The following is a 57671-nucleotide window of genomic DNA, read 5'->3' on the forward strand; positions in this document are numbered from 1 at the left end:
GTGAGACTTAAACGCCGCAAAAAGAGATAAAAACCGGCGATACGGACCCGGAGGATGATGCCACGTCAGAAATATCGGCCTGTGAACAGATTCAGGGGCGTCTCCCTCCTGAAGGTGAGTATCAGCTTGCCAGCACCGGACAGTCGCCCGGCGTTGGCAATATCTCCCTCCTGAAGGTCAGTATCAGCTTGCCAGCACCGGACAGTCGCCCGGCGTTGGCAATATGGCGCTCAGTGCTTTTGCCGGTGGCGAAAAACGGATGTGAGGAGAAACAGGAGTTTGAACAACGTGAAACAGGAAAGTGCCGCGGCTGCGGCAACCGGAACAGGTGGTCTGGCACCCTGTGACCGGCGCTGCTCCCCACTTTAACCACGTCAAAAAAGCGTCAGGACGTCACTTTTAATAATCCCCTGCATTATCTTAAACAGGGTGACATTATCACTTAGTGATTATTCCTGAGTGGATATAATACCTGCCCTTAAGGACAGCTGGAGGCAACGGTGGGATTTTTTGCAAGAATGGGACAGGTGGACATGGCCATCACCCGGTTTTATATCTGGCGAAAAATGTGGATCTGGAGCGTGATATCGCTGCCGATGCTGTTCGTGCTGGGCTGGATAGTGTGGGTGATGTTCTGGGTGCCACCGATGAGGGGGTGACGCTGATTATTCACAGTAAGATTGACCGGCCAATAAGAGGGTTCAGCGTGAACGGTATGGCGGGGGGAATTCCAGTGCATATAACCCCGACAATAAGTATGCAAATGAAAGCGGAGGAGCCACAACCTGTTGTGGCAGTATCAGGGGAAAAACAACCGAGGTTATCTGGACCGTTGACTATACAAGAGCGCAGTACAATGCCGGGTTACGCACAGAGATTCATAAGGTCATCATGCCGCTGCCAGAGCGCAGGCGGGGCGAGAATGACCTGCACGTTCATTTTTTACCGGGAGATAAGGTGCTGCTGGGCTGGAGCGACAACGCGTTCTCGCCCTACGATCCGCGCAGTCCGAAGTATACTCCGCCACAAAAGCACACAGAGGATAAGTGACCATGGAAATGGATTTGGATGCCATAATCCCGTTGCCCGGTGAGTTCGCAGCATGCCGCACGCTGACCACACAGGGATGGCCTGGATTTTTACCCTTACCGGCATCAAATCCTGTGGGTCGCGTTAAATACCCTCACGAGATACCAGAACGGGCAGCCGCTCTGGGAATTTTATTCTGACCTGTTTCTGTTATGGTCAGCCATAAAATCTTTTTTAACCATCGGTATATTTGAGCCAGGCGAAGCGGTGTTGTATCGCTCAATAAAGCGGACGGTTGCCGTTCACCAGAATATGCCTCACGGTGAAAATCAGTAATAAACACGGCACCTTGCATCACCATGGCAATTATTCTGTATCATTACCCGGCATCGCCAACAGATAAAACAGCGAAATATCCGTGTCATATCGACAGCCACTGAATTCTATATTATGTCATCAGCATTGCTGATCTTATTAATAATAAAAATGCAATCGCTGTTGATACTCACTGTCGCGTAATAAAGGAGGCGGATTTTTCCCCCTTACAGGGTTATTTACTTTTAGCAAACCACTCTATACCCCGCAGCATACCGGACCAGTAAAAACGCGGTAAAAACCAGACTTTCAGCCACCAGGCAAACCGGCTGGGTTGTTGCAAATTAAAAGGGAAAGTAGGTAACAGGGTGTTGTCATAGCCAAACTCCGCCAGCACCACTTTCCCTCTTTCCACTGTCAGCGGGCAGGATCCGTAACCATCATAATGAGTGTGCGCCGTTTTTCCCCGCAGCATCGCATGCAGGTTTTCCGCAACAACCACGATCTGCTTGCGGGCGGCTGCGGCCGTTTTTGCATTGGGTGCGGAACAACAATCACCCAGAGAAAATATCGTCGGCCAGCGCGGATGTTGCAGGGTAAAACGGTTTACATCACACCAGCCACCGACATCCCCCAGCCCGCTGTCGGCAATAAAGGTGGGCGGTGTCTGAGGAGGCACCACATGCAGCATATCGAAGGGTTTTGTCACTTCTGACGTTTTGTTATCCGGCGTGGTGACGGCGAATGTTGCCAGCCTATTCTCACCGTCAACCCGAATCAGGTTATGCGCATAACGGATGTGCGCCCGGTATTTTTCCAGATAATGTTTGAGTACCGGAACGAATTCCGCAACGCCAAACACCGCCTGGCCCGCCAGGCAGAATTCCGTGTCGATATCGTCGAGACATTGCTGCTTTAACCAGTAATCAGCGGAAAGATACAGTGCTTTTTGCGGTGCTCCGGCACATTTAACCGGCATGGCAGGTTGCGTGAAGATGGCCTTTCCCTGTCGCAGTCCCTGCACCAGTTTCCAGGTATAGCTGGCCAGTTCAAAACGGTAATTTGAGGTGACACCATTGCGTCCCAGGGTTTCTTCCAGACCCGCTATTTTATCCCAACGGAGAGTTAGCCCACAGGCGATAATAAGATAATCATAGGGGATTTTTTCACCGCCCGCGGTCATGACATATTTTTCCTCAGGATTAATGAGGACTACGCTGTCTTTAATCCATACTGTATTTTTTGGTATGACATCCTGCATCGCGCGATATGTCTTTCTGATATCAAAAAGCCCTCCGCCAACCAGCGTCCAGGCGGGCTGATAATAATGTTTATCCTGCGGTTCGATCAGCGTAACAGCGAGTTTTTTCACTCTTTTTTTTATGCTGGCGATAAGACCTGTCCCTGCGCTGCCTCCACCAATGACGACCAGCCGTTGCGATGATAAATGACTTTCCATATTTTTACTCCCCTGCATTTTTATAAAGAATAGAACACCAGAGAATATGAAGAAAGGAAAAATCTATACCTTAAAGTTATAAAAAATAATCTTTATAATATTTTGCTATATGTAATAGCAAAAAGGAATATACGATTGACATCTATTCTCCCCGGCTTTTAAATACAACGAAAAATATCCAAGAGGCGTGACATGTTCATACAGGAAATTGGCCATTCATGGCCAGATGCAGCGTTTTTTCTCCTGTTGACCGGCCTGATTGTAGGACTTCTTCTGGCCTTAACCGGTGGAGGGGGATCGGTGGTCTGCGTGCCGCTACTGCTCTATCTGGTCAGGATGAAAGACACTCATATGGTGATTGGCACCAGCGCCATGGCCGTCGCCGTAAGCGCCCTGGTCAGTCTCCTCAGCCATGCTGCGAAGGGGCATGTCAGATGGGCACCGGGATTAACCGTTTCTCTGGTCGCCATGTGCGGCGCCCTGTCAGGCGCTGAAGCAGGTAAGCTGGTGAGTGAAAAATATCTTCTGCTGCCTTTTTCCTGTCTGATGCTGGTTGTGGCACTGCTGATGCTGAGAAAAAAAAGCGGATGCGTCGTCGCCCGGCCAGCGGCAGGTTTTGTTGTTCGTCCTTTCCTCGTTGGCCCGGTGGTGTTTACCGTGGGAGGACTGGCGGGATTGCTGGGCATTGGCGGCGGATTTCTGGTGGTGCCAGTCCTGGTCTGGCTGTTTAATTTTTCCATGACGGAGGCTGTTGCCACATCGCTGATGGTGGTGTTCACCACGGGGATGTCAACCAGCATCAGCTATGCGCTGGCGGGAAAGGTCTCTGCGGTAAACACGCTGCTTATTATCGCCGGGGGATGTCTGGGGGGGCTGCTGGGGGCCACAGTTGCCAGCCGACTTAAGAAAAATGAAATGATTATTAACATTATGTTTTCATTGATTTTAATAGTCACGGCATTGTATATGTTTACGAAAAATATCTGACTATCTCAGGAGCGGCTGATGAAGATACGCCACTTTAACCCGCAGCTCTCTTTTTCGGGTGCACTCAGTGCAGACGACTTTGCGAGCCTTAATCAGCAGGGTTATACGCTAATTGTTAATAACCGGCCCGATGAAGAACAGGGCGACTTTCTGCTGCATTCTGAAGAACAGTCTCTGGCCAGGGATCGGGGAATGGATTATTTTTATCTGCCATTCACGTTTGACACTTTAACCTGGGATCGGGTTTATGCCTTCAACCGTCTGTTAAGGTCCGCGAAGAAAACACTGGCTCACTGCCGGAGCGGTTCCCGTTCCGTATGCCTGTTTCTGCTGTATGAACTGCATAACGGGTTGATAAACGAAACGACATTTCGCGAAACCTGTTTTCAGTATGAGGCCGATGCCGAAAAAGCCTTAGCCTGGTATGCATGCCAGCAGGAAACAGAGGCACAGGCCGAAGTTCATCACTTTTATGAACCGGTGAGCGGCAGCATGCAGTACATCGTGGCAGATCCAGCCAGCCGGCGATGTGCGATCATCGATCCGGTACTGGATTTCGACAGCAATTCCGCTACCGTCTCCTGCCAGCAGGCGCAAAAAATGCTGGACTTCATTCACCTGAAAAACTGGCAGGTGGCATGGATCCTGGACACCCACCCACATGCGGATCACTTTTCCGCCGCGTCCTGGCTGGCAGAGCAAACCGGCGCACTCACGGCCATTGGCGAAAAGGTGGCAGAGGTGCAGGCGTTATGGAAAAAACGCTATAACCTTTGCTCGCTCCCCGCCCCTGAATCCATCTGGGATACCCTGTTCAGCGATGGTGATATTTTTTACGTGGGGAATCTGCGTGGAGAAGCGATCTTCTCGCCAGGCCATACGCTCGCCTCGGTGACCTATCATATTGGCAACTGCGCTTTTATACACGATACCCTGTTTATGCCAGACAGTGGCACTGCGCGTACAGATTTCCCCGGCGGCAGCGCCGAAGCATTGTGGCATACCTTGCAACGCATATTGCAACTGCCGGAGGATACCCGGTTATTTACCGGCCACGATTACCGCCCTGGCGGACGTCCTGCCCAGTGTGAAAGTACGGTTATGCAGCAACGAAACGAAAACCCCTGGCTGATTAATCAGGACAAGGACAGTTTTGTGATAAAACGCAATCAACGGGATGCGACACTGCCCCTTCCGGGCCTGATGCTGATGGCATTGCAGGTCAATATTAACGGCGGACGGCTACCGCCAGCGGAAGATGACGGCCATCGCTATCTGAAAATTCCCCTCAACCGTTTTTAATCATCACAGGCAAACGCTCTGATACCGATGGATTGAGCGTCACTCAGGGGTTGACGACCAGCATGATGACCGGCGGTGCCGCTGACATCCTTATTCCGAGCCGTGGGTGCACCGTCCCTGTTTGCCACAGAAAGCGACGCCCACGGTAACCCGATCGATGAAAAGCGCGGTTGGCGATGCCCAAAGGTCTGGCAACGCATGGAGGCTGGCGAAGGTTTGTCGTGGCACCCCTTGCCGGAGCGTCGCTGTTACAGCGTTAACAACGCACCATCCGCGTCAGTTTTGGCTCCCTGAAGAAAACGCCGGAACTTTTTGTTAGCAGGACACTAAATATCCGTTAGTTTACACACTCGCCGACAGAGATAAAATGCGCAAATAAATTTATTACCGTCGGAGAAATTATTATGTCTTATCATGTAGTGGTTAAATTCATCGTTCCTGTTGAGCGGCGCAATGATTTTATTATGGCAGGTCTTGATGACGCCCAACAATCATTAGAAAACGAACCCGGCACCTTAGATTTCAATATAATTGAAGACGAAGAAGATCGTTCTGTTATTTATTTTCAGGAGGTCTACAAGAGCAAGGATGCCTTTGAAGAACACTGCCGTGGGAAAGCATTTAAGACGTTCTTTGATGCAATTTCTGCTTACTGCGCTGACCCGGAATTTCTGTTTAAAGGGGAACGGGTGGCATGGAGCAGACCGACTGTTAACGGTGACACTAAATGAGAATTATGCATACGATGCTGAGGTCCACAGACCTTGTGGCATCCCTTGATTTTTACTGTAACGCACTAAAAATGAAAGTGCTCAGAAGGGAAGAGTTTCCTGAAGGAAAGTTCTCGCTTGTCTATGTTGGTTACGGTGATGAAATCACCGGCACCGTGCTGGAGCTTACCTATAACTGGGGCGTCAGCAACTATGAGATCGGCAACGGCTACGGACACCTGGCGATAGGCGCACGGGATATTCAGGGACTCTGCGATAATGTGGCGCAGCTGGGATATAAGGTCGTCAGGTCACCAGGTCCGATGAAACTGGCCCCCTCCCTGAAAATTGCTTTTATCGCAGATCCAGACGGTTTTGTGATAGAGCTTATTGAGGAGTAGCCCTCCTTCAGAAGAACCATACCCGGTTTAACGCCGGGTATAATTTTTAACATGGTTGATGAAATTCGCGGTCAGCTTTGAGCGGGAATGTTTTCGCCAGATAAAATACAGATCGCTGGTCTCTTCAATCAGCCCGGTATGAAAAGTAAAGTCGCCGGCGTTTTTTATATGATCCCGAAAGCTTTCAGGAATAAAGGCACAACCCAGGTCTTTTTTAATACAGCTGAACATTACCGGATAAGATTCAAATTCCATCATTATTCTTGGCTTCAGGTTATTAGCGGTTAGCCAGTTATCTACCTGATTTCGGTAAAAACAGTTGTCGCCAAAAACATAAAGTTCTCGTTCGTTGAAAGACGCCTGCGAAATGCCGGATACATTTGATGCCGTGACCAACATCAGGCTTTCTTTGAATGCCAGAATGCTGGTCATTAAAGGATGCTGGACAGGGCCGTCAGAAATTATTATATCCAGCGATCCGTCAAGCAGTGCGCTTTCCAAATCAAAAGAGTGGCCTGTTCTGACATTAAAAGCGACACCCGGCATCTTTTCGCGGCACATTGCAATTACACCCGGAAGCTGGTTACTCAATGCCGCATCCAGCGCGCCGATGTTCAGAGTACCTTTCTCCGCGTCAGCGGAAAAAATCGCTACCGTCCGATCATGAAGATCGATCATTTTTTTCGCGTTCTCATACAGAAGCCTTCCTTCGGGGGTTACGAAGATACGGTTCTTCTCCCGGTAAAAAAGCTCTGCATCAAGGAGCCGTTCTAATTCTTTGATCCTTATAGTGATGTTGGCTGCGACACAGTGGCATCGTAAGGCTGCCAGGGCGATGGATTTTTCTTCCACAACGGCACAAAAATAGACTAACTGAGAGATTTTCAGCATATATCCTGTCTGTTCAGTTCATTCAGTTCATTCAGTTCATTCAGTTCATTCAGTTCATTCAGTTCATTCAGTTCATTCAGTTCATTCAGTTCATTCAGTTCATTCAGTTCATTATTTTAAACAAAATAAAAACCACCCCCTGAGATTGACGCCAGCGGTGCTCTTCGCTCACTTTTCCCGCTTGTTATTCTGGAAAATTTATTGGTACAACACAGCAAGCCTAGCCCAAACTGGCTGATAAATAGCGTCTCGCCAGGGTGGGCACCGGCAGATAACCTGGCAGAATATCGCGTAATGCATCCCCTTATGGCGAACTGAAATGAATCATCAGCCCCACGCCGGGTTTAACGGTTTACATTACGATAAAAGGAATGGAAGTTATACCGGCGTTGCGTCAGGCAAGGTCATTTTGCGTTGGCTGTGCTGCGGGGGAAATGCGTATGGTGAGCAGCGTCTTTGCAAGATAAAGCTTCATTTTCATCATCAAAAAAACCACCATCCTCATGCCTGTCACCGTGTCGCAGGTACTGTCACAATCCGTGTTATTTATCCTCTCCCTTACTGACAGGCAGTCACAGCCCGGCAAATCATCCTGATCTGCCGGGGAGGAAAGCACATGCCTGTGGCACCAGGCCTTCCAGCGGCTTATGATTGTCCGCTGGATTGTGTCGAACTGCTGAACTGCTGCGTCAGAAAGGAGCTGGTACTGTTTAGCTGACTGATAACACTGTCCAATTGAGTGAACTGCTTTTTATAGCGCTCCATCGTGTTACTGATCCGCTGGCTCTGCTCGCTATACCTTTCCTGCAGTGAGCTGAGACGGCTGTTGGCCGAACTTTCCGCATTACCCAATGAACCATTCTCAGAAAGGGCACTGGTCAGCTGTGATGCCATGCCGGTTGCCGTGCCGGTGGTCTTGCCGTCGCCAGCAAATAAATCGCTGACGTCCTGCGCACTGTCTGCTATTGCGGTGTGCAGAGCATCCTTATCCAGCTTGAGCTTACCCGTCTGCGGATCGGTTGTAATACCAACCTGCGCCAGCGACTGGAGTTTATCCGAGCCAGAATTACCATTCAGCGCACTCTGTAACTGACGCTGAACGCTGCGTACGGTAGCATCACCAATCAGCGGGCCGGTGCTGCCGTCATCAGATGAAGACTGGGTTGAATCCGTGGTGTCAGCATCATCAGAGGTGAATTTTGTCAGCGCTGTCGAGGTATCCACCAGGGCGTTGTAGGAATCCACCCAGTCACTGACCGCCTGCTCGGCGCCGTCAGTGTCTGTGGCAACGGTTACCGTCTGATTACCCGATGTCACGGCATTCAGATCCAGTGTCACGCCGGCCAGCGCATCGCTAACCGTGTTACTGCCGCTCTCGACCTCAATATCATTCACCGTCAGTTTGGCATTTTGCGCGGCAACGCTTTCAGTAAGGCCCCCCCCGTCAGAACTGTAGCCGATAACGTTTTCAAGCTTATCATCGCCGGCAACGCTGACAGACGATATCGCATTCGCCGTACCGGTTTCACTGGCAGTGAGTGACAGGCGATAGCTGCCATCAGCCACCTTGACTACGCTTGCAGTGACGCCTGCATCCGCACCATTAATGGCATCCTGCAAACCGGAAAGCGACGTCTGTGCAGCGGTTAACTTAATATCTTTATGTGAACCGTTAGCCAGCTTTACGGTGAGCGTGCGACTGTCAACCGTACTGTCACCCTGTTGGGATTTGGTATCAGACGCGATGCCTGAGGTCAGCGTTTGTGCCTGAGCAAGCTGCGAGACGCTGACACTGTACTGCCCTGCCTGGGCATCTTCCGTTGTGGTCGCACTTATCGCTGAGCTGGAGCTGGTAGCCGTCGTTGCCTGAAAAAGTGCAGAATCCGTCAGCTTCGCATTCGCCGTCTGAAACTGCTCAAGCGAGCTTTTTAGCTGGCCATACCCACTGATCTTTGCTGTCCATGACTGTTGCTGCTGAGTAATCGGCGTCAGCGCGGCCTTTTCTGTCGACTCAAGCTTATCAAGCATGCCGCTCAGGTCGAGTCCTGACCCTACCCCAAGCATACTTATGCTGCTATCGGTGGTACCGGAGTCAGTGGTGGTAGCCGTGTCGGAAGAGGTTGGAACCGTTGAAGCTGCGGCAGTGGTCGAATCAGCGGAAGCAGATGGAACCGTTGTAACGGCTTCAGTTGACGAATCACTTGAAGATGGAGCCGTTGCAGCGGTTTCAGTAGATGAATCGCTGGTTTCAGAAGTAGCAGAGGGTACTGCTGTCGCGGCAGATAATGCCGCACTGCTCATCAAAGACGAGCCAGGTAAAGAGATTGTGCTCATAATATTTCCTCGTTTTTCAGTACACAGGAAGTCAGTAGCAGAGAACATATCGGCATCAGGCAAAAGCAACTTTAGTGAAAATTTGCATTAATTCCTAAATTTTCCAGTTTTTCCCTTAAGTGTTGCCGGGCAAAACACCGGGTGAAATAATTTTTTCGCAAAGAAATCAGCATGGTACATGCTTTCCACATAAAAAATAAAAGCACACTAACCAATGGATAATATTAGGATTTTTCCGAAAACAAAAGCCGAAATCGGCGTGTTTTTCAGCAAGAAATCAGTAACATTACTGGAAAGGGATGCCAAATATAACTTCATTTTTATTAATAGATCAAAGTAATATCTTTTCCAGTGAGCATTAGCCGATCACGCGGCGAATTCGTTGCAGGCCTGGCTTTTTCGGCTTTAAGCGCCTTGTGATGGGCGGCGGCCTTGCGGACTTTTTCAGCGACAAGTATGTTCCACTCATCACCAGAAGAGGGCTGACACCACCTGAATGGTACAGCGCCTGAAAATGCTGAAAAATGGCGACGGCAACCTGTTTGCTGATCGATGACTGCTGCCTGAATGTTATTTTTTGGCGCGGCGAATCAACGGTATTCACGGACACAATCAGGAAGCTACTCGTGCTTAACAGGCTGATTTTCAGATTATTAATAGCACTGGTGCTGGGAGCATTTCTGGGGTGAGCAGGCGAAAATGTCAGATAGCGGGTGCCTTTCCATTAGCATCGTTCCGATAATCGTGGCGGCCTCCCTGATTGTCGTCTTTATCGACAGACAGATCGCGAAAACCATCAACAGAAAATATGCCCGCCAGACGTGACAAGGGCAGCGCGAACGCCGGGCAGCTACGATAGCTGAATGCCGTAAAGAAGATGATGTGAAAGCCGGTGATCCGGGGGCAAATCAGGATGAGCAAACTCCCCTGCCCGCGTCATCCCAAGCCGCTTCATCAGTCGCTCAGACGGGCTAACCGACGCAGTAAAGGCGACCACCTCATGTAATGCCAGGGCGTTAAACGCATACTCCAGGCAGGCTTGTGCGGTCTCCTCTGCCAGTCCCCGATGCCAGAATGCTTTACCCAGACGCCAGCCAGTTTCTGTACAGGGCGAAAAAGCATACTTATCTGGCTGTGGATGTAAGGCCACGCAACCTACAAATTGCCGGGTTTCTTTTAACTCAACCGCCCAGAATCCCCAGCCGCGCCGATTGATGCCGTCCGCCAGTCCCCTCGCCAGGCGGTCACTTTCTTCCCGCTTGAGCGGCGCGGGAAAAAATTGCATCACCTCAGTATCGGCATTTTGAGCCGCAAAAGGCGCCAGGTCTTTTGCCTGCCACTGCCGTAAAATCAGCCTTGCCGTTTCGGGCACCCCTTTTTCCTCTCCGTTAACTGTTACCCACAGTGCCCCATCTGTACGCCAGCCTGCGCCGCAGAAACGGCATGCCGCAGTGAAGCCAGCAGTTGTCGTCTGCACACTGTTGTTTTTACGTAATTCAGCCGATTTAACTGTTGCTGCTAAATCACCCTGGGCAAGCCGTAACGGCAGGCAGCAATAATCGTTAATTACCGGACGTTTATGGTAATTATTCCTATTGATTTCGTTACCCTCTGTAAATAAATTAAAAATCCTGATTTATCCAATAATATTTACTGAAAAAGGTGATAGCGATGAAATCCTTACTGACAGGGCTGCTGGCCGGTTTAATGCTGTTCAGTCTTAATGCTGCCTCTTCTGGCCTGCCGCTGGAAAAGCCCCGCCTCACCATTGCCGTCGGAGGAAAAAGCGTTTTATACAACCTTCCCCTGACGATTGCAGAGCGGAAAGGCTATTTTAAAGAAGCAGGCTTACAGGTTGAGATTGCGGATTTTGCGGGCGGTGGAAAAGCGTTGCAGGCCCTGGTGGGCGGCAGTGCGGATGTGGTCAGCGGAGCCTATGAACACACCATCACCTTACAGAGTAAAAACCAATACATTACCGCATTTATCATGACCGGGCAGGCCCCGGAAATTGTGGTTGCCGTGTCGCGCAAGGCAATACCTGATTACCATCAGATCAGCGATCTGAAAGGCAAGAAAATTGGCATCAGCGCGCCTGGCTCTTCCACCAACATGGTAGCGAATGTCCTGCTTGCCAAAGGAGGGCTAAAACCCGGCGACGTTTCCTTTATTGGTGTCGGTACCGCCGCGGGTGCCGTGGACGCCCTGCGCGCCGGACGCATCGATGCCATCGCCAACACGGAACCGGTTATCTCTCTGCTGGAGAAAAACCACGACATTACCGTCATTGCGGATACCAGAACGGTAGCAGGTACCGAAGCCCTGTTTGGCGGACCGATGCCCGCTGGCTCGCTCTACGCTAAAGCGTCATTTCTTGACAACAACCCGGCCACCGTTCAGGCCCTCACCACCGCGATGCTGAAAGCCCTTCGCTGGCTACAGACGGCTTCCCCGGAAGAGGTCGCGGCTGTGGTACCTGAAAGCTATCTGCTGGGGGATGCGGCCCTGTATAAAACAGCCTTCAGTCATATACGTCCGGCCCTTTCCCGCGATGGTCTGTTTACGCAAAAAGCCACTGAAACCGCGCTGAAAGCACTTTCTACGTTCGATCCCACCATCAGGCCAGAACATATCGATCTCTCACGGACCTGGACCAATCGCTATGTGACTGAGGCACTGCGTAATGAGCAGAAATGAGGCGGCTGAGACGGCACTTCAGCTGCACGCTGTTTCATACAGTTATGGTCAGTCCCGTTTACAGGCGGAAAAAACGGTGCTGGCCGAAACCAGTCTGAACATCTCTGCCGGAGAATTTGTCTCGGTGGTGGGGCCAACAGGGTGTGGTAAATCCACCCTGTTGAAACTGTGCGCTGGCCTGCTTGCTCCGTCATCCGGCGAGGTCAGGGTCTTTGGCAAACCGCTGAAGGGGATTAATGCACACGCGGGATATATGTTTCAGGATGAAGTATTACTGCCCTGGCTAACCGTGCTGGAAAATGTGGTGCTTGGCCTGGGCTACCGTAATAAGCCAGTGGCGGAATCAGATGCGTTGGGCAGATTGTGGTTGACCCGGGTGGGATTAAGCGCGGTTGCCGATCGCTACCCTTCACAACTGTCCGGCGGGATGCGTAAACGGGTGGCGCTGGCACAAACCCTGATTCTGGAGCCTGACATTATTCTGATGGATGAGCCATTCTCGGCTCTGGATATTCAGACCCGTCAGCTAATGGAAAATGAATTGCTGACGCTGTGGGATAAAAAACGCAGCGCGGTGCTGTTTATCACGCACGATCTGGACGAAGCCATCGCGCTGGCGGACAGGGTTATTGTCCTGTCCGCCGGACCGGGGACACATCCGATCGGTGAGTTTTCCGTTCCCCTTTCCCGGCCGCGTGATGTAACAGAAATCCGTACCTGCCCGGAGTTTGTGGCGTTGCATAAGAGCATCTGGCATGTTCTTCGTGACGAAGTCCTGAAAAGTTACCAACATAATTTATGTCATCATGATGAATAATAATTCCGGGGTAAAACCGGCTTTACTGGTAGTGGGAAAGCTCTCCGTATTCCTTGCCACCGTTGCCGTTTGGGAGCTGTTATCCAGAAACCCACAAATGGCCTTTTTCTTTGGTGACCCAAAGCAGGTGATGACCGTTCTCTGGCAATGGTTCACTGAAGGTGACGGGGTTCTGGACATCAGCTGGGGCGATCACGTTCTCTGTTCGTTGCATTTTCCGGCACAAATTTATCCCCACCTCATTATTACCCTCACCGAAACCATGTTGGCATTTGTCACCGGCACGATTATGGGCATGGTCGCAGGACTTTTGCTGGGGATTAGCCCACTGCTGTCTGCCATTTTCTCACCCTATATCAAGGCATTGAACGCGTTACCGCGTGTCATTCTTGCCCCAATATTTGCGATGCTGTTTGGACTGGGTATCTGGTCAAAAGTCGCTTTTGCCATCACGCTGGTGTTCTTTGTGGTCTTTTTTAACGTCTGGCAGGGGGTTCGTGATGTTAATCCTGTTTTGCTGGATAATGTTCGTATGCTGGGGGCGAATAAGCGTCAGCAGTTAAAAACGATCTACCTTCCGTCGGCCACATCATGGGTATTCTCAAGTTTGCATATGGCTATCGGTCTGGCTTTCGTCGGCTCGGTGGTTGGAGAATATCTTGGTTCATCCAGAGGCATCGGCTACCTGATCCTTCAGGCTGAAGGCAGTTTCGATATCAATACCATACTGGCCGGCACATTATTGCTGACCCTGTTTGCGTTGCTGTTAGACTCGCTGATCAATATCATTGAGAATTATGCCTTTAAATACAGGCAGGTTAAATAATCAGGCAGAGAAAACACCACGCAATACGATGCTCTTCGGAGCGTCAGTAAAACATGAATTTTGCCAGGGAGGTAGCTGATACCATCTGGTTTGTGGATCAGGGACAGATTCTGGAGAAAGCCCAACCGGATAATTTTTTCACAATGCCACAGCATCCACGCGCAGGCCGCTTTCTCAGCGGCCTGCGCGTGCATTAAGGTGTTTTGTGGGTGGCATCACAGGGTATTTTCCGCTGCGACACCCTCACGTTATATACCGCTGAATGCGGATGTTCAAAAAGCTGGAATAAATACATTGCACTAACAGGGCCGTCGGTTTACTTAACGGACGTAATAAAAATCGCGTTTTTTATTATTGACCTTTGCAGGTGTAAGCTGAAATAAAGGTTTATTGTCCGGCAACACCCGCCCGACATGACTGTTTTCACCGGTAAACATCCCGTAAGCTGGCTACCGATGAATGTAGCGTTCGCGGTAAGATTTTTGTGCTGACTTACGCCCAAATACGCTACGGAGTGTTCCAGCGTGTCGGAGAGCAGACTCAGCGCTGTTCACCATGGTTATCACTTTTTAGCCATCGTTCGTCTCATAATATTCCCACCACCGCGTCAACGTTTTTCGACGCAATTCGGCTAATGGAAGCTGCTAGTGCCATCGAATGGCTATAATTTATGTTTCTACTGGCAGTGCCGATAACGTTGATACCTTTTAAAAATTGTTACAGGTACGCCAACATCACGCCCAGCGTCCAATCAGGTGGAATATCATGACGATTACTCAACGGCTGTTACTGGCCTTCTCACTCCTCTCCGCATCGCTTATTGCAGCATCGGTGGTCGCTGTTCTGGTCACAACCGGTTTTCAGTCACGTTTTCAGTATGTTCAGAATAATACCGTGCCTTCACTTATCGACCTTGGCAAGATGGTAGATGGCGGTAACGAACTGATCATCTGGATGTACCGGCACCAAAGCGCCACCGATCTGGCCCGACAGGCTGAAGTCGAAAAACACATCAATGAACAGATTAGCGGCATGAGAGCCCTCAACCAGTATTATCTGGAACATGACATCTCCAATGACGAAGATCGGCGATTAACGCAGTCGGCCTTTGTCCTCCTTAAGCAGATTGAGGATGAAATGCCGCCGTTTCTGCAGGCCTCACGGGCTCAGAACGATAAGGTCTCCCTGACGGAACTTCAGGCGGACACCGGCGTGGGTGAAGCAACACGTCAGCTGATTGCCGGCTATAAAAAACAGCTTCAGCTGAACGTCGACATTGGTGGATCGCTCAATAACGAAAATACACGTATCTACCAGCGCACCTTCTGGAGCATGATCGTCGGTTCCACTCTGGCTATTCTGCTTTTGGGGACCTTTGCGATAAAAATCATTCTCAGCATTCGCAAAAACCTCAACGATATGCGCTCGACGATGGAAAATGCCAGCGCCCGCCTGGATCTGACCCTGCGTGCGGACGACTCCCGCAAGGATGAGATTGGTCTGACGGCAAAAGCATTCAATCATCTGGCGCAGAATGTCGCCACGTCGCTGCTTTCCGTCAGCGCATCATCCCAGTCGGTCAGCACTGCATCCGCCCAGATATCCGCAGGAAATGAGGACCTGTCTTCCCGCACGGAACAGCAGGCGGCCTCTCTGGAACAGACGGCGGCGAGTATGTCAGAACTGAGTGAAACGGTGCGTCAGACCGCTGAGAATACCCGTATGGCAAGCCAGCTTTCGCAGAACGCCCGTAAAATTTCCGATGACAGTTCGACCAGGGTCAGCACCATGCTGGGCACCATGTCTGACATCAGAAACAGCTCGGCAAAAATCACCGATATCATTTCCCTGATTGAAGGCATTGCTTTTCAGACCAACATTCTGGCGCTTAACGCGGCGGTGGAAGCCGCACGGGCAGGAGAACAGGGCCGGGGATTTGCCGTGGTGGCTGGCGAAGTGCGCAATCTTGCACAGCGCTCTTCTGCCTCCTCCCGTGAAATCAAAGAGCTGATTGAATCTTCCATGCGCTTTGTGGAAGCAGGCGCTAACCAGGCCGCGGACGTTGAAAAGAACATGACCGAGATGAATGACGCCATTCGTCAGGTTGCCGATCTGGTCAATGAGATTTCAGCGGCGGCAGAAGAACAGACCCAGGGTATCGGCCAGGTTCATTTGGCCATTAACCAGATGGACGATGTGACGCAGCAGAACGCGGCGCTGGTCGAGGAAGCATCAGCCGCCTCACGCTCCCTGATGGAACAGGCTACGGTACTCAACGAACTGGTCACCACCTTTATCATCAGCGCCCCGACGCAGACTCCCCCTCCTCTGCTGGCGAAACCTGCGGAGAAAATCCAGCCCATTGCCAGGCTGCCTGAGAAAAAAGTCACGGCGGACGATGAAAATAACTGGCAAAGTTTCTGAATTCGCACGGCGGTATCCGTCGCTCACCCGACCGATACCGCCAGATCCGGTTATAATGACACCTTTGTTATGGCATCCTGACCATTCCTGCCCACTGGCCGAAGATGAAGACCACCCGGCCTGGGTTTTATGTGCCGTTAATAAGGAGTATGCGACGATGAAAAAGCGACTCAGGTTGCTGTGTTACAGCCTGTTGCTGACGCCAATACTGGTATCAGCGGCGGGCTGGCCCCCGGAGAGCGGGGCAAAAGTAGCGGGGAATGCTCAGGAATACCCGACAAAGCTTGAGGCGGTTAATCAGTCGCTGGAGCAACTGCTTAATGGTGGCGCCAGGATTGTTTCCAGCGCGCTGTCCACCGATGGGCCGGTCGTCACCCTGAGCCACAGGAAAAAGTCCGTTATCTGCCTGGTTAAAGCGGCGGGCACCGGCAGCGATCAGAATGTGGCCACCTCACGCTGCTATGCCCTGAACTGAATGACAAAGCCCAGCAGGCCATTACGGTAGCAGTGCCGTAATGGCCTGAGTCTTAACGATAAGCTCAACAGCCGCAGGCAACCGGAGTGCCCTCGCGGCCCTCATCCCCTTCAGTGGCATAGCCATCGCGCTTCCACCAGTCCAGTCCCCCGGTCAGTTCTTTCACCGTAAAGCCCAGCGTCAGAAGCTTTATTGCGGTTTTGACCGAGGCGTTACAGCCGATACCATCGCAATAACAAATCAGTGTCGCGGAGCTGTCCAGTTCCGTGGTGGTATTGCTGCAAATCTCTCTGTGGGGCAAATTAATCGCGCCGGGAATATGTTCGCGCTGGTAAGCCTCTTTGCTGCGTCCATCCACTATCACCACCTTCTCACCCGCGCCCAGTGCCCTGAACAAATCCCATGAGTCTGTTTCATAAGCAAGTTTTTTCTGATAATAAGCCAACTGTTCAATTGCAGACATAACCCACCTCATCATAAAAAGGGATATTCATTATCAGTATCCACAGGACTGACGTCCGCCGTCGGCTCGTCACTTAATATAAGAATCCAGTACGCGCAACACAACGACAAGATCCTCTTCTCGCTTCGCCACTTCATCTTCATAAACAATGTGTTCGGTAAGGTGTCCTTTAATCACTTCACGCATTAATCCATTTACTGCGCCACGTATGGCCGCAATCTGTTGCAGTACGGCAGTACATTCATGAGGTTCATCAAGCATTTTATTCAGGCCGACTACCTGTCCCTGAATCATACTGACACGGGCTTTCAGCTTTTTTTTATCACGAAGGGTATGTGACATCTTGCTCTCTCATCGCCATAAATTTCGGCAAAGTGTAGCACTTGAAAATACTGGGGGGGAGTAGGATTATCTCTCCTTTGGCTATTAAGAACTTATTCTCATGACCGAATTCACCATCCTCCTTCAACAGGGCAACGCGTGGTTTTTCATTCCTGGCGCTATCCTGCTCGGCGCGCTTCATGGGCTGGAGCCGGGACATTCCAAAACGATGATGGCCGCCTTTATTATCGCCATCAAAGGCAGCGCACAGCAGGCGGCAATGCTGGGTCTGGCCGCGACAGTCTCACACACGGCGATCGTCTGGATAATCGCCTTTGCGGGTATGTATATCAGCAACCGGTTTACCGCTGACTCGGCCGAACCCTGGCTACAGCTGATTTCCGCGGCGATTATCCTTGCTACCGCACTCTGGATGTTCTGCACCACGCTGAAAGGAGAGCGGGACTGGCGGAAAGCGCAACGGGAAACGGCACATCATCACCATGATGAAAAACCGATCGATACCGGTCACGGTCGCGTGGCCCTTTCTCTTGGCGAGCGGGGGCGCGCTTATCACTGGCGTTTACGCACGTTGAGTGGCAGTCCGTGGCAAGCCAGTGACGTGTCGCTGGTGACAGATCGCGGTAACGGGCCTTTTTCTCAGGTTTTTCATTTTGTCGATCGTGGGGATTATCTGGAATCCGAATTACCCGTACCCGAACCACACCCTGTTAAGGTGCGTCTGTCACTGGGCCATCGCGGACATGTTCATCATTATGAACTGGTGTTTGGTGAGCACGACGGCGCGGAGCAGAACGGTCTGAACAGCAATGCAGAAGAGTATCAGGATGCCCACCAGCTGGCTCATGCCCGCGATATCCAACGCCGCTTTAATGGCAGGGAAGTGACTGACGCACAGATCCTGTTATTCGGCCTGACCGGCGGACTGATCCCCTGCCCCGCCGCCATTACCGTGTTGTTAATCTGCATTCAGCTTAAAGCGCTGGTATTAGGCGCAACCATGGTGATTTGCTTTAGTATTGGGCTGGCACTGACTCTCGTTACGGTGGGGGTGGCCGCGGCACTGAGTGTCCGCCAGGCTGCCCGCTGGCCCGGTTTTGCTATTATCAGCAAAAAAGCGCCGCTGCTCTCCAGCCTGCTGATGGCCGCCGTGGGGGTTTATATGGCCATTCACGGCTGGAATGGGTTGATGCGATAATTTTTTGGCTGGATTGCAGGCGTGGTGTTAACCACGCTCTGCGCCTTCCCTGTCGCCCATCGGCAAGTTACCTCCTGCGCTGTTTACAGCGATTGGTATAAACACCGTGGCAACCTGCCAGCCGCATCAGAACCGGGTGCGCCAGTACCAGTGATAAGCTGCGGTTCGGGGCATTAAGCATGATGAATTTCAGCGCGGTGATTTATATTCCGTATAGCTGTGATTATTCTGGCAATAACAGGAAAATACAGGAAAGCCGACAGGCATGAATAGATGTTAAGTAACAAAAAGTTAAGACTGGCCTTACCGGTATTTATTTTTGATACCAGGGTATTTATATTTACATCATATTCATTTAGTTACAATTGCAGGATTGTTAGTTTTAAACATAAAAAAAGGTGTGATACAATAGAAAGTTAAGCGTTTGTTTTATTATCACAGGCAGTCAGATGAAAGCGAAATTACAAAATATTATCAATTCTTCAATGGTCCTCTTTAACCGGGAAGGTTATCAGGCTCCTACCATTGATAAGATTACTGAAGCATCTGGCGTGTCAAAAATGACTTTTTACCGTTATTTCCCGGATAAAGAGTCGTTAATTATAACTGTTCTTGAAAAAAAACGTGCTCAGTTTATTAATGAGCTGAAAGAAATTACTGAAGCAGAGTCTGAAATAAAAAATAAGCTCTTTGCTATTTTTAGATATTACAACAGCTGGTTTTACACTCCCGAATTCAACGGCTGCATGTTCAACCGGGCAGTGGTCGAATTTGGCGACGGCTCTCCCGTTTTAAAAGAGATTAACCTTAAGTTTCGGGCAGATTTGCAGGCCCTGATCTATGAGATCCTTTGCCGCTGCCTGAACCCTGAACCCGCCAACCGGGTCTCCTTTACCATCATGATGCTGATTGACGGTGCCATCGCGGCCAGTCAGTCAGAAGGCATCGCTAATATTGAAAACTCCCCCGCCCTGACCGCCTGGTCTACCACCAAAGCCCTCATTTTTTCTGAGGGCGGTACTGTTTAAATAGCGGTTTTGAATAGTAGATCACTGGGTAACCAGTGGTGATTGTTTCATGAATTCTGACGACAACTTTGCAGCGTTGATAGCACCGGCTTTCATTGTGCAAAGCGGGCTATCCCTTGTGCAACAGGACTTACGTAAAGTGTAGTGGTATCAGGAACAGTCAGTTAATCCATCCCAGCAGAAAAGAGATCGTTGAATAAAGGCCCTGCAGTTAACCAGCCGGGTCTGCCGGTGTTATATTCTGCACCCGGAATGGCTGATTATTGGTATAAAAAGCAGCCAGCAGCTATTTCCAACCTGAACCGGTTGAAAACCCTACCCCCCAGCCGACGTAATATCATGTAAGGCGATGTAGCTGCCACAGGTCGGCCTGGAATACTTTCACATTGACATAGCTTTAATCTGAAAAATAGTAAACGGTAAGTTAATCTTAATTTTCACGTAATGATGGTAAATGTCCGAAACGCATCCGGGTATCACCTGTAAAAATAACCGTCAGAATATCGAATAATACTCCCCTTTGCCTGGTTATAGACATCACCGATTTTCAGTCATACCTTGTATTCTTAGCATCAGCAATCTCCCTGTAAAGAAGGTAGCCTATGAATATTCTCGCTGAAGATATAATAAATAAATTCTGCCTCAATGAGCCTGATCACTTACCTCTGGCGGAAATTATTCACTCTCTGGCCAACCAGGGCAGTTTGCCCACGATTTATCGACATTACCCGCAATTGCCCGAAAACTTGCAGCCCAGACCGCCAGAATACTGAGCCTGTCACTCAACGATATTAATCAGGCAGCCAGACGTGACATGCTGCTGGCGCTGTTTATTCTTTATCAGTCACATCCTGCCGAGCCGCTCTCCGCCCAGAGTCGTAATCAGTTCGACCCGGTGCTGATCCATACCCGACAGACGCTGGAATCTGTCTGACTGAGTAACGAAATAAACCTTGCCTGCACGCCCGTTCCCGATCTTTCACCCGAAAATATCGTCACCGCGTTAACCTCACTATGGTCCGGGCACGCGGCCGCCAGCCATCCGCTGTTTGATTTCCTGGCGACGGACGCCAGTGCAACGCAAATCAATTACTTCTTTAAAAGTGACAGTGCGCTGAACTTACTGTTTTTCGAGTTGGTTGCCATAACGCTGGTGGGTTCTTTCCCGGAAACCAGAGCGGAAATCAGCCACAACCTGTGGGATGAAATTGGCCAGGGCAGCAATGAATTTACCCATGTCAATCTGTATAAAGACCTGCTGGTACGCCGGGGCATTGATCTTCCCGATGACCATTTCACGCCTCTCTATGAATGGCAGGGGCTGGCAGGTTACAACCTGTTTATGGCGGGGGCGTAACGCGTCAGCATTATTACAAGCTGACCGGCATGATGGCAATGACCGAGCTTTATCCTTCACACTATCAAAAGCTGGCAGCCGGCTGTAAACGTATCGGCCTGAGCGAACGTGACATTCACTATTACAGTGAACATATTAGCGTTGACGTAGCCCATGCGGATGGCTGGCTGAACAATGTCATTTTGCCGATATCGGTAAAGCATCCGGCCGCAATGACGGAAATTTATCACGGTGCGCTGCTCAGACTGCAAAGATGACTACGATTATCTGCTGGCAACGTTGCCGTTACTCCAGCAGTGACCCGCGCTGGCCCGCGCGGATGCACCTCAGGCCGGTGTGTTGCTCACTGAGCCTTTAATACTGATGTCAAACGCCAGCGAGTTAGCAATATAGCATTTGCTGTGAGCCAGTTCGTGCAGCGACTGGGCCAGCGCCGGGTCGCCTTCCGGGGTGAGCGTCACTGCCGGTCGCAGTTCTGCCGAGATAAATTTGCCGCTTTTTTCATCCATCGTTGCCACCGGATTATCGCTGTATTTCACCACGCACAGACCGGCATCCGCACACAGGTGCAGATACCACAGCTGATGGCAGGCAGAAATGGATGCCAGCAGCAGCTCCTCCGGGTTCCAGCATGTTTCTTTACCCAGGAAGGCCGGATCGGCAGAGCCGTTAAGGGTTTTCCCCGCCGCGCCGTTAACCGTAAATTCACGGGCGTAGGAACGATAGTCACGGGTGCCAACGCCCAGGTTGCCCTGCCATTCCAATGCAACCTGATAGTGATGCAACTTTTCAGCCATTGTGTTCTCCAGACGGCAAGATTAAAGAGAGAATGAGTGTGTGGCAGAATGAGCAGGATTACCAGCACGCAGCTGCATTATGCCCTGCTGTGGCAGCAATACCACCGCGGCAACGGTTCGCTCACGCCGGATATCCCCGCTGTCTGCCACGCACACCGGCGGCGTGCTGAACAGTTCGAAGCACATGTCAGGCCGGATAGTTGACTGCTGCAAAAACGCGTTGGTCTGCTCCAGCCTTCGCCGGGAACCGTTCCCGGAAAAAATATTGATAGCATCCTGCCGGACAAAATCACCATGCAGAAAATGATTGGTGTGCGCGGTCAACGTACCCCGCTCCGTGATACGCAGCTGATTATCAAGACTTTCGACGCAAACCGCCTGCTGCCCGTCGCAAAAGGTAAACGATCGGGAACTGGACAGCGGCAGCGCCGCAAGAGTTTCCAGCGCTTCGTCAACGCTGGCGCAGTGGTCAAGCAGATGGCGGATTGCCAGATAAGGCGGAATGCCCTCCTGCCAGCGCCCGCCCAGCACCATATTCAGCCCGACGGCCAGCCCGGAACTGTTAACGCCAAGATAGCCGAGCAACCCGGCAAAACTCAGTACCAGCGCACGACGCTGCGGTGTACTGATATGTAAAACGCGGATAAAATCATCCAGATTGCCATTGAGATCCACCGTCTGGGCCAGCAGCGGCTCGCCTTTGTGCGACGCCAGCGTCGAACAATCACCGCCGGTGGTGACGCGGTTGTAACCCAGCACTTCCCGCCGCAGTTGCAGCAGCCAGGCAAGGTCGTAAGGGATCCCCGCTCCGATGGCCAGCCCTTCAATTTCTTCCGCCATGTCGGGCAAAAAACGGTTCACCAGCGTACGATAAGCGGCGATTTTTTCGCGCAGGCCATCCAGTGACAACGGCAGGTCGCTGAGCGGCTGCAACCGGCACAGTCCGTCATCGGCAAACTGCCGCAACGCATCGCGACACTGTTCGCCATGCTGAATGCCCCGCGACAGGGCATCTCCTTCAAGATGGACAATCCAGCCATCAGCACTCATGCTGTCGCCGCCTGCGTGGCGGACTGCCCGGCCTGCAGCATCGCTTTCACGCCAGGCCATTCGCTGGCCAGCACGCTGTAAAAAATCGCGTCGCGGCGGCGATCGTCCGGCATAAAGTTAAAGCTGCGTAGCGTACCCTCTTCCGTCGCGCCGATATTACGTAGCCCGGCACGGGCCCGGCTGTTGAGCACGTCGGTTTTGAACTCTACCCGGATAGCCTTCAGCGTTTCGAAGGCATGGCGCATCAGCAAATATTTCGCCTGGCGATTAATACCCGTACCGCGAAAGGCTTCGCCCAGCCACGACCAGCCAATCTCCAGTCGTGCCTCCTGCTCGACCATATTGCCAATGCTCATGCTCCCGGCGATCTGCCCGGACGCTTTATCAACCACCGTAAACACCGCGCGGCTACCCGCCGCCTGATCGTGCAGCATGGCGTTGAAAAACGTCTCAAACTGCGCGTCGCTATCAACGCGAAACACAAAGTACTGCCAAATCTGGCTGTCCCGCGCCAGTTCACGCATCGCCTGGCGATCGTCTTCCTGCACCGCTCTTAATACTACCCGGTCATTGGTAAGTGTTGCCGTGGCGTTCTGGTTCCAGCTCATTTGTCCTGCCCTTTGACGGTGGTGTTATTTCGTACTGTGTTTGTTGAGGATCTGGCAGACATCGGCCAGGCTGTGCATGTTTGCAAGGTCTTCTTCAGTCAGCAAACCCAGACTGATATCCATCTCATTACAAAGTGAGGTAATGAACAGGATCTTATTCAGCGACGTCAGTCCCCAGGCATCGCGCATGTTCAGGGACGCATCCAGCTGTTCTGCGGCGACTGGCGTAGTCAGCGTGGCAGCGAGGTTTTTACGGGCGGCGGACTCCAACGGCGAGAGGGCAGTTTCAGTGTGCATAAACAGTTTCCTTAACAGAGGTGACGAGTTGTTGCTGATAGCGCTCAAAAATCATTTGACGCAGTGGTTTGAACTGTGATGACAGCAGGCCGTTTTCGATGGTGAACGGCTCGCTGGCAATAATGTAGCGGGCGACATATTCATCTTTTTCTGCCGCCGCATTGGCGTTTTTTACCCAGGCGGCGATGCTGGCGACATCAGCGGAGGCGCTGACCGGCGAGATTACCGCCACCAGATCGGTCTGCTGCGGACTGAAAATCACGCATTCCGCAATCAGCCCGCTGTTTTTCAGCCGCGCCTCTATCGGCTGCACATCGATCTTTTTACCATTATCCAGCACGATAACGTTGTCAGCCCGGCCTTTGATGTAGAGAAAGCCCTCTTCATCAAGCCAGCCCAGATCGCCGGTACGCACGCCGCCGTCGGGGGTGAACATTTTTTCCGATGCCCCCGGCTGAGCATAGAGATAGCGCGTGTTGACCGGGTAGCGGCTGTGAACAATAATCGCGCCCTGTGCGTCGATCTCCACCCGCTTCTCCGGCAGCACTTGCCCGACGCTGCCGGGACGGCTGGCTGCCGGATGATTCTTGGTCACGATGCAGGTTTCATTCATGCCATAGCCTTCAAACAGAGGCAGCGCAATCTGATGGAACAGGCGCACCGTGCCGGGATCGGCCGGTGCCGATCCGGTCCACAAATAGCGGATTTTATTACCGAACAGGCGCTGCCCCTTCGCGGTCATCGCCGCCATGTCGCCGTCCTGTTGCTCAATATGCCGTCGTGCGGCATCAAAGAACGCCGGTACGCCCATCACCACAGTCGGATTAAGCTGTGGCATTACGATAAAGGCCGACTGATAGTTGGTCAGAATGGTGTCATGACCAAATTTCAACGCCGAATAGATCCAGTAACGCTGCTGCAACAGTGACAGCGGCAGGAACACCAGCAGGCTGTCGTGCGGACCGTGGGTAAACAGGGTTTGCACATCGCGCAGGGAAGAATCAATGCTGCCAACCGTGGCGGCCAGCCCTTTCGGCACGCCGGTAGAGCCAGAGGTAAATTTCACCGTCGTCGTTTCATCAGCGGCATAACTGACCGGCGGCAGCGCGGCCGGTTGCCCGGTAAGGAAGGCGGCGATCTCGTTAATATGACGCAGGCTGGCCGCCTCGCGGTTGTGCGGCTTATCGGTAAACAGCCACTTCAGCTGATAACGCCCGGCCAGTGCTTGCGTTGCCTCAAACTTTCCCGGATCGAAACCCGCCGTGCGCACTTTGATACGCAGTGCCGCCAGATCGAGCAGCACCCACTCAAGGCAATTATCGGCCAGGATACCCAGCGTATCCCCGGCACGGACGCCCTGTGCCAGCAGACCATTCGCCACGCGCCCTGCCATCTCATACAGTTCGCTCAGCGGGATCGTCCTGCGCCCGCCAAGGGTGGCGACAATCAGGTTTCCGCCCTGCTCAGGCGGATGATTAACGATGTCATTAATCAGGGATACGCTCATTCACTGTTTCCTCGTGTCGCAATATGGGCAGCCATGCTTTGCACGGTATTAAACTGATAAATGGACTCCAGCGGCAGCGAAACCCCGAAGGTTTTACGCACCACGGTAAGAATGCGCAAGGCACTCAGTGAGTTACCGCCGACGCTAAAAAAGTCATGGGTTCGGCTGAGCTGGCTGGCTGGCAAAACAGACTGCCAGATGCCCTGCAACTGATTTTCAATGGCGCTGTTTTCTGCAACAGAGGCGGCCGGCGCGGCTGCTTCGTTCAGTGAGAACTGAGCGAGCGCTTTGCGGTCCACTTTCAGATTGCGGTTCAACGGCAGTGCCTGATGCCAGCAAAAACGTGACGGGATCATGTAATCCGGTAGATGCTGGCGGAGCGCCTGACGCATCCGCTCCGGGTTCAGCCCGGCGTCGTCCCCCACCAGATGCGCCACCAGAATGTCACCGCTGGCACTTTTCGCCGCAACCACCGCCGCCTCGCTGATCCCCGTCAGTTTCACCAGCGCGGCCTCAACGTCGCCCGCCTCAATGCGGTAGCCGTTCAGCTTGATCTGTAAATCCACCCGACCAAGGATCTCAATATTGCCGTCGGGCAGGTAGCGCCCCAGATCGCCGGTACGGAAGTAACGGGGTTGATCGCCCGTGGCTTGTGCGTAACGTTCGCGGGTGCGTGTCTCATCACGCCAGTAGCCCGGCGTAATGCCCGCTCCGCTGGCAAGGATCTCCCCGGCCACCCAGTCAGGGCAATGTGTCCCCTGAGGATGACAAATCAGGCACTGGTTATTGGCGTTTGGACGACCATAAGGAATGATCCCGGCGGCACAATCCTCAGCGCTGATGGGATGGCAGATATTCCAGATGGTGGTTTCGGTTGGTCCCCCCAGCGACCACTGACGGATGGCGGGCTGTTGCACCGCGATCGCCGCCGGCAGATCCGGTGGGATGCGATCGCCACTCATCATCAGCAGGCGTAGCGAGGAAGGCATCGCGTCGCTGTAATCGTGCATCATGCGAACAATCGCAGGCACCGAGTTCCATACACTGACACGGTATTTCGCACAGAGCTGTCCCCAGTGTTCAGCGTCACCGCTTTTATCCGCATCCGGGATAGCCAGCGCCGCCCCCGCCGACAGCGCGCCAAAGAGATCCCATACCGAAAGATCAAAATTGAACGCGCTGATGGCGAAAAAGCGATCTTCCGGCACGATGTTAAAACGCCGCTGGCAGTCATCCAGCACGTTAATCACATTGCGGTGAGTCACCATCACGCCTTTCGGCTGCCCGGTGGTGCCGGAGGTATACAACACATAGGCGAGATCGTCTGGTGATGCGCCCGGATCGCGCGGCGGCAGTGTGTAGGTTCCGGGCTGCGGGTAGCGCAAATCAAACTGCGGCAAACCGCACGCCAGATCAACGTTGGTCAGTACCAGGCGCACCTCGCCATCCCGCAACATAAAGTCACGACGGGCGGCGGGCAAACCGGCATCGATGGGCAGATAGGCTGCCCCGGCCAGCACAATCGCCAGAATGCCGATCGCATGCTCCGGCGAACGATCCGCCACCAGGCCCACCAGCGTATTGCGTTCAACGCCCTGCGATTTCAGCCACTGCGCCGCCTCGGCTACCCGATTACAGAGTTCGCCATAGCTAAGCTGACGGTCCAGCGTACAGAGCGCCAGCGCGGCGGGCTGCTGGCGCGCGCGAACGGCAAAATCATCTCCCAGCAGGCGCGGCGTCACCGGCATCTGCGTGGCGTTGACCGCATCGCGGCGCTGGCGCTGGTCGTCCGGCAACAGATCAAACTGCAACTGCTGCCAGCCGTGTGGCTGGCAGAGCTGGTTAAGCATTCGCTGATAACCCGCCGCCAACGCCGTCAGGAAACCGGTCGGAAAGCTGGCATCAACGCCATCCAGGCGGATAATCAGCGCGCCATGCTGTTCAAAGACAAACGCGTCCAGCAGCACCTGCGGCGTCTGGCTGATGCTAAACACCTCTTCACCAAATTGCGTTAGCGCATCGCCATTCACGCCTTCCAGTGCACCCAGCGTGCAGTTAAAGGTGCAGGGCATCCGGGCGGCAGCCAGCCCGCGCTGACGGGCCAGCGCCTGCATCACCTCAATGCCGGAAAAATGGCGATGATCGACATCCTGATGCAGGCGACGTTGCAGCACGCTGGCCCGTTCAGGGAAGGTCAGCTGCGGATCGCGCGTTACCTCCACCAGCAACGGTGCGGAGAACGGTCCGATGGTACGGAACGCCTGAGGGTGGATTGGGCGGCGTTCCGACACGGTAACGTTAAGGGTGAAATGTTCCCCGGCCCCCCACTGATAAAGCGTCTCGGCATACGCGGCCATCAGCACCGTTGCAGGCGTCAGCTGCTGCGCACGGATATGCCTCTGCAACTGCTGCCACGCGGTGGCGTCAAGAGACACCACCCGCTGGCTGAAACGCGCTGGCTGGGAAGTAGCCTGCGCGGTTTGCGGCAGTTCGGGCGCGGACGGCAGCGTGGGGATGCGGGCTAACCAGTAATCCCGCGAACGCTGCCATGCAGCCTTGCCACGTTCAGTTTGCAGCGCATCAATATGGCAATCGAACGCCAGATAATCAGCAGCGTCTGCCTCACCCTGATAATGACGGTGCCAGTGATGGAACAGCAAAAACATGCTGATACCATCAATAATCATGCCGTCATGATTGATACAGAGCACCATTTGGTTAGCGGCCAGCAGGATGAGATCCACCCGCAACAGTGCCTCTTCCGGCGCCAGCACCAGGTGTGATTTCTCCTCACGCAGACGCGCCCGTGCCTGCTGCTGCTGTTGCGCTGTCAGCCCACGCAGATCGTGGCGGGTGATAGCGGGCACCTCATCACTGATAAACTGCGCGTTGTCATCCACCATACGCAGCCGCAACGCCGAATGCGCCGCTATCACCCGCTGCAACGCCATCTCCAGCCGCTCAGGCTGCCAGCATCCTTCAATTTCATGATAAACCTGGTTCGCCACGCCACCGCCGTCAAACAGCGATGAACGTCCACGGTAATAAGCCTGCTGGAGCGGCGTCAGCGGGAAGCTGGTCGTCCGCTGTTGCAGCCAGTTCAGCAGAGCTGACTTATGTTCCCGCAGCGACGCCACCAGCGATGGCGCGATATTTTGCGTGGCACCTTCCAGTTTCAGATTACCGTCGAGCAGGCTTATCTTCAGGCCCGCCTGCTCAACCTGCTTTAGCAGTGTTGCGGGAGTCATGCGGTCACTCCCTTCGCCGCACTGCTTTGCTGGCGCACCACCTCACCCGCTACCTTATCCAGCGGCTGGTTGAGCAGGAATTCCAGCGGGATATCCGCCTGCATTTCGTTCAGCAGATAATATTGCAGCGTCACCGCCATCAGCGAGGTCGCCCCCAGCTCTGCCAGTCGCTGTGCCGGCTGTGCGTCAACGTTGGGCAGCAGCGTGGCAAGTTTTTCATGCAGCCAGGCCCAGTGCGGCGTATCCTGCTGCGCATCAGGATCGCTGAAAAAGCGGACCTGGTGCAGGGTAATGGCGTTGCCCGGCGTGACAATCTCTGCCTGTTGTGGCCAGGCACTGCCGCCGGTATTGCCCAGCGCCGCCGCCAGACGGTCGGCAAAACGCGGCATCAGCGGTTGCGCAATACGTGAAAGCAGCTGTGCCGCCGCCAGCTCCAGCGCCAGTGACGTGCGGTATTCATCTTTCCAGGCTGGGATTGCCGCCAGCCGCTGTTGGGATTGCGAAAAGACAAGGGTGTCCTGCACCAGCATTTTCAGCTGCTGCGCTGCACGACGCAGTGAGAAACCATCGCGGTTCAGCGCGTCGGTGATCCGCTGCAGGTGCCCGTTAAGCTGCGCCCAGAAGGCCACCTGCTCTTTGGTCCAGATCCCGGCGTCCGGTGCCTGACCGGCAAAAAGGCGCTCGGTACGCTGACCGAGATCGTGCAGCCAGCCTTGCCATTCCCCAAGCAATGTCTGGCGTAGTTCCGTCTGATAGGCCGCCAGCTGGAAATTGGTACGCGTCTGCTCAGGACGGGTAAGGCTCAGGTAGAAGCGTACGGCATCAACGCTTTCCGGGGTGAGGATCTCTTTGCCCCAAACGGCATGGCGGCGACTGGTGGAGAATTTTTTCCCGTCAAGCAGATAGAATTCGTTGTGGTGATAATCGATATCCGGCTGCCAGTCCGGGTAAGCCAGTCGGTAAAGCACCGGATAAAGAATGCTGTGATAGAAACTGTTGTCATAGCCAAAAAAGTGGACAATTTTCCAGCTGGCATCCGGCTGGTCAGCTTTCCAGGGTTGATTAACCTTTTTCCCCAACTGTTCAATGTCCCAGAGAAAGCCGTAACTCATTTCCGGCCACACCCAGATAACCTGTCCCTCGCCTTCCGCTTCAGCCGGTGCTATCCCCCAGCCGGACGGATGGGACATCGGCACATCCAGCGAACCCCGGCTGAACACCCGTTGTGCCAGCTCGCGCATTCTGGCCGGTACGCGGCCTGTTTTATGGTGTTCTTCTACCGCGCTGGCAAACTGATGCAGCGGCAGCATATAGCGCTTCACCGGGGTATTGTGCGGCGCAAGCTGGCTGGCTTTGGTAATGGGCGCGCCGAGATCGGTCACCACGTTCGGCTCACCGCACTCCTCACAAATATTGCCGTTGGTGGCATTGCCACAGCCCGGACAGGCACCGGCAACGTCCACCTCATACAGATAGTGGCCGCTGTCCCGATCGCACAGCGCCGGAGCCTCGCGCATCTGCACCTCACCGCTCTGCACCAGACGGCTGAAGAAACGCTGTGCACCGTCGGCATAGCCTTCAGCATCGTTGGTCACCGTATAGTGATCCAGCTCAATATCCATCATGCTCAGGGTTTGACGGATCTCCTGGGAGTAATAACGCGCCACCTCCGCCGGGGTTGAACCCTCACGGTGAGCCAGCGCAACCACATAGCTCTGGAAATCATCGGAACCGGTCATGTGCCAGGCCTGATTGCCCAGCAGCCGCTGGTAGCGCACAAAGGCATCGGCTCCGAGATAAGGGCCGGAGAGATGTCCCAGATGCAGATCGCCGTTTGGCGTCGGCGGCGTGGAGAAAACAAACTGCGGACGTGCCGGATCCTGGCGCGCCTGCGAGGCGGCCGACCGTGCAGCGCTGGCGGCGTCACGGCGGTACTGCAAAAAGAAAATCAGGTCCGCGTTGCCGGTGTTTTCCAGTACGTGAGATTCAAAAGGAGCAAACTGCGCCACGCTACCGGCTTTCACCGCGTGACTGTGGCCATCAACCAGTAAGGTGCCTTCGCCGCTGACGATGACAAACATCTCTGTCTCATCATGCTGATGGCTGGCAGAGCGCTCACCCGGCGCGACCTTGCCCCAGCCAGCGGGAAAATCCAGTCCGTCAAGATGACTGATCTCAATATCAAACATCCGGGCCATTTCTGCGTTTTCTAAATGATGAATCACCATGTTTATTTCTCCAGTCCTGACAGATGCAACATTAAATGAATGACTTCAGCGGCGATGGCCGGTGCCAGTCGGTAGCCGGAACCATTGCAGCCTGCGGCATAAATAACGCCATCATTCGCGCGGATAACGGTTGGTTCACTGCCTGGGCTGTAAGCGTCACAAAATACCCGACCATCGTGGATCTGGTCGGCCAGCGCGGGGGCATATTTCGCCAGGGTGTCGCGCGCATTAGCGAGATCGGCAGCGGTAAGCGCTCGGATCGTTTCCGGGTCCACATCCCACTCTTTGCAGGTGTAGCTGAACAGCCACTGTTTACGGTGATGACAGGGGAGCAAAAAGGCGTCTTCCTCATCGAAGACGATTAACGGTGCCTGTTCTGTCGGGGTAACGTTAATGTGCGCCGCAACGATTTTTTTCACCCGAATGCCGCTGGCGGAAAGCGCTTTATGGCACAAAGGATGATTAACCCACGGCCCCGGCACCACAATGGTCTGACGTGCATGGAGATTAACACCGGAACGCAGTGAAAGCAGGTAGCCATTGGTATCGCGCTGAATGGATTCCACTTCCGTCCCTTCGAGATAATCAATATTGTCGCGTAGTGAGTGCATATAATAATTAACCAGCGCAAAGACATTGGCATAATTTGCCCCATTACCTTTCAACACCCGCAAATCATCCCCTGCTGCTGCCGTCAAATCGATAATATCGCTGCTGCAATTTGCCAGCTGATGAAAACCGACCAGTGGGAGATATTTTTCTTCCACCCGTGGCCTGTTACCACTCTCTGTTATTAATTCCATTGCCAGCGGATATATTGGCGCACCGTCGTTTATTAAAGACTGATAATAATCATGACTGTATGCCGACATTTTTCTGACTTTTTCACTTCCGCCCCGTGGGAAATGAACGCCGGCAGAATAAAAAGAGGCACCGGCACCGGAAAGTTTTTTATCAATAACAGCAATGGTTAATTTGGGATAATTATTTATCAGCTCTCTGGCGATGGTGGACCCAAGGATACCCCCACCGACAATCGCGATGTCATATTTCAACATGATGTTACATTCCCAGAATGATGCTTCGACTTAGCTCAGAAAACTGTGTGATATTCTCTTCCACTCTTTTTCATCAAAATCAATTTTCAGGGTTTCCAGTACATTATTTTCCGCAGGCGGTGCCCAGTCGATAAAAGAGGGATGTTGATGAGAAGGATATTCCCCGCACAGGCGGCCCATAATACGTTGTGCCCGCCATGCATTCAGGCTGAGGTTTACATCCGGCAGGCCACGCTGTCCACGTACCGCATTCTGGACAAAAATGTTATTTTCTTTTGGCCCATCCCACCGCACGGCGAAATCTTCATCCACCACAAATTCCTCTTTTTCACGGTGGATACGCTCATCCAGCGCGCCGAGAAAATGTTTTTCAGTGGGAGCATAACCGGTGGCCCAGACGATAACGTCCGTTTCCTGCGTCTCCATGCCCGATGAATCAAGATGGCAGTATTCCACCTGCCAGCGGTTGTTTGCCGTTGGTTTCACATTGCTGACCGAGCGGCTGGTCTGCATGGCAATCTGTATCTGTCCCGGCGTGATAAAGTTCAGGCTGTAGAGCGTCTGATAAATCTGGCGTAGCGTGGATTCCGAAATACCGTCTGACGTCAGGATATTTTCCCGGTTGGTGCGCTGACGAAGATGTAACGGCAGCCGGTTGAAATAGTCTGAATAGCAGGGCATATAAAAATCATTGGTGAAAGTGGAGTCATCAATGGGGAAGAAATTGCGCCGCCGCGAGATCCAGTGAATGCTGCCAGGCCTTTCGCCCTGCGGTTTTGACAACAGGTCAAGAAACACTTCGGCCCCCGACTGCCCCCCGCCAATAATCGTTACCCGCTTCCCGGCCAGCGAGCTTTTTCTTTGCATATACTGACTGACATGGAATTGCGTCTGCCCAATATGCGCGGTGGCAAAATCCGGTACCCACGGCTGAGTCCCTACGCCAATAGCAATATTTTCGGCGGTGAGTTCTCTTTTATCGGTGACAATCCTGAATACGTTGTCAAAATCGATATTAAGCACCCTCTCGCCAAATACCACATTTTCATTTTTTTCGGCGGCCCAGGCTAAATAGTTGCGAAATTCCCGGCGGGGGATTTCATCAAAATGGGCATTCAGAAAGTGGTAAATACGCCCTTTCTCATGCAGATAGGCCAGAAAAGTAAACGGGTTTGTTGGATCGGTCAGGGTACTGAGATCTTTAAACAGAGAAACCTGTAATGTGGCCCCATCGATCATCTGGTCATCATGCCAGGAAAAAGCAGATTTTCCGTCGAGGAAAATATTTTTTATATCCTGCTTACCATACATCAGCGACGCCAGACTTAAATTGGCCGGTCCCGCACCAATTCCCAACAGCGTATAATGTGACTGTACATCTTTGCGAGATCCGGTCATATATTTTTCCTTAATACAGCGTCAAAGATAATTATTCAGTAACTTTGCTTGCATTGATATTTTCAGGGATGCTGTGTTCACTTTTGGTTTTGACGGTCTCCGTAGCGTAATATCCGCATACCACTGCGGCGAAGAATGATCCGAGAGAAACAACCGGCCAGACGGCGGTGCCCAGTTGCAGATAGAGCCAGCCCCCGACCACCGGCCCCACCGCAATGCCCATGCTGAACATAAAGTGAAAACTGCCGAGGTAGTGCGCCTTGAGATGGCGCGGTCCGGCGTTGGCCGGGAAGGCAAAGAATGCCGGGCCGGAGATGATCTCCCCCACCGACCAGATCAGCGTTCCCACAATCAGCGCCGCCGGGCCTATCGGCACGGCATAAAACGCCACGCCGCTGCCAATCAGGGCAAAACCCAGCGCCAGCATTTTGCGTCTGTCATGGTTCTGGGTGATTTTGGTGAGCAGTAATTCAAAGCAGATAACAATAATCCCGTTCAGCGATACCGCCAGCGTGTACCAGAACAGGCCGATTTTCTGGTCTTCCACATACATTGGCAAAGTGGTGATGTATTGAACATACACCGCCGAATGGCACAGCGTAGCCAGCAAAAAGAGCACGAAGCGACGGTCAGCCAGCACCGCCAGGTAGCCGCGACCGCTCTGCGTATCCGACGGTGATGTTTCAGTGGGCGTACGGGTTTTGCCCGGCAGGGTCAGCATCGCTAACAGCGCATACAACCCGGCAATGATCGCCTCACCCCAGAACAGCCAGGTAAAGCTTTCGCCGCCCCAGTGATACAGCGCGAAGCCAATCAGCGGTGCACCGGTCGCGCCCAGATTCAGCCCAAGTCGGTAGATGGCAAAAATCATGGTCTGACGCTCCACCGGCGTCTGCTGTGAAAGAAGCGCCGAGGAGGCCGGACGGAACAGCTGGGCGCAAAGGCTGGCCAACGCCACCACCAGCAAAATAGCCGTAAAATGATGCAGAAAGAGCAGTGCCGCCGTCAGCACCGCCGTCGCTCCCATGCTAATCATACTGGCACTACGCGTTCCCAGCCGTTCGCTGAGGCTGCCGCCAACCAGGGCGCCGGTCACCGCACCCGCACCATAAATAAACAGTGCGACGATGGTTTGTTGATGGGAGTAACCCAGTGAAACAAGAAACAGCACGATAAAAATCTGCAAAAAGCCGGACAGACGGTTAATCATCACGCCAAACAGCACAACTTTCGATGACAGTGGGCTTTGTGCAAAGGTTTCCCATACACCGGGTGTCGCGGAATGCTTAGTCATGATATGCCTCAATGTCTACGGTGATGGTGGTTCTCACTTCCGCTTCCAGCCGATCCAGATCCTCCTCGCAGGTGGCATCAATAAAGAAGGTCACCGCCCGGTCGTCGGAAGAATGCAGTGCGGTCAGCCGCTCGCCGCGTTTTTTATGGACAAACACCGCACGTAACGCGGGTGCATCCTGCGGCAGACCTGGCAGAATTTCCGGCCAGGTCTGGCTGTCTTCAATCCAGCTGACCTGAACGCCAGGCCAGCACACCTGTACATCCTTCAGCACGCCCGGACAGTGCTCCAGATACACCTGGCGTGCCACGCGGCGCGCGGCCGGATAGCTGGCTTTCTCACCCAGCATAATTTTAATAATGGCGGACTCCAGCGGCTCTCCGCATGCCAGACGGTAAAGGGGCAGGATGCCATCTCCCGGCGTACGGGCGGCAATCTCCATCAGGTAAGGTTTGCCATCGCTGCAAAGACGCCATTCGGAATGGGCAATACCATCAGAAAAATCAAGATCACGCAGCACCTGCTGTGCCGCATCCAGCAACAGTGCATTTTCCGATCCCGAACCGGGCACCGTATGCGCCAGCTCCACAAAGGTATTGCTGTGCCGATCGGTGGTCATTTTGTGCGTCACGGAAGAGAAAATAATCTCGCCATGTTGCACCAGGGATTCCACTGAGTACTCCTGCCCTACCACCCGTTGTTCCAACAGCAGGGTTTCATAAGCCGGATAGTCCACCAGCGCTGCAGATGCCTGCTGTTCGTTATCAACAGAAATCACCCCGGATGAAGAGTGGCGCGTTGCCGGTTTGAGGATCAAAGGCCAGGACAGCGTACTCCAGTCAATTTCCTGCCGTTTTTCCGGCGCGATCACCCGCGAAAGCGGGCTGAACTGACTCAGGTAGAAACGCTGTAAATATTTACTGCGGCAGACGCGGGTTGCCCGCAGGCCGGGACTGCACAGACCCAACGCATCGGCAACAATCCCGGTAGGCTCTACCAGCGTTTCCCCCACCGCGAACGCACCGACGATACGGTACTGCTGTTGCCACTGTTGCAACGCGGCAATGACGCTGGGATTAAACGAGGCTTCCCTGTCCAGCGCCCCCTGTACATAAGCGATCTCTGCTATCAGCGCGGTGACGCTCTGGCGATCGTCACGGGCGGCCTCTGCCCCCTGGCGATAAGATTCCGGGGTGATAACCAGAATGGTAATGTCCCGGTTCGCCAGCTCGCGCAGGTAGAGTGAGTTGCGGCAGATGACCCAAAATGCACCTGTCAGTACAAAAGCACGAGGCAAAACTTTTTCAACGTTCATCAATAAACCTTGTAAGCCGTTAAAGGGTCAGTTCGGGTATACGGGCATTGCCGGATGGCCGGTAGCCGGTACAGCGCAAAGCGTCGATGGCTGTCGGGTTATGCTGCCCTAGCGCGTCGATAAAACCACTGGCAATCGCCACCGCCAGTCCCTGGCCAGGACAGCGGTGGCGTCCGTGGCTGAAGGTGAAACAACGGCTGTCAGCACGGCCCGGAATAAATTCGTCTGCCTGCGGGTTAGCCTGTGGATCTCGGTTAGCGGCGGCCAGCAGCAGCAATACCGCGTCGCCAGCCGCAATCTCGTCACCGCGCCAGCGGAAGGGCGCGGCGGCGAAGCGGCGGGTGTTCTGAATGGGCGCATCAAAACGCGCCACTTCCTCCACAAAGGCGCTCAGCGGAGCCTCGCAAAACGCCTGCGGAAAGCGTTGTGCTGCCAGCAATGCGTTACCGATCAGCCCGGCGGTAGCATCATAGGTTTGTGACAGCAGGCCGATACCGTTGGCAATTAATCCGGCCTGATGCGGCCAGTCGTCGGCGACCGCCGCATGGAGCAGGGCGGCCAGAAGCGTTCCCGCTTTTACCCGCTCAAGCTGGTCGGCATAGCGCGTTAACAGTTGTTCCGCCGCGCGGCTTGCTCGCACCTGTTGTTCCGCCGTAGCGGAAGCAGGAATGCACAGCACAAACTCCGCGATAAGCGCGGTCATTTCCGGCAGCTCATCGTTGGTAAAGCCGCACAGCGATGCCACTACCGTCGCCGGAAGCGTAAAGAGCAGCGCGTTAATATCGTCATGCCGCTGTAAACGGCAAAGCGTGGTATCGAAAGCCTGTTGTCGCACCTGCCGCAGATCCGCTGTGGCCATCGCCTGGACGATGATGCTTTTCAGCCGCTGCTGGTATTCGCCTTCACGCATACGCACCAGGTTGCCAAAGACCTCACCCGCCGGGGTGCCTGTCAGGCCCACCGGAACCGGTTCTGAAACCGGACGAACCTGAAGCTGCACCGCCTCCAGAATCGCGGTAACGGACGCCGCATCGGCAGCGATCCACAGTTTGAGCTGCGGATCGAAACAGAACGGCTGCTCACGGGTTAACGCGTCGTACCAGCCATAGGGGTTTTCATGCCGGATAGCACTGAGCGGATCCAGTATAATATCGCTCATTGCAGATCCTCCCGGTGCTGTACGCGGTGGGTATCCAGTGCCGACGCGATGTTCATCAGTAACGCATCCGACGCCCCTTCATAAATACGTAATGGGCGGATTTGGCGATAAAGACGCGCTATCTGGCTGTCGGCGACCACGCCAGCCGCACCAAGCATTTGCAGTGCATCATCAACGATGCGGCTGGCCTGCTCGGTGGCGAAGTATTTCGCCATCGCCGAACTTTTGCCAAAGCCCGCCTGCCCACAATCCATCTGCCAGGCAGCGTGCGCCGTCATCAGCGTGGCCGCCGACAGGGTAATCTCCATTTTTGCCAGCGTGGCTTTGACCAGCTGTAAATCTATCAGCCGCCCCTGATAGATTTTTCTGCGTGCGGCATGACGCAATGCAATATCCGCCGCCCGACGGGCAAAACCGATGGCCGCACTGGCTACCGTCATGCGAAAGCGGTCAAGAATATCCAGTGCGATAATGAATCCCTGCCCCGGCTTACCCAACAGGTTTTCCGCCGGCACACGCACCTGGTCAAAGTGCAGATGCGCCCAGGCGCGCGGCGCGATAGCCTCCAGCGGACGGTGACTGATGCCCGTCAGCGCGGCATCGACAATAAAGGCACTCAGTCCCAGCGGGCCTGGCCCTTCACCGGTGCGGGCAATCACTATCAGGCAATCGGCAATGTCACCCTGGGCAATCCACGCTTTATCGCCGTTCAGCACATAATGATCGCCGTCACGTGTCGCGCTCAGCGCCACCGCGGCGACGTCCGATCCCGCCTCCGGCTCTGACAGCGCGAAAGCCGCCGCGAACTCCCCGCTGGCCAGCCGGGCAAGATAATGCTGGTGCTGCACCTCGTTACCATAGCGACGGATCACGCTGCCGCTCAGGGTCTGAATCGACCAGGCAAAATCCAGCAAATCGTGATGGTAGGCCAGCGTCTGACGAAACAGACAGGCGGTGCGGGCATCGGCTGCCTGGCTTTGTTTCGGCCCGGAGAGGTGCGCCAGCCAGCCCGCATGTCCCAGCAAACGCAGCAGGTGTTTCCCCCGTGCGGCACTGTCCGCTTCATCGTGTGGTTGAAGGTGTTGCTGTTGGCACCAGTTATCCAGTGCAGTGACCTGTTCGATATGTTCAGGCTGATAAAAAGGCAGTGTTAACATCGCTTTATCATGACTGAATAGGTTTCTCATCGCGCCGCCCTGTCTCCATGCCAATCCCGGCAGGCTTCGCCTGCGGGACTGGCTGTCAATGTGATTGTGGTGTGAAAGTCAGATCAGCAGTTCACTGTAATCCGTCTTCTCAGGTGCATTTCCGGTGTGCAGATCGTTTTCAAGGTAGAGGGCAAAAGAGGCGTAGCCGCGCCATATGCGACGCCAGCGCTGCTGTAACGCCTCCACGCTCAGGCCTGGCTTGCAGTCATCCAGATAATCAATAATCAGGTCAACGGCCTGCCGTGAATGGCCTGCGGAAAAATTATCAATGGTGAGATGGGCCTCTTCATAAATAGTGTCGAAACCATAATGACGCAGCTTTTGGATCTCATGCATGCGCATTTCACCCAGCCCCAGCATTTCAATCCCAAGGTTGTAGCCCAGCAGTTCTTCATAAAAGGTGTCAGGAAACTGTGACATTGCCAGCTGGTGCAGCGAAAAATCGTAAATATCGGGTAGCTCATCCTGCTGGCAGAACGCCTTTTCACGGATAGGTGGCAGGTTGATCCCCATACTCTTCAGTACGCGCAATATCAGCGTGATATGGTTTTTTTCATAGTCACCCAGCCCCATTTCATCTGCGTAAATCGCTAACATTTTGCCGTCCGATCGTCGGTAGTTACGCAGGGTGCCGCCAAAACGGTGCGCCCACGCGCCGTCGATCATGCTGCCCAGGGCCATCAGCTTCTGGCCGAACAGCACGCTGTCGCGATCGGGGATCCCGGTCAGGCGCTCATAAGGCTGGACCAGCTTCTCCCAGTAGATGTTTTCCATCCTGGACAGCAGCGCCTCAGGGGTGTAGTCGAAATAGCTGGCATCGGTATAGCGCCCGCCGTTGCCAGTGATAAACAGCACTTCCGCCTGTTGCAGGGTCTGCTCAACCCGCTGTTTCAGCAGCGCCAGATGGCTGGCATAGTGCTCAATATTCACCAGCTGATAAAACAGTTCCCGGTTGTCCGGCAGCGACGCACTCTGCCAGATTATGTGCGCCTCCGGCGAGGTGTTCCGGCAGCGTTGCAGCCAGTTTGCCGCCTGCTCACTGCCGGCTTCGGCATGACAGGTCAGCCGGATCGCTGCTCCACCCGACGAAGCGGCAATCCAGCGAGCCATGGTTGCTGCTTCATGCGCACTGAAAATGCCAAACATCGAGCCACCAAAACGCACCGCCTTCTGGAAACTGCATTCGCCAGTCCCTGAGTGCGGCTGACGCAGATATGGCGAGGCACGCAGGGCGCGTAAAAATGAGGCCATATCAACGTTCGCGTCCTCAGGCCACTCTGCCAGGCTGCGCTTTTCCAGACGAATACGCTGATGTTGCTTGCCTGCCAGCGGCAGATGGCGACGCACAATTTCCGCCATCCGGTCATCCTCTGTGCGCTGTTCCAGCTGGCTTTTTAGCGTCAGTAGCATCTCACTGTGCGCCAGCTCCAGCTCCACGGCGCGGGCCACGGCATCCAGCATCCGTTTTTCGCTGGCCGCCCCCTGCGCACCCTGCTGGCAGTGCTGCAAAAAGGTTGCCATCAGCGTATCCAGCTGGGCTTTTGCAATGGGGGCAGGCAGGCCAAGCAACACATCATCAAATCCCAGGCTGTAGTAAGCATAATGAAAGCCCACCACCTCCGGCAGATGACTGGCTGACAGGCGGGACAACGCCAGCCAGAAATTCGCCTGCCAGGCGGTAAGTTCAACACTGCCCAGGCTTTCAATGATGCCAGCGGTATAAACTTCAGGGATGGCGATACCCAGCGCGGCAAACTGCCGGTAGCGCTGCCGTTGCTGGCTGTCGGCCATTTCGCCTTGCCCTTTCAGGGCGAAGTTTTGCCCACTGAGCAGGCAAACCACTTCGGCCGGCTCAGTCGCAGGCTGCGAGACATAATCCAGCCAGCAGCCCGCAATCAGTGATAACAGGGCGCGCTGACGCAGAAGTTGCTTACGATCCTCCTCCTGTGCCTGCAAAAGTTGCCCGGCACGCTGATTCAGGGTGGCGTTTGCCGTGGCAATAAAGGCAGGCAGTTCTGCGGCAGTCGGTGCCGGCAAGGCCACGTTGGCACAGGCTGACAGGGTTTGTGTTAACTGGAGGGCCAAAAGCTGTTGCCCTTCACTCTCAATATCGCCGGCAAAAATCTTATACAGCGTCTTCGCCGAACCTTTACTCAGCCAGGAATCCAGCACGGGTTTGGTCTGGGGAGAAAAATGAAACGGTAAATAAGGAAGTGCCGTAGTGCTGTCTGCTATCGCCGTCTTCACTTTTCTTTCCTTTTTTGCAACAGAACTGAGGCGCGTGCGCCAGGAATACTGGCCGCCAGCTGGAATATTCCCCGTGCAGGTAATTGCGCGGCAGCATCCGCATCAATCAGATTAATCAGCGGATCGGCAGAGAAACAGTGGCCAATTCGCGCAATATTGTCGGTAAATAACTGTTCAGCGCGGTACCCCGCCTGACGTTCTTTTAAATTGCACAACGGCAGATAGACGTTGGTGTGAAATAAGCGGCTGATATCGGTGATATCCATTTGCGTGGCGCTGAACAGTTGCTGATTAACCGCTTTCGCCAGCGCTGCCGACAATCCTTCTGTGAGGGTGGTAAGATCCTGCTTTTCGGCACTGGCAAGAATATCGAAGCCGGGCCGGGGGTCGTTGCTGTGGGTTATCAGGCAGCTTGCCGCACCGTCAGAAAACAGGGCAAAATTTTCCAACCGTTTTTGCGGGTCAGCCATGTAATCGCTGGCTATCAGCAAAATCTCTGCCGACTGACCGCTGGCAATACGCGCCTGCGCCAACCGCAATCCTTTCAGTAAATTGGTACAGCGCCCCAGGGTTACGCCAATAATTTCGGCCTGATTAAGTTGCAGGGCGTCAGCAAAGGTGCACAGTAACCGGGTCTGTTCATCGGCATCGGCGGGCAGCGAGCTGCTACAAAAAATCACCGTATCTGCCGTTCTGTCCGGCGACGCTGCCAGCGTTTTAGCCGCGCTTTCCACCGCCAGCTGCACAAAAGAAGTGGTGGTTTCACGCACCGCTCCCCACCCCCACACTCCAGGCAGTTCAGGCATGGAAAACGCAGCGGCTCGCTGCTGCCAGCCGGGGATCTGGTCATACGGCACGGTTTGCTCACCCAGCACGTAATGTGGGGCAACCATTTTTGCCTGTCGGCCCGGAGAACTGACCATCACAGTTTTCCTTCAGTAAGCAGTTTCGCCACGTCAAAATAACCCACGGCCTGGTCAAGAAAGTGACAGCTTCCGTCGTGCTGAAGCTCCTGCAGCGCGGAGAAAAAGCCGCCCAGCGCGGCGCGGGATAAGGCAGATCCCAGGCTGACGCGCGAGACGCCAAGAGCAAACAGCTCGGCAACCGTCAGCCGGTTTCCTGCCCCAAGCAGCACGTTGACCGGCACATCCACCGCACGGCAGACCGCTTTGATTGCCTCAGCGTCAGGCAGAGCCGGGGCATACACCACATCCGCACCGGCTTTCTCATAGGCTTTTAACCGGGCGATAGTGTCCTGAAGATCGTGCACGCCGTAGAGGAAGTTTTCAGCACGGGCGGTGAGGGTAAAGGGAAATGGCAGCCCCCTGGCCGCTGCCACTGCGGCTTCAACGCGCATGACGGAGGATGCAAAGTCTCTGATTGGGCGTGCACCGTCACCGGCGTAATCTTCGATGGAGCATCCCACCGCCCCGGTCGCCGCCGCCGCCCGGATATTGCTGATAATGCCGTCGGCATCCGCGGCAAATCCATCCTCCAGATCGACAGAGAGCGGTAATGCGCTGATGCTGGCTATCTGGCTGGCATTTTCCAGGGTTTCAGACAGGGTTACCGCCGCAGTGCGGTCAAGCTTGCCCAGCGAAAAGGCCAGCCCGGCGCTGGTAGTACCGAGCGCCCTGAATCCTGCTTTTTCCATTAATATTGCCGTACCGCGATCCCACGGATTGGGCATAACGAAAGGCGCGCCGTCAATATGGAGGCGTTTAAACTTCTCACCTTTTATTTTTTGCGCCGCAATTAACTGACTCGTCTCATTATTGACAGTCATGGTTATATTCCAATTTTTTTATAAGGCGTTTAATAAAGAATTAAATAATCAGTGTCTGCTGCCCGCAGTTATAACTCTGTGTGCTGAGGACGTGCTTAATAATATCGACCACGGACTGCGGATACTGATTAAAATAAAAATGATCGCCGGGAACGGTAAAACAGCTGTAAGCTTCCGACGTCACTGAACGCCACTGCCCGGTTGCCTCTGACGAGACATGAGGGTCCTGGTCACCCAGTATACTAAAGACGGGAATGGAGAGCATATTGCCAGCGTGATGCTTATAGCGGCCAATCAGCTCAAAATCTTTCCTGAGCCTTGCCAGAAAAAGGCTGATAAATTCGTTACTGGCTGCCAGCTGCGGGTCCAGACCATTAAAGAAAACCATCTCTTTGGCAAACGCTTCATCAGTCATCCCATTCATTTTCACCACTCTGGCGGAGGGAATGCTGGCAGGTGCCGCACTGCCAGAAACAATCAATCCACGGGCGGATTTTTTTACCTTACGGGCCACTTCGTAAGCCAGCACGGCCCCCATACTGTGGCCGAAAAGATAAAAGTCGCCGTGATAAACAGCATCAATTTGTTGCGCAATGTCCGCCGACAGGGCTTCCACAGAGGCGGGATAAGGTTCTGCGAAACGGTGACCAGTGCCCGGCAAACAGATGGCGATAAGACAAACCTCCGAGAGGAGAGATTCCTGCCACTGCAAATACGCTTCTGCATTACCACCCGCGTGAGAAAAACAGAAAACGTGAGGGTACGAGGGATTGCCTTTCGGGCTTTTTTTAAACCAAACGTTCCCTTTCATCAATCATCTCTTTCATTAGTAGATGTGAATATTTTGTTTCAAAACCCTCAATAATTGTTAATCAAATTATCACCACACTATTTAAGCGTCAACATCAATTGTATTTTTATCCTATGCCGTATCGGCAAAAAGATTGCCAAAAAGCGCAAAAAAGAATCAAACATTAAATAAATAAAAAAAATAATACTTCAATATCAATATGTTATTGAGACGGTGATTTTTTTAATAAAAATCACCTTACCCTGACAACAGGTTAGGCCACCTGAATTGTACTAATTGGTACACTATTAGTTTTTCTTGCCATTATCGACCACCATCGGCACAGGAACCACTTGCAAAAGCGTCAGGAAACCACCCACCGGTCCGCAGATCTGACCTGCACGTGACAAGAAACCCTGCGTTAGCCCGTAACGCATAGCCAGTCCTGACCCTGAGATCATTGAGAAACCACAACGCATTGTCCGTGTCCGAAATGCAAGGAAGCCAGCTCAGGCTAGCTGGATGGCTGCGTCAGATACCGCTACAGTGGCCCATTTCAGATAATATCTGTTCAGTGAGAAGTGAAGACCCGCAAGTGCGCGTGGTGACCGGATTTCTTACTTCCAGAGCCCCCCATTGCACTGTAAGGGTTGGCAAAGCGTGGAGCACTATTACGCGCGGTTGCCATCAGTAATAAGCACAATCAGTCTATTTATATGCCGGAAATAATATTAATTTTAATTCACCGCAGAAAAGAACATAAATATTGTTCAGCAGATAATGAAATAAAGTTAAGGCTGTTTTTTACAAAAAATCAGAGAAAATAAAAGAATTTAACCCCTGCGGCATAACATACAGTTAACCTATTTTTTATGCCGTGGTATCGCCTGTCAATACAGACGACAAGCAGGGCCAATCCTGCGGCAGACACAGTACAAACATCCGTGATGACACGCTTATCGCGTCACCAAAACGTTATTTTAACCTGGCGAACCCCGTTATTATCACCTTCACCCGTTCTGGCGGGGGCTGATATATCTCCTGCGGGTTATTCTGCACGATAGCGCAGCGTGGCGGGCAGAATGATTTGATTAACGAGCGGCTCCTGGCCCTGGATCAGCTGGGTTGCAATGGAGAAACACTCCTGGGCAAGCCGGGGGACATTTTGCTCGACGGTATCAATATTAAGTGACAGCGAATCATACAGATAGTGATCGTCAAAGCTGGCGATGTGTATTTCGCTGTTCAACAGGCGATGCTGGCTCATATAGCGCAATACCCCTTCCAGCAGACCACAGGCGGCGGTAAACAGGGCTTTCGGCGGACGGCCCAGTTGCGCACAAAGCGCCGCAAACATCTCATAACCACTGCTGGGATGATAGTTACCGTGGATAATCCACTCAGGATTTGGCGTCACGCCAGCCCGCTCAAGCCCCAGCATAAAACCAGACAGGCGATCACGGGTGGGTGACAGGCGCGGTTGCCCACCAAGAAAATAGATTTCATCAGGATGGGCACGTGCCAGTCGTTCAACCAAATCAGCGGTGGGAGGGATGGCGTCAGTGACCACCAGCGGTAGCTGTGTGTCATTCATATAGCGGTCAAACAGCACCACAGGCAGCTGCTCACTGAGTTTCACGTAGTCGCTGTCGCTCAGCATACTGGAGGCGACAATCAGCCCATCCACCTGCCGAGCCACCAGGTTATTCACCACCACCATTTCCTGACCGGCGTTCTCGTCGGTGCAGGAAATCAGCAGTTGTAATCCTGCTTCACGGCACAGCGTTTCCAGCTCATGCGAAAAAACAGCGAAACCGTAGTTAGTGATTTCCGGCACCACCAGTCCAAGGGTATGGCTGCGATCGTCACGCAGTAAACGGGCGTGGATACTCGGCTGATAATGATTTTGCCGGGCAACCGTCATCACACGTTCACGCGTCTCTTTCGCCACCCGCAGTTCTTTACCACGACCGTTCAGTACCAGGCTGGCCGTGGCTTTAGACACCCCTGCCAGCGCGGCAATATCACTGATGGTAACTCGTTTTGTTTTTTTCACGGTACAACATCGGTTAATGAAACAGGCCTTATTCTACCATGCAGCGCCGCAACGACCAGTAGCGCGCCTGGACTTCTGCTTTGCCGCTCAGGGTCAAACGAGACGGATGCACCGGGAAGTAGCGACTGCTCATCACTCCTTCGCCATCGTTGATAAAGATTTCAACGCTTGAGTGATCGCAGAGGATCTGCAGCTTACTGGCCGCACCGCACCAGTAACGATACTGCCACTCATTGGTTTCCAGGCTGCGACGGGCCAGACGCAGTTCATCCTGATGCCACTCCAGCACCAGCGTATCAGCAATGTTAAGCGTGACACCGCCCCGACCCTCCAACAGCATCTCCAGACGTTGTGCATCAAGCGCCGGAGCGCTGTCGGCAATACCGTTGAACGTCTGCTCGTCTTCACGCAGCGCCTGTAACTCCACCACCGGCTGCTGATAGAGTCGGCCATTACGTGAACTGAGTTCACGCAGGCAGGTCATCTGGTGTATCCATCCGTGTTCGATGGTCGGCTGGCGCATCTCCTCACCATCCGGTATCCCCATCCAGCCCACCAGCAGGCGACGACCATCATCACACAGGGTGGTCTGTGGGGCGTAAAATTCGAAACCGGCATCCAGCTCGTGAAACTCGCCGTGCTGATAGCGGTTCTGGGTGTAATCAAGATGGCCACTGAGATAGGCACTGCAATGGACGTTAAGGAAACGCTTCTCTTCCCGCGCGATCCCCTGTGGGCAGCAGATAAGATAGGTACTGTCACCCAGCAAGAACATATCAGGGCATTCCCACATATACCCCGTATCGCCCAGGCCACCAAGGCCGCTACCTGCGATCTCCCCCAGATTATGCCAGTTGTGCAGATCGTCTGATTGCAACAACAACACCTTGCCCTTTAGCTGGTGGTCCTGCGCCGCCAGCACCATGAACCAGTGCTGATCGTGCTTCCACACTTTAGGGTCACGCACATGTCCGGTGTAGCCAGCAGGTAATGGGATCACCGGACCGAGCTTCTTAAACCCACCCTTGCGATTCTGTACCGCCAGACACTGCCAGGCGGTGCGGCTGCCGTCATTAAATTTGACGTTGCCGGTATACACCAGCGTCAGCACACCGTTGTTATCCACCGCGCTGCCGGAGTAGCAGCCGGTGCGGTCATATTTTTGTTCAGGCAGCAGCGCGATTGGCTCGTGTTGCCAGTGCAGTAAATCCGCTGAACTCCAGTGGCCCCAGCTTTTGTGCTTATGCTCGCAGCCCAGCGCATTCCACTGGTAAAACAGATGGTAGCGACCGGCAAAATGGATAAAACCATTCGGGTCATTCAGCAGCCCGGTGACAGGAGCAAGGTGCCAGCCAGGGTAGTGACTGTCTTTGAGTGCCACGGGCTGGCCCTTCATCACCGCCTGTAAAAAGGCGCTCAGAAGTGTTGAGGAAGACATTTATTCAGGATCCGTTTTGTATTTAAGCAGGTAAGAAACAACAAAAGCGATGCTAAAGGCGATAACCATACCAATGATATAATTAAGCAGCGAGCTGGCCTGCACAATCGCCATCCCCGGCAGACCGGTCAGCCCAACCGCTGTCATGTAGACATGGGTCGATACCACCCAGGCACCGCCGACGGCACCACCAACCAGACCGGCAATAAAAGGTCTGATAAAGCGCAGATTGATACCAAAAATCGCCGCTTCGGTAATGCCGAGCAAACAGGAGAGTGCGGAAGGCAGCGCAATGGCCTTAATTTTCGCATTTTTCGTTTTTAACCAGACGGCCAGGCAGGCCCCCCCCTGGGCAACGTTAGCCATCGCCCAAATCGGCAGCAGGAAGTTAACGCCAATGGAAGGATTACCCAACAGTCCGGCTTCAATGGCGTGAAAGCTGTGATGCACACCGGTAATGACAATCACCGAATAAAGCCCGCCAAACAACAGACCTGCCAGCCAGCCCGCGTGGGCAATCAGCGTACTGAGCACCATGGAGATACCGTCACCCAGCATACGCCCCGCCGGGCCGATTACCAGTAACGCGACAAAACCGGAGATGATCACGGTCAAAAATGGCGTCAGGATCAGGTCCAGCGCATCCGGGATCACCCGACGCAGCTGCTTCTCCAGCAGGCTCATAAACCATACCGCCAGCAACACCGGGAACACCGTGCCCTGATAGCCGATCATTGCCACTTCGATACCAAAAAAGTTCATGGTATGGAAGCCAGCCGCCACGCCCCAGGCATTGGTCAGCGCCGGGTGGGTAAGGATACCGCCCAGGGTTGCGCCGAGATAGGGATTACCGCCAAATTCACGCGCGGCGGTAAAACCGATCAGGATCGGCAGGATAATAAAGGCCGCCGAGCTGCACATATCCAGCATGATATAGAGCGCGTTATCAGCGTTAACCCAGCCATAGGTTTTCACCATCCCCAACAGGCCCATCAGCAGGCCAGAGGCAACGATGGCCGGAATAATCGGTACAAAAATATTCGACAGGATGCGGGCGATGCGCTGGAACGGATTTAGCTTACGCGCGGCAATATCGGCCGCTTCCGATTTGCTTGATTCGCCGATCCCTGCTTCTTTAATAAAGGCGGCGTGCACTTTGTTAACCACCCCGGTACCAAAAATCACCTGCAACTGTCCGGCATTACGAAAACAGCCTTTCACCCCGTCGATTTTACCAATGGCGTCAGTATCAGCCTTACTGTCATCTGCCAGTACCAGGCGCAGACGTGTGGCGCAGTGCGCGGCGCTGGCGATATTTTCACGCCCGCCGAGTAACGGCAGTATTTCCCGGGAAATTTGTGCAAAATCCATCATAACCTCTGTCTTAATGTCTTACTTTTGTCTTTTACTCACCATCAGAAATGGCCCCGTCAGGGGCCGTATCGTCAGAACCAGGTTTCCATCTGAACACCAAAGTTCCATTCACCTCCGGCTTTGAAGCCGTCGCTGCCGAAAGCGTCATCCCCGGCATAGTTATCCAGGCGATGATCCCAGTCCATCCAGGTGGCAAACAGCCGGATTTCCGGGCGTTTCAGGAAGTCGCCGACATCCCCCGCTTTCAGCGTCGGCGCAACGGTGAATTTATAGAAACTGCCGCTGACCGCGTTGCGATTGTTGTACCCCTCAGGACGCAGATCCATATACTGATAGCTTCCTTCGTACTGCATCTCGAAGTTCTGGTTAATTTCCTGAATCAGACGCAGGTTGGCGGTTGCCCACTGATAGTTGTCGCCTTTGGCATAACGATCCTGGCTGGTTTGTGCCAGCAATGCCGGCGCAATATGCCAGCCACCGCCCAGCGGGGTGATACCATAGGTGGCCAGACGCCAGGTATTGGCTTCCGGCAGCAACGCACCGTCTGAGCCAATGGATTTCACTTCCGCACCCAGGCCGTGACCATACAGCAGCGCGGTTTTGGATAAACCGTCACGCAGACCGTAGAAGCTGTCGTTATGCAGGCCAAGCAGCGCGTGAACGCCCTCGTTTGCCGCGTCGCCCTTGACCTTATTACCGTCAAGATCGAGGCGGTCATCGTTATCTTTGGCACGCATACCGCTGACCATAAATTGCAGCGGACCATAGAAGTTATTCAGTGACAGAATGTAGTTCTGAGCGGTGTTCTCGCTGTTTTCGACATCGCCAAAGGTCCGCCCGTAAACGGACAGGTTGCTGTGGCCCTGATCGCTCCATTTCATATCGTAGATACCCGCGCCGGTTCCGGCGAGGAACACCACATCAGAGTCAATCCAGTGGATATCAAAGTTATCCCGATCGAAGCGTTTCCCGGCCCAGACGGTGGAGTCCTGAAACGCGCCGGTAAAGGTGGGCAGGTGGCCAAGTTCAACAAAGGCCTGACGCACGTTGAGTGAGCTGCTGTCCGCGGTCCAGTCGTTGTAGGTCCGCTGGCCATCAGCAAGCATTACCTTAAAGCGCGTGGTCGCACCATTTGCCAGCGTCTGCTTATGCTCCAGGTTCATTTCAACGTAGGTGTCCGGCTCATTGCCCAGACGACCAACATGGCCACCCGTTTCGCCAGCTGGCGTCATGGTCGGGCCACCCTGGGTTTTCGCAGCGGAACTGTTCATCAGCAGACCGGAACGGGCATAGCCGTGAAATTCAAATCCTTCGCCAGCCGATGATTGTGCCACCGGGGTCACTTTTGGTGCTGCCTCGGTGTTTTTTTGCTCAGTCAGGGTGGTTTGTTGTCCGGCCTGAGTGGAAGAAGTCGGGGTCTGTTGCTGTGTAGCGGCCAGTTTCTGCGCCTGTTTTTCGGCAGCTTCAGCCCGGTTCTCAGCGACATCAGCACGGTGTTCAGCCGCCTGTAAACGCTTTTCCAGCGCGGCCAGACGGGATTCAATACTGTTCATATCAGGTGCTGCCCATGCAGGGCCAGCAGCTGACAATAAACCCACAGTTACGGCAACAGCGAGAGTGCTTTTTTTCATTGTTTTGCATCCCTGGAGAGGAAAGGCTATCGTCACATTATTTTTGCTAAACCGGTTTAGGAGCACATCATAATCATGAGTAATTTCTCGTCGCAATGAAATTTGTTAAACCGAATGAGTGATTGTGAGATAGCTCGCAAAACGATGCGGGATCACCCCAGTTGCTCTTCCAGCTGCTGACGGTAAGGCAGGGCAGTCATCGCCCCTTTCGCCGTGGTAGCCAGTGCGCCACAGATCTGTGCGCTACCCAGCCGGGCGGCCAGCTGCGGTTCATTCTCCGGCAGACCGGACTGTGCCAGCCCCCACAATAACCCCGCGACAAAGGCATCGCCCGCGCCAGTGGTATCCACACTGACCACCGGTAAGGTCGGATAGTGGTAAATCTCACCGTTATGCCACGCCCGAACCCCTGCCCTGCCCTGTGTCACCATCAACAGGCGGATACCGTACTTTTGCGCCAGATGCTCCATACTGCTGTCGATTTGTTCAGCGCCGCTGATAAACGCCAGCTCCTCTTCGGACAGCTTCACCACGTCGGCCAGTTGCAGCGCCTGACTCAGGCAGCTCTGAAGTAATGTCGCGTCCGGCCACAGATCGTGGCGAATGTTGGGATCGAAGCTGATAAACCCGCCCGCCGCCTGCATACGTTCCATCGCGCTGAAGGTGGTGGAGCGGGAAGGTTCCGCCGCAAGGGCAATGGAACAGCAGTGCAGCCATTCACCCTGTTTAAAAGGTGGCAGATCCGACGGCTCAATAAACAGATCGGCGCCGGGACGGACCATAAAGGTAAATGACCGCTCACCCTCATCATCCAGTGCCACCACTACCGTCGAGGTACGGTGTGCCGCATCGGCCAGCATAAACGCGGTATCCACCTGTTCGTCTGCCAACGTCTTACGCATAAAATGGCCGAAGGGGTCATCGCCCACCCGGCCAATAAATCCACTGTTTCCCTGCAATCTGGCAATACCCACCGCCACATTTGCGGGCGCCCCCCCCGGACATTGCAGCAAACGTCCCTGCCCTTCTGGTAAAAGATCCACCACGGCATCACCCAGGCACCATACCCGTACTGACATGAGATCATCTCCCTAACATTCAGATTTAGCTAAATCGGTTTAGCTTTTTGAGTTTTCGATTATGCCTTTCTTGCCTCCTGTCGAAAAGCCGTTATGTCTGAAAATTTGATCCCGTGCTCAATCAGCCATAACCAAAAGGAACGGATGTGTCGGCGTCCCGGTGTTCAGAACGCCGGCATGTAAACTGAATTGACTGATTTTGCGAGGGTGCCTGATTAAGAGCCTGTCCCATCAGGCGTAATTGTCGCAGGCAGTTTGGACACGGACAGCGCGGAGAAACCGGAACGTACACGGAGTACGTGAGGATTTCGAGCACTGCCCAGGGCCAAAATGGCAAGTAATAATAGCCTGATGGGACAGGCTCTGAGTGTAACGGGGCACCGGGCATAATACGTTTGTCAACCGCAGACTACGTTGCCCAGAAATGTCTGTCTGTATTGTTTTATTTGGCCTTTTTTCTGTATCGTCCGGTCACCCCCCCTGCGGAGCAATATTGCCAATCAGGCAAAAGGCGATGATGCGAAACGCAAAGAAAACGATGACTGGGAATCGCCGGAACTGCGAAAGCGTAGAGAGCAGATATCCCCCTAGTTCCTGCCAGACTGGGTTTCATCGCGGGCAGATAACGTGCAGGCGATACGGTTGCCGGTTAATGGCATTACGGTATGACAGCATGAGAAAAAACAGGGGCTGAAGATTTTTCAGACATCACTACACGAGGAAGACATTTTGTCATTTTGCGGGTGTGAAAATCTGACGAGGCGGACCTTAACCCGGTGATATTGCTACCCCATTCAGCCGGGCAGTGGTGAAGTCAGGTTCGTTTTTAGAAGTGTAATGGAAAACGGAATGTATGTATCAGTATGATATAATTCAGAATATGATTTCCTTAATAGCATTTATTGGAAGTAATAATGCTTTTGTTTTCATTTTTATAAGAAAACAGAGGTATTGAAAATAAAAACGTGCAAAAAGTTTATTTTATCTGATGTATGAAAAAGAAATTATTATTGCAATGTATTGATTAAACTCACATGGATATGGCTCTTTCTGAAACAGTCTCGCATAACTCTTTTCCACCGAAGGCCTTTCAGCAGGATATCACTTCCCTCTGTACTGGGCCGTTTTAATCTTGCAACAGATGCACAGGGTATAAACCACGGCACGCCGAATTTTAAACAGTACGAAAGAGTCATAACGTCGCTAAAAGCCTGGCTCAGTTCAGCGCCAGCAGGTTCATTACCAGAACTGTCAGGATGAATGATCAATCCTCAACGCACCGAACAATCGCGGACCGCTCTGACTCAGTTAGCGAGCACCTGTCAACCCCAGCATCAGCGTCGACAATACCCGCTTTACCGCAAAGATCCTTACCGTACTGACTGGCTGACAGGGTTCATGGACAGGCCATGCGGTAAACCGGGTTTGCGCACAGCGCCCACCATTGCAGCAGTGCCAGCCAGGCTGTAAAGCAGTACGACAGGCGGGCTGCGCCTGGACGACCGCAGGGCTGGTAAAAAGGTGATTGAAATAAAAGTATATTTTAAAAATTAATCTTATTTTCACCTCGTTGTAATATGACTTTTCACGCGGAGTGCCACCACAGCTAAAGAAAACTTAACGGCGACCGATAATCAAGCCATATAACAATTCCACGGTTACCGTAGGGCAAATTTTTATTCTCATATTTTTGTTTAGTCAGTTTTTTACGTTTCTCGGGGGGAACCAATTGATTAATTTTTTGAATGGCAAAACGGTCGCCAGCCAGGCATTGTGGCTTGCCGCACTCCGAACCACAATAGTGGTCATTGTGGTGGGATCAATTTCGTATTATTTTGATTATACAACCATTCTTAAGTCGTGCGAGGCTCAGTTACTGATTTCCACACAGCAAAAAATCTTTCGGGAAAGTATTCCCTTCCAGGAAATAATCCAGACAGAAAAAAATTTCCTCGATGAATTTAAAATTTTATACAATAAAGAAAACAACTCCACAAAATATGATAACTATTTCAATGAAATATTTATCAGACACGATGATAATTCTTATACGCAAAACAATAAAATGTATGATGGCTTTACGCTATCAGACGGACAATATGTTTACAGTACCTCTGCCACCTACTCCCCGGATGTTGTGCCAGATGCGGACACCAGAAAAAGATTCGTTCTTTCATACCTGTTATCCTATAAATACGGAGTGGTGCTTAAGAACAGATTTTTAAACTTCTATGGCGTGGTGCCCGAAAAGGGTTTCACCATTTTTCAAAAAGAAGATATTGCCAAAGCGTTCCATTATTCAGGTAATGATGCATTGAATCTTTCTGGCTATGAATTTTTCACTCGCGGTTTCGCCCAAAACGATGGCAATGCCATTTTTACCAGCATCTATTATGACTATTCGAACAAAGCCTGGATGACCACGATTGCAACATCGGATATTCCTTCTGCTGGTGCAAAGCATAAGATGATGGCCTGTGTTGATCTTCTGCTGAATAATTTAATGAAGAGAACCTCTGAGCCTGAAATCAAAGGAACCCGAATTACCGTTTTTGAAGCGACGCAAGAAGGCAAGATAATATCCGATGATAAATATCAAAAAGAGATATTTTCCAGCCAGGGGGCAGCGTCGATAAAATCGCTAAAAATAGAAGATTACTTTCCACTGACTAACGCGGTAGTGAATGATAAGTCATACAAAGTTAACTTGCTGGATTTAAAAAAAGAAATCGTCGCAGTGGGTCGCATTCCTTACACGCCCTGGGCAATCGCCGTGCATTATCCTAAATCGCTGTTATATGCAGAAGTGCTGTTTAATATCAAGGTGATCATTTATCTGGCAATGACAACGCTGGTAATGGAGCTGGTGATATTGTCAAGTGTCCTGAAGAATAAAATAACGATACCTTTGAATAATCTTATTGCTCTGTCGTCCACGGTTATTCCATCGGAAAAAGGCCTTCATTCCTCTGAGCCAAAAAACAATAAAGACGAAATAGAAAGACTGCAAATTGCTTATATCGACATGATGGAAAGGGTGAAAAAATCACAGGAATCACTGGAAGATAAGATAAACGAAAGAACCAAAGAGCTCGAACAGGCTAACCAGGAACTGTTTATTATTTCTCATACCGATCCATTAACCAAAATTGGTAACCGTCGGTTTTTCTTTAATCAGGGTGAGGATTTATTATTAAAGCTGGGTGAGATAAAAAACAAAATCGTACTCGCGGTAATCGACTTTGATTTCTTTAAAAAATATAACGATTTTTATGGTCATCCTCAGGGCGATCAATGCCTTAAGATCGTTGCGAATATTCTTTCTGAAAATATCGATAAGCAAAATGATATTCTGGCACGAATTGGTGGCGAGGAGTTTGCTCTGATAAAAACCGTCGCCGATGAACAGGAAGCAGAGGATTGCATCATCAAACTGTGTCACCGTGTCTCGTCGGAAGCCATCCCACATGCCGGATCGGAAAAAGGCATTGTCACTATCAGCATAGGCTTTATCGCAGAAGAATATAATAAAGACACCACGATTGACTCGTTGGTTTCCAGAGCCGATCGCGCACTTTACATCGCGAAGGATTCAGGAAGAAATACCGTCGTCAATTTCCGTGATATCAAGGATCAATGACAGGATGGCGAGGACACTTTAACGCCCTCGCCATGCATTTTCCTTCACTGTCAGCGCCTGCTATCACTCAGGCCACGTTGCGTCCGATCATCTGGGTAATAAAATCACGAACTTCGGTGGCCTGCCCGATAAATCCGCTGACCACATGGCTGAATGTTGCCTCATCAAGCTGCGTCAGCGAGTGCTGAAAGCATAAACGGACTTTATACATTTCATCCAACGCCAGCCAGCAGCCACGCATCGCGGCCATTTCAAAGTTCAGTTGTAGCAACAGCGGATAAAGCGTCAGCGAGGCCTGTGGATCCGTCTCTGTAATCTGGCAATGCAGCAACAGGCTGTCACTCTGATCCGGCACTTCCAGTATCGCAGCCTCCTGGCCCTGATCGTTATACAGGGCACATACGCCATCCTTCAGGTGCAGTGGCGTTTTGCAACCGGCGGAAAAGTGCTGCAATAACTTTTCAACCTGGCGCTGTGATGGGGTCATCCTCTCTCTCCTTAATGCAGTGATTAGGCAGGTCTGGCTGAAGGCGATGAAATTTATCAGCTCTTCATTTCAAACCCTTCTTTTTTCAGTTCAGACAGGGCTGATGCCACCTGAGGGTTGGCTTTGGCAATTTCTCCCTCCAGCGTGAAACGCCGGGGGATATCCTGATCCTGGCCATATTTAAAGTTGATAGTACCGATGTTGCGCCCCATGCTGACGCCAGCACTGTTGCTGGCACCCAGTATCAGAGTGGGCGTGTTGAACCCCTCATTCTTGCTGACGAACTGGCTGACACTGACCGATCTGATGCGCAGGTTGTTACGATCCTGAAACAGAACGCCCAACTCATCCCGGCCCACTTTGCCGTCGAGAATGGCTTTTTCGGTCTGATCGCGAAGATCATCTTTCAGTTCCATTGTCACGCTGGCGCTACTGTACGGGGTTTTCTGTAACGCTTTGATCAACCCCTTCAGCACCGGGTCGCTATCCATCATCGCGCTGAGACGAGTCGCACTGCTGGCAGGTAACGCCGCGTTAAAATGGTGTTGCAGAATGCTAAAAATACCGTTTTTATCCAGCCGGGACAGATTGCCGTAGGAGGTGGAATGGCGGGCAGAGGCTAACTCCATGGTGTTGCTGTCAACGGCCTGCTGGCGCAGAGCCAGCTTTTGCAGGGTACGTACCGCCTCATAGCGATCGTCACCCACCACGGAACTGGTGTTGAAGTGACGATGCAGCGCGTCCAGCTGCTTCACCGGGTCCGGGTTCTCCTCCTTTTTAAGGTCGGCCAGTAGTTTCACACTGTCGCTGTCCTTAAAATGTTTGCCAAGCGTCGACGTCAGCTCGGTGATATCGTTGTTGGTGACCGGATCGGCCTGCTTCAGCTCCACGCTGATATTCTGCGTGGTGCGGTTATCCATCGCCAGCGCTACAGAGACGTTGGTCGAGGTAAAAGCAGGAAAGATGCCCACCGCTTTACCGTCGTGCGTAGAACTGTGAGCCACGCCCATAACGGCGGTCAGGTTGGCACCCACGCTGGCGGAGTTAAAAAAGGTGGGGCGGTTGTCACTGGCTGATATGGTGCTGCCAAACTCGCCTGCTTTGGTACTGCGATCTCTTCTGCCTGCCACCAGATTGAGCGACCCACTGACCCCGGTAGACACACGCGCCGTCACGGTATTAGGCTTTACGCCTTCATCAGTAATATTAATGCCCGCACGCAGATCAAATGCCGCAGAGGTATCTACACTGAATACCAGCTTGCTGCCCTGCTTCATCTGATGCTCAATTCCCTTTTGCATTAGCTCTGTTGGGGTCAGCGTGCCGTGAGTCAGCCCGTGGATAAAACCTGGCAGTTCATCTTCGGTCAGCTTGAAGTTAAGGCTGTTTTGCAGCGTACCCTGTAAACGGCCACTGAGGCCGCCACCGATACGAAAATCCGGGCTGATTTGGTGTTTCAGGTGCAGCCAGTCAGTGGCATTCTCGGCGGTGGTTTTCTTACCGGTCATGTAGGGCATTAAGTCATAGCCAGTATAAACCGATACGTTGCCAGCAACGCCGCCGTCACGGCCAAAGTTGACGCTTAACCCACCGGAAGTGCGGCTAAAGCTCAGTTCATAAGAACGATCCAGCGTGACACCTGCAGCGGGGACCACCGGCACCGGCATATTTTTCAGCGTCGGTACAAACACCGTATTCAGGCCACCGCTGTAAGAGCGACTGAAACTCATACTTTCGCCACTGTCCAGTGACAATAGCGTGTCTTTTAATTTCTGCGCCATCTCGGCGTTGCCACTGGTTTCAAGCACGGTGCGCGCGGTCAGATTAACCCCGTGGTGCTCTTTTTTAAACGCGTTGATAAAGGCTTTTACCGCATCATAGTCCGCTTCCAGCGCCCCGGTATGCGTAAAGCCCATATCGGTGTACTGCTTAACCGGATTGCCACCATACTGTTTTTCCCGCAGGGTATCGAACTGCTGACGCAATTGTTTAATTTGATCGGGAGCGGGCTGATGCCCTGATATCAGTGAAGCCTTATCGGCCAGCTGGTGCAGATCGCCAAGCGTAACCGTGTCCAGAATCAGTCGTGATTTGGTCAGCGCCGTCTGATCATTGGGGTCACGCTGTCGGCCCATCGGCACATCACCTTTCTGGTGACTCATGTTCACCCCGGCGCTGACAAAATGGCTGAGCAGGGTCTGTAATTTACTCTGCGGCGAGGGAGCAGCCAGACTGACCGCTTTCTCTAACGCTTTGCTAAGATCACGGCCCGATCGGTTAACGTTGAAGCTCTGTACCACGGCTTTGCCGGGCGACGGCGAAAATTCGCTGTTAATTTCACCGTTGCTTTTTAACACCCCCTGGTGTTGTCCCAGAAGGGTTGCCGAACGGGTGGCACTTTGCTCAAGCTCATCGCGAAAACGTTTCAAATCATCAAGCAGTCCTGCACCATGCTCCCCCAAATCCAGCGATTCCAGTTTGCTTTGCAAATCAGGCTGCGCGTTGCTGTTACGCACATTATGGGATTCCAGTTGCTTAATCAGCGCTCCCTGCATTTCGTACAGCGGTTTCAGGCCCTGTCGACCCTGCCAGCTGTGCTGTATGTTGTAGGCGGCATTCTTAATTGGGCGTGGTGTGGTCATGGTCGGGTTGAAAATATAGGCCCGCACCCTGTCAGCAAATTTACTGCTAATCCGGCGATTCTCCCTTCCGGTCTGACCGGCAACCTGCGCCGACGTCTCAACCGTTACGCCGGTACCGGGAATAATGCGACCCCGTAACCCCTGGGTTAATCTGCCGAACACCTGTTCTGAATCGCGTATTCCCACTTCCAGCGGAGCTGGTTCCGGCGCGGTGTGGGCATGCCATTCTCCCCCTCTCAACTGATGCTGGCTGCCATCTTCCAGGGTCGCCACCGGCTG

46 protein-coding genes and 3 pseudogenes (1 of these 49 cut by a window edge) are annotated in these 57671 nt (G+C 53.0%); 17 read left to right on the forward strand and 32 right to left on the reverse strand.

The genetic code is table 11. The annotated features are described in order from the left end of the window. Nucleotides 1–500 precede the first annotated feature (500 nt). Nucleotides 501–1050, forward strand: a pseudogene (locus EB241_RS03475) (DUF3304 domain-containing protein). Between the two features lie 133 nt (nt 1051–1183). Here the strand turns inward: EB241_RS03475 and EB241_RS03480 are convergent. Next, a complete protein-coding gene (locus EB241_RS03480) occupies nt 1184–1390 on the reverse strand; it encodes a hypothetical protein (protein ID WP_124231824.1) in 207 nt (68 codons plus the stop codon). A 189-nt stretch (nt 1391–1579) separates the two neighbouring features. Next, complete coding sequence (locus EB241_RS03485; protein WP_124231825.1) at nt 1580–2803, reverse strand: NAD(P)/FAD-dependent oxidoreductase; 1224 nt, start codon at nt 2801–2803, stop codon at nt 1580–1582. A gap of 192 nt (nt 2804–2995) precedes the next feature. Here EB241_RS03485 and EB241_RS03490 point away from each other — a divergent pair, with 192 nt between their 5' ends. From EB241_RS03490 to gloA, 4 genes are all read left to right on the forward strand, one after another. Beyond that, a complete protein-coding gene (locus EB241_RS03490) occupies nt 2996–3790 on the forward strand; it encodes a sulfite exporter TauE/SafE family protein (RefSeq protein WP_124231826.1) in 795 nt (264 codons plus the stop codon). An 18-nt stretch (nt 3791–3808) separates the two neighbouring features. After that, a complete protein-coding gene (blh, locus tag EB241_RS03495) occupies nt 3809–5092 on the forward strand; it encodes a bifunctional sulfur transferase/dioxygenase Blh (RefSeq protein WP_124231827.1) in 1284 nt (427 codons plus the stop codon). A 404-nt stretch (nt 5093–5496) separates the two neighbouring features. Continuing rightward, on the forward strand, nt 5497–5823 hold the full coding sequence (locus EB241_RS03500; RefSeq protein ID WP_124231828.1) for a putative quinol monooxygenase: 327 nt from the start codon (nt 5497–5499) through the stop codon (nt 5821–5823). Then, nucleotides 5820–6203, forward strand: coding sequence for a lactoylglutathione lyase (gloA, locus tag EB241_RS03505; RefSeq protein ID WP_124231829.1), 384 nt, complete (start codon nt 5820–5822; stop codon nt 6201–6203). The genes EB241_RS03500 and gloA overlap by 4 nt, the downstream gene beginning before the upstream one ends. Before the next feature lie 27 nt (nt 6204–6230). On the opposite strand, the gene EB241_RS03510 is transcribed toward gloA, so the two are convergent. Next, the gene (locus EB241_RS03510; RefSeq protein WP_124231830.1) at nt 6231–7094 is read right to left on the reverse strand and encodes a LysR family transcriptional regulator; all 864 of its coding nucleotides are present in this window, start codon (nt 7092–7094) and stop codon (nt 6231–6233) included. Nucleotides 7095–7739: 645 nt separating this feature from the next. After that, nucleotides 7740–9158, reverse strand: coding sequence for a flagellar filament capping protein FliD (fliD, locus tag EB241_RS03515; protein ID WP_124231831.1), 1419 nt, complete (start codon nt 9156–9158; stop codon nt 7740–7742). Nucleotides 9159–9201: 43 nt separating this feature from the next. Here fliD and EB241_RS03520 point away from each other — a divergent pair, with 43 nt between their 5' ends. Next, nucleotides 9202–9519: a hypothetical protein gene (locus EB241_RS03520; protein WP_124231832.1), complete on the forward strand. Its 318-nt coding sequence runs from the start codon at nt 9202–9204 to the stop codon at nt 9517–9519. A gap of 267 nt (nt 9520–9786) precedes the next feature. Here EB241_RS03520 and EB241_RS03525 read toward each other — a convergent pair whose 3' ends face one another. Then, on the reverse strand, nt 9787–10032 hold the full coding sequence (locus tag EB241_RS03525; RefSeq protein WP_124231833.1) for a hypothetical protein: 246 nt from the start codon (nt 10030–10032) through the stop codon (nt 9787–9789). A 95-nt stretch (nt 10033–10127) separates the two neighbouring features. On the opposite strand from EB241_RS03525, the gene EB241_RS21740 reads away from it, so the two are divergent. After that, entirely contained in the window at nt 10128–10253 is a 126-nt protein-coding gene (locus EB241_RS21740; RefSeq protein WP_267432125.1) for a hypothetical protein, read from the forward strand. Between the two features lie 25 nt (nt 10254–10278). On the opposite strand, the gene EB241_RS03530 is transcribed toward EB241_RS21740, so the two are convergent. Then, a complete protein-coding gene (locus EB241_RS03530) occupies nt 10279–10800 on the reverse strand; it encodes a GNAT family N-acetyltransferase (protein ID WP_124231834.1) in 522 nt (173 codons plus the stop codon). Between the two features lie 299 nt (nt 10801–11099). Between EB241_RS03530 and EB241_RS03535 the strand changes: the two genes are divergently transcribed. From EB241_RS03535 to EB241_RS03560, 6 genes and pseudogenes are all read left to right on the forward strand, one after another. Further along, complete coding sequence (locus EB241_RS03535) at nt 11100–12125, forward strand: ABC transporter substrate-binding protein (RefSeq protein WP_124231835.1); 1026 nt, start codon at nt 11100–11102, stop codon at nt 12123–12125. After that, on the forward strand, nt 12112–12942 hold the full coding sequence (locus tag EB241_RS03540) for an ABC transporter ATP-binding protein (RefSeq protein WP_124231836.1): 831 nt from the start codon (nt 12112–12114) through the stop codon (nt 12940–12942). Before EB241_RS03535 ends, EB241_RS03540 begins: the two co-directional genes overlap by 14 nt. Further along, entirely contained in the window at nt 12932–13768 is an 837-nt protein-coding gene (locus EB241_RS03545) for an ABC transporter permease (protein ID WP_199737300.1), read from the forward strand. Before EB241_RS03540 ends, EB241_RS03545 begins: the two co-directional genes overlap by 11 nt. Nucleotides 13769–13821: 53 nt before the next feature. After that, a pseudogene (locus EB241_RS21285) lies at nt 13822–13965 on the forward strand (amino acid ABC transporter ATP-binding protein); the annotation flags it as partial. Between the two features lie 568 nt (nt 13966–14533). After that, nucleotides 14534–16192, forward strand: a complete 1659-nt coding sequence (locus EB241_RS03555) for a methyl-accepting chemotaxis protein (RefSeq protein ID WP_124231837.1) — start codon at nt 14534–14536, stop codon at nt 16190–16192. Between the two features lie 157 nt (nt 16193–16349). Next, nucleotides 16350–16667 (forward strand): hypothetical protein, encoded by a 318-nt coding sequence (locus tag EB241_RS03560; protein ID WP_124232029.1) that lies wholly within the window; start codon nt 16350–16352, stop codon nt 16665–16667. Nucleotides 16668–16731: 64 nt separating this feature from the next. On the opposite strand, the gene EB241_RS03565 is transcribed toward EB241_RS03560, so the two are convergent. Continuing rightward, complete coding sequence (locus EB241_RS03565) at nt 16732–17130, reverse strand: rhodanese-like domain-containing protein (protein WP_124231838.1); 399 nt, start codon at nt 17128–17130, stop codon at nt 16732–16734. 69 nt (nt 17131–17199) lie between these two features. Continuing rightward, nucleotides 17200–17472, reverse strand: coding sequence for a Ni(II)/Co(II)-binding transcriptional repressor RcnR (gene rcnR / locus EB241_RS03570; protein WP_124231839.1), 273 nt, complete (start codon nt 17470–17472; stop codon nt 17200–17202). A gap of 100 nt (nt 17473–17572) precedes the next feature. On the opposite strand from rcnR, the gene EB241_RS03575 reads away from it, so the two are divergent. The 3 genes and pseudogenes from EB241_RS03575 (at nt 17573) to EB241_RS03585 (ending at nt 21312) form a co-directional block, all read left to right on the forward strand. Beyond that, on the forward strand, nt 17573–18670 hold the full coding sequence (locus EB241_RS03575; protein ID WP_124231840.1) for a nickel/cobalt efflux protein RcnA: 1098 nt from the start codon (nt 17573–17575) through the stop codon (nt 18668–18670). Nucleotides 18671–19119: 449 nt separating this feature from the next. Next, entirely contained in the window at nt 19120–19698 is a 579-nt protein-coding gene (locus EB241_RS03580; protein ID WP_124231841.1) for a TetR/AcrR family transcriptional regulator, read from the forward strand. Between the two features lie 733 nt (nt 19699–20431). Continuing rightward, nucleotides 20432–21312: pseudogene (locus tag EB241_RS03585) on the forward strand (iron-containing redox enzyme family protein). A 69-nt stretch (nt 21313–21381) separates the two neighbouring features. Here EB241_RS03585 and EB241_RS03590 read toward each other — a convergent pair. The 22 genes from EB241_RS03590 to EB241_RS03695 all read right to left on the reverse strand — a co-directional run bounded on the left by EB241_RS03590 (nt 21382) and on the right by EB241_RS03695 (nt 50623). Then, nucleotides 21382–21852, reverse strand: a complete 471-nt coding sequence (locus tag EB241_RS03590) for an OsmC family protein (protein ID WP_124231842.1) — start codon at nt 21850–21852, stop codon at nt 21382–21384. 21 nt (nt 21853–21873) lie between these two features. Further along, entirely contained in the window at nt 21874–22902 is a 1029-nt protein-coding gene (locus EB241_RS03595) for a C45 family autoproteolytic acyltransferase/hydolase (protein WP_124231843.1), read from the reverse strand. Further along, the gene (locus tag EB241_RS03600) at nt 22899–23510 is read right to left on the reverse strand and encodes a GNAT family N-acetyltransferase (RefSeq protein WP_124231844.1); all 612 of its coding nucleotides are present in this window, start codon (nt 23508–23510) and stop codon (nt 22899–22901) included. The genes EB241_RS03595 and EB241_RS03600 overlap by 4 nt, the downstream gene beginning before the upstream one ends. A 24-nt stretch (nt 23511–23534) precedes the next feature. Further along, a complete protein-coding gene (locus EB241_RS03605; RefSeq protein WP_124231845.1) occupies nt 23535–23807 on the reverse strand; it encodes an acyl carrier protein in 273 nt (90 codons plus the stop codon). Beyond that, nucleotides 23797–25314: an AMP-binding protein gene (locus EB241_RS03610; protein ID WP_124231846.1), complete on the reverse strand. Its 1518-nt coding sequence runs from the start codon at nt 25312–25314 to the stop codon at nt 23797–23799. The genes EB241_RS03605 and EB241_RS03610 overlap by 11 nt, the downstream gene beginning before the upstream one ends. Next, the gene (locus EB241_RS03615) at nt 25311–28562 is read right to left on the reverse strand and encodes a non-ribosomal peptide synthetase (protein WP_124231847.1); all 3252 of its coding nucleotides are present in this window, start codon (nt 28560–28562) and stop codon (nt 25311–25313) included. The genes EB241_RS03610 and EB241_RS03615 overlap by 4 nt, the downstream gene beginning before the upstream one ends. Continuing rightward, nucleotides 28559–30790, reverse strand: a complete 2232-nt coding sequence (locus EB241_RS03620; RefSeq protein ID WP_124231848.1) for a class I tRNA ligase family protein — start codon at nt 30788–30790, stop codon at nt 28559–28561. The genes EB241_RS03615 and EB241_RS03620 overlap by 4 nt, the downstream gene beginning before the upstream one ends. Before the next feature lie 2 nt (nt 30791–30792). Continuing rightward, nucleotides 30793–31848 carry an NAD(P)/FAD-dependent oxidoreductase gene (locus EB241_RS03625; RefSeq protein ID WP_124231849.1) on the reverse strand — a complete coding sequence of 352 codons (1056 nt, stop codon included), beginning with the start codon at nt 31846–31848 and terminating at the stop codon, nt 30793–30795. 30 nt (nt 31849–31878) lie between these two features. Beyond that, nucleotides 31879–33246 (reverse strand): lysine N(6)-hydroxylase/L-ornithine N(5)-oxygenase family protein, encoded by a 1368-nt coding sequence (locus EB241_RS03630; protein WP_124231850.1) that lies wholly within the window; start codon nt 33244–33246, stop codon nt 31879–31881. Nucleotides 33247–33277: 31 nt separating this feature from the next. Continuing rightward, entirely contained in the window at nt 33278–34540 is a 1263-nt protein-coding gene (locus tag EB241_RS03635; protein WP_124231851.1) for an MFS transporter, read from the reverse strand. After that, the gene (locus tag EB241_RS03640) at nt 34533–35855 is read right to left on the reverse strand and encodes an ATP-grasp domain-containing protein (protein ID WP_124231852.1); all 1323 of its coding nucleotides are present in this window, start codon (nt 35853–35855) and stop codon (nt 34533–34535) included. The genes EB241_RS03635 and EB241_RS03640 overlap by 8 nt, the downstream gene beginning before the upstream one ends. Nucleotides 35856–35874: 19 nt before the next feature. Then, nucleotides 35875–37014, reverse strand: coding sequence for a cytochrome P450 (locus EB241_RS03645; protein ID WP_124231853.1), 1140 nt, complete (start codon nt 37012–37014; stop codon nt 35875–35877). Further along, complete coding sequence (locus EB241_RS03650; RefSeq protein WP_124231854.1) at nt 37011–38201, reverse strand: acyl-CoA dehydrogenase family protein; 1191 nt, start codon at nt 38199–38201, stop codon at nt 37011–37013. The genes EB241_RS03645 and EB241_RS03650 overlap by 4 nt, the downstream gene beginning before the upstream one ends. Before the next feature lie 78 nt (nt 38202–38279). Further along, the gene (locus EB241_RS03655; protein WP_124231855.1) at nt 38280–40469 is read right to left on the reverse strand and encodes an iron-containing redox enzyme family protein; all 2190 of its coding nucleotides are present in this window, start codon (nt 40467–40469) and stop codon (nt 38280–38282) included. Beyond that, on the reverse strand, nt 40466–41392 hold the full coding sequence (locus tag EB241_RS03660) for a beta-ketoacyl-[acyl-carrier-protein] synthase family protein (RefSeq protein WP_124231856.1): 927 nt from the start codon (nt 41390–41392) through the stop codon (nt 40466–40468). The genes EB241_RS03655 and EB241_RS03660 overlap by 4 nt, the downstream gene beginning before the upstream one ends. Continuing rightward, a complete protein-coding gene (locus EB241_RS03665) occupies nt 41392–42255 on the reverse strand; it encodes an isocitrate lyase/PEP mutase family protein (RefSeq protein ID WP_199737301.1) in 864 nt (287 codons plus the stop codon). Before EB241_RS03665 ends, EB241_RS03660 begins: the two co-directional genes overlap by 1 nt. 40 nt (nt 42256–42295) lie before the next feature. Further along, on the reverse strand, nt 42296–43066 hold the full coding sequence (locus tag EB241_RS03670) for a thioesterase II family protein (RefSeq protein WP_124231857.1): 771 nt from the start codon (nt 43064–43066) through the stop codon (nt 42296–42298). A 1027-nt stretch (nt 43067–44093) separates the two neighbouring features. After that, complete coding sequence (locus tag EB241_RS03675; protein WP_124231858.1) at nt 44094–45101, reverse strand: substrate-binding domain-containing protein; 1008 nt, start codon at nt 45099–45101, stop codon at nt 44094–44096. A 28-nt stretch (nt 45102–45129) separates the two neighbouring features. Further along, nucleotides 45130–46539 carry a sucrose-6-phosphate hydrolase gene (locus EB241_RS03680; RefSeq protein ID WP_124231859.1) on the reverse strand — a complete coding sequence of 470 codons (1410 nt, stop codon included), beginning with the start codon at nt 46537–46539 and terminating at the stop codon, nt 45130–45132. Beyond that, nucleotides 46540–47910 carry a sucrose-specific PTS transporter subunit IIBC gene (locus tag EB241_RS03685; RefSeq protein ID WP_124232031.1) on the reverse strand — a complete coding sequence of 457 codons (1371 nt, stop codon included), beginning with the start codon at nt 47908–47910 and terminating at the stop codon, nt 46540–46542. It lies immediately after the preceding gene. Nucleotides 47911–47984: 74 nt separating this feature from the next. After that, nucleotides 47985–49544: a carbohydrate porin gene (locus tag EB241_RS03690; protein ID WP_124231860.1), complete on the reverse strand. Its 1560-nt coding sequence runs from the start codon at nt 49542–49544 to the stop codon at nt 47985–47987. A 152-nt stretch (nt 49545–49696) separates the two neighbouring features. Next, nucleotides 49697–50623 (reverse strand): aminoimidazole riboside kinase, encoded by a 927-nt coding sequence (locus tag EB241_RS03695; protein WP_124231861.1) that lies wholly within the window; start codon nt 50621–50623, stop codon nt 49697–49699. A gap of 1729 nt (nt 50624–52352) precedes the next feature. Between EB241_RS03695 and EB241_RS03700 the strand changes: the two genes are divergently transcribed. Next, nucleotides 52353–54263 carry a GGDEF domain-containing protein gene (locus EB241_RS03700; protein ID WP_124231862.1) on the forward strand — a complete coding sequence of 637 codons (1911 nt, stop codon included), beginning with the start codon at nt 52353–52355 and terminating at the stop codon, nt 54261–54263. A 67-nt stretch (nt 54264–54330) separates the two neighbouring features. Here the strand turns inward: EB241_RS03700 and EB241_RS03705 are convergent, their stop codons facing one another. Both EB241_RS03705 and EB241_RS03710 read right to left on the reverse strand, forming a co-directional pair. Further along, nucleotides 54331–54750, reverse strand: coding sequence for a type III secretion system chaperone (locus EB241_RS03705; protein ID WP_124231863.1), 420 nt, complete (start codon nt 54748–54750; stop codon nt 54331–54333). Between the two features lie 56 nt (nt 54751–54806). Then, nucleotides 54807–57671 carry the 3' portion of an AvrE-family type 3 secretion system effector gene (locus tag EB241_RS03710; protein WP_233592530.1) on the reverse strand. It continues 3120 nt past the right edge of the window, so the window shows 2865 of its 5985 coding nt (coding positions 3121–5985); the start codon falls outside the window, past its right edge; its stop codon occupies nt 54807–54809.

Origin of the sequence: Erwinia psidii (assembly GCF_003846135.1) — a bacterium.
Taxonomy (GTDB): domain Bacteria; phylum Pseudomonadota; class Gammaproteobacteria; order Enterobacterales; family Enterobacteriaceae; genus Erwinia; species Erwinia psidii.

Bases quoted from the DNA above. Each gene is read 5' to 3' on its own strand.
- EB241_RS03610 (WP_124231846.1), bottom strand. From the start codon at position 25,314: ATGAGCGTATCCCTGATTAATGACATCGTTAATCATCCGCCTGAGCAG.
- EB241_RS03640 (WP_124231852.1), bottom strand. From the start codon at position 35,855: ATGAACGTTGAAAAAGTTTTGCCTCGTGCTTTTGTACTGACAGGTGCA.
- EB241_RS03540 (WP_124231836.1), top strand. From the start codon at position 12,112: ATGAGCAGAAATGAGGCGGCTGAGACGGCACTTCAGCTGCACGCTGTT.
- EB241_RS03600 (WP_124231844.1), bottom strand. From the start codon at position 23,510: ATGAGCTGGAACCAGAACGCCACGGCAACACTTACCAATGACCGGGTA.
- EB241_RS03665 (WP_199737301.1), bottom strand. From the start codon at position 42,255: ATGACTGTCAATAATGAGACGAGTCAGTTAATTGCGGCGCAAAAAATA.
- EB241_RS03535 (WP_124231835.1), top strand. From the start codon at position 11,100: ATGAAATCCTTACTGACAGGGCTGCTGGCCGGTTTAATGCTGTTCAGT.
- EB241_RS03635 (WP_124231851.1), bottom strand. From the start codon at position 34,540: ATGACTAAGCATTCCGCGACACCCGGTGTATGGGAAACCTTTGCACAA.
- EB241_RS03645 (WP_124231853.1), bottom strand. From the start codon at position 37,014: ATGAGCGATATTATACTGGATCCGCTCAGTGCTATCCGGCATGAAAAC.
- EB241_RS21740 (WP_267432125.1), top strand. From the start codon at position 10,128: ATGTCAGATAGCGGGTGCCTTTCCATTAGCATCGTTCCGATAATCGTG.
- EB241_RS03615 (WP_124231847.1), bottom strand. From the start codon at position 28,562: ATGACTCCCGCAACACTGCTAAAGCAGGTTGAGCAGGCGGGCCTGAAG.
- EB241_RS03705 (WP_124231863.1), bottom strand. From the start codon at position 54,750: ATGACCCCATCACAGCGCCAGGTTGAAAAGTTATTGCAGCACTTTTCC.
- EB241_RS03670 (WP_124231857.1), bottom strand. From the start codon at position 43,066: ATGAAAGGGAACGTTTGGTTTAAAAAAAGCCCGAAAGGCAATCCCTCG.
- EB241_RS03575 (WP_124231840.1), top strand. From the start codon at position 17,573: ATGACCGAATTCACCATCCTCCTTCAACAGGGCAACGCGTGGTTTTTC.
- EB241_RS03545 (WP_199737300.1), top strand. From the start codon at position 12,932: ATGATGAATAATAATTCCGGGGTAAAACCGGCTTTACTGGTAGTGGGA.
- EB241_RS03480 (WP_124231824.1), bottom strand. From the start codon at position 1,390: ATGGTGATGCAAGGTGCCGTGTTTATTACTGATTTTCACCGTGAGGCA.
- EB241_RS03625 (WP_124231849.1), bottom strand. From the start codon at position 31,848: ATGTTGAAATATGACATCGCGATTGTCGGTGGGGGTATCCTTGGGTCC.
- fliD (WP_124231831.1), bottom strand. From the start codon at position 9,158: ATGCTTGGGGTAGGGTCAGGACTCGACCTGAGCGGCATGCTTGATAAG.
- EB241_RS03510 (WP_124231830.1), bottom strand. From the start codon at position 7,094: ATGCTGAAAATCTCTCAGTTAGTCTATTTTTGTGCCGTTGTGGAAGAA.
- EB241_RS03590 (WP_124231842.1), bottom strand. From the start codon at position 21,852: ATGGCTGAAAAGTTGCATCACTATCAGGTTGCATTGGAATGGCAGGGC.
- EB241_RS03620 (WP_124231848.1), bottom strand. From the start codon at position 30,790: ATGGTGATTCATCATTTAGAAAACGCAGAAATGGCCCGGATGTTTGAT.
- gloA (WP_124231829.1), top strand. From the start codon at position 5,820: ATGAGAATTATGCATACGATGCTGAGGTCCACAGACCTTGTGGCATCC.
- EB241_RS03630 (WP_124231850.1), bottom strand. From the start codon at position 33,246: ATGACCGGATCTCGCAAAGATGTACAGTCACATTATACGCTGTTGGGA.
- EB241_RS03605 (WP_124231845.1), bottom strand. From the start codon at position 23,807: ATGCACACTGAAACTGCCCTCTCGCCGTTGGAGTCCGCCGCCCGTAAA.
- EB241_RS03500 (WP_124231828.1), top strand. From the start codon at position 5,497: ATGTCTTATCATGTAGTGGTTAAATTCATCGTTCCTGTTGAGCGGCGC.
- EB241_RS03490 (WP_124231826.1), top strand. From the start codon at position 2,996: ATGTTCATACAGGAAATTGGCCATTCATGGCCAGATGCAGCGTTTTTT.
- EB241_RS03565 (WP_124231838.1), bottom strand. From the start codon at position 17,130: ATGTCTGCAATTGAACAGTTGGCTTATTATCAGAAAAAACTTGCTTAT.
- EB241_RS03560 (WP_124232029.1), top strand. From the start codon at position 16,350: ATGAAAAAGCGACTCAGGTTGCTGTGTTACAGCCTGTTGCTGACGCCA.
- EB241_RS03595 (WP_124231843.1), bottom strand. From the start codon at position 22,902: ATGAGTGCTGATGGCTGGATTGTCCATCTTGAAGGAGATGCCCTGTCG.
- EB241_RS03580 (WP_124231841.1), top strand. From the start codon at position 19,120: ATGAAAGCGAAATTACAAAATATTATCAATTCTTCAATGGTCCTCTTT.
- EB241_RS03695 (WP_124231861.1), bottom strand. From the start codon at position 50,623: ATGTCAGTACGGGTATGGTGCCTGGGTGATGCCGTGGTGGATCTTTTA.
- rcnR (WP_124231839.1), bottom strand. From the start codon at position 17,472: ATGTCACATACCCTTCGTGATAAAAAAAAGCTGAAAGCCCGTGTCAGT.
- EB241_RS03650 (WP_124231854.1), bottom strand. From the start codon at position 38,201: ATGAGAAACCTATTCAGTCATGATAAAGCGATGTTAACACTGCCTTTT.
- EB241_RS03685 (WP_124232031.1), bottom strand. From the start codon at position 47,910: ATGGATTTTGCACAAATTTCCCGGGAAATACTGCCGTTACTCGGCGGG.
- EB241_RS03660 (WP_124231856.1), bottom strand. From the start codon at position 41,392: ATGGTCAGTTCTCCGGGCCGACAGGCAAAAATGGTTGCCCCACATTAC.
- EB241_RS03680 (WP_124231859.1), bottom strand. From the start codon at position 46,539: ATGTCTTCCTCAACACTTCTGAGCGCCTTTTTACAGGCGGTGATGAAG.
- EB241_RS03690 (WP_124231860.1), bottom strand. From the start codon at position 49,544: ATGAAAAAAAGCACTCTCGCTGTTGCCGTAACTGTGGGTTTATTGTCA.
- EB241_RS03485 (WP_124231825.1), bottom strand. From the start codon at position 2,803: ATGGAAAGTCATTTATCATCGCAACGGCTGGTCGTCATTGGTGGAGGC.
- blh (WP_124231827.1), top strand. From the start codon at position 3,809: ATGAAGATACGCCACTTTAACCCGCAGCTCTCTTTTTCGGGTGCACTC.
- EB241_RS03555 (WP_124231837.1), top strand. From the start codon at position 14,534: ATGACGATTACTCAACGGCTGTTACTGGCCTTCTCACTCCTCTCCGCA.